At 43.1% G+C, this 57,671-nt stretch carries 51 protein-coding genes, 1 tRNA gene and 1 pseudogene (1 of these 53 running past the window's edge); 13 read left to right on the plus strand and 40 right to left on the minus strand.

Annotated elements, in window-relative coordinates:
• Positions 1–184 (plus strand): hypothetical protein (locus H8S64_RS22420; RefSeq protein ID WP_222621224.1); only part of this gene is annotated, 184 nt, incomplete at its 5' end.
• 210 nt (positions 185–394) lie between these two features.
• Here H8S64_RS22420 and H8S64_RS20840 read toward each other — a convergent pair.
• The 5 genes from H8S64_RS20840 to H8S64_RS20860 all read right to left on the minus strand — a co-directional run bounded on the left by H8S64_RS20840 (position 395) and on the right by H8S64_RS20860 (position 2,982).
• Positions 395–1,021, minus strand: a complete 627-nt coding sequence (locus tag H8S64_RS20840) for a DUF6266 family protein (protein ID WP_186978580.1) — start codon at positions 1,019–1,021, stop codon at positions 395–397.
• An 86-nt stretch (positions 1,022–1,107) separates the two neighbouring features.
• On the minus strand, positions 1,108–1,704 hold the full coding sequence (locus H8S64_RS20845) for an N-acetylmuramoyl-L-alanine amidase (protein ID WP_186978581.1): 597 nt from the start codon (positions 1,702–1,704) through the stop codon (positions 1,108–1,110).
• Between the two features lie 17 nt (positions 1,705–1,721).
• Entirely contained in the window at positions 1,722–2,093 is a 372-nt protein-coding gene (locus H8S64_RS20850; protein WP_186978582.1) for a 3TM-type holin, read from the minus strand.
• Entirely contained in the window at positions 2,090–2,716 is a 627-nt protein-coding gene (locus H8S64_RS20855) for a DUF6266 family protein (protein WP_186978583.1), read from the minus strand. The genes H8S64_RS20850 and H8S64_RS20855 overlap by 4 nt, the downstream gene beginning before the upstream one ends.
• Positions 2,716–2,982: a hypothetical protein gene (locus H8S64_RS20860; RefSeq protein WP_186978584.1), complete on the minus strand. Its 267-nt coding sequence runs from the start codon at positions 2,980–2,982 to the stop codon at positions 2,716–2,718. The genes H8S64_RS20855 and H8S64_RS20860 overlap by 1 nt, the downstream gene beginning before the upstream one ends.
• 230 nt (positions 2,983–3,212) lie before the next feature.
• On the opposite strand from H8S64_RS20860, the gene H8S64_RS20865 reads away from it, so the two are divergent.
• Both H8S64_RS20865 and H8S64_RS20870 read left to right on the plus strand, forming a co-directional pair.
• A complete protein-coding gene (locus tag H8S64_RS20865; RefSeq protein WP_099290415.1) occupies positions 3,213–4,103 on the plus strand; it encodes a hypothetical protein in 891 nt (296 codons plus the stop codon).
• A 22-nt stretch (positions 4,104–4,125) separates the two neighbouring features.
• Positions 4,126–4,485 carry a hypothetical protein gene (locus H8S64_RS20870; protein ID WP_099290416.1) on the plus strand — a complete coding sequence of 120 codons (360 nt, stop codon included), beginning with the start codon at positions 4,126–4,128 and terminating at the stop codon, positions 4,483–4,485.
• Between the two features lie 51 nt (positions 4,486–4,536).
• Here H8S64_RS20870 and H8S64_RS20875 read toward each other — a convergent pair whose 3' ends face one another.
• The 19 genes from H8S64_RS20875 to sufB form a co-directional block, all read right to left on the minus strand.
• Positions 4,537–4,980 (minus strand): LytR/AlgR family response regulator transcription factor, encoded by a 444-nt coding sequence (locus tag H8S64_RS20875; RefSeq protein ID WP_186978585.1) that lies wholly within the window; start codon positions 4,978–4,980, stop codon positions 4,537–4,539.
• A 133-nt stretch (positions 4,981–5,113) separates the two neighbouring features.
• A complete protein-coding gene (locus H8S64_RS20880; RefSeq protein WP_186978586.1) occupies positions 5,114–6,445 on the minus strand; it encodes a MutS-related protein in 1,332 nt (443 codons plus the stop codon).
• On the minus strand, positions 6,442–7,779 hold the full coding sequence (locus H8S64_RS20885; RefSeq protein WP_186978587.1) for a MutS-related protein: 1,338 nt from the start codon (positions 7,777–7,779) through the stop codon (positions 6,442–6,444). The genes H8S64_RS20880 and H8S64_RS20885 overlap by 4 nt, the downstream gene beginning before the upstream one ends.
• A gap of 72 nt (positions 7,780–7,851) precedes the next feature.
• Entirely contained in the window at positions 7,852–10,140 is a 2,289-nt protein-coding gene (locus tag H8S64_RS20890) for a Gldg family protein (RefSeq protein ID WP_186978588.1), read from the minus strand.
• A gap of 25 nt (positions 10,141–10,165) precedes the next feature.
• Positions 10,166–11,086 carry an ABC transporter ATP-binding protein gene (locus H8S64_RS20895; protein ID WP_186978589.1) on the minus strand — a complete coding sequence of 307 codons (921 nt, stop codon included), beginning with the start codon at positions 11,084–11,086 and terminating at the stop codon, positions 10,166–10,168.
• Positions 11,087–11,300: 214 nt separating this feature from the next.
• Entirely contained in the window at positions 11,301–12,128 is an 828-nt protein-coding gene (locus H8S64_RS20900; RefSeq protein ID WP_186978590.1) for a zinc-binding metallopeptidase, read from the minus strand.
• 22 nt (positions 12,129–12,150) lie between these two features.
• On the minus strand, positions 12,151–13,572 hold the full coding sequence (locus H8S64_RS20905; protein ID WP_186978591.1) for a RagB/SusD family nutrient uptake outer membrane protein: 1,422 nt from the start codon (positions 13,570–13,572) through the stop codon (positions 12,151–12,153).
• 24 nt (positions 13,573–13,596) lie between these two features.
• On the minus strand, positions 13,597–17,139 hold the full coding sequence (locus H8S64_RS20910) for a SusC/RagA family TonB-linked outer membrane protein (protein ID WP_255469657.1): 3,543 nt from the start codon (positions 17,137–17,139) through the stop codon (positions 13,597–13,599).
• A 143-nt stretch (positions 17,140–17,282) separates the two neighbouring features.
• Entirely contained in the window at positions 17,283–18,431 is a 1,149-nt protein-coding gene (locus H8S64_RS20915) for a FecR family protein (RefSeq protein ID WP_186978592.1), read from the minus strand.
• Positions 18,432–18,614: 183 nt separating this feature from the next.
• On the minus strand, positions 18,615–19,691 hold the full coding sequence (locus H8S64_RS20920; RefSeq protein WP_186978593.1) for an alpha/beta hydrolase: 1,077 nt from the start codon (positions 19,689–19,691) through the stop codon (positions 18,615–18,617).
• A 120-nt stretch (positions 19,692–19,811) separates the two neighbouring features.
• Positions 19,812–20,624 (minus strand): AraC family transcriptional regulator, encoded by an 813-nt coding sequence (locus tag H8S64_RS20925; protein WP_370645684.1) that lies wholly within the window; start codon positions 20,622–20,624, stop codon positions 19,812–19,814.
• A 38-nt stretch (positions 20,625–20,662) separates the two neighbouring features.
• On the minus strand, positions 20,663–21,226 hold the full coding sequence (locus H8S64_RS20930; RefSeq protein WP_186978595.1) for an RNA polymerase sigma-70 factor: 564 nt from the start codon (positions 21,224–21,226) through the stop codon (positions 20,663–20,665).
• A 59-nt stretch (positions 21,227–21,285) separates the two neighbouring features.
• Positions 21,286–22,203 carry a tRNA epoxyqueuosine(34) reductase QueG gene (gene queG / locus H8S64_RS20935; protein WP_186978596.1) on the minus strand — a complete coding sequence of 306 codons (918 nt, stop codon included), beginning with the start codon at positions 22,201–22,203 and terminating at the stop codon, positions 21,286–21,288.
• Between the two features lie 85 nt (positions 22,204–22,288).
• Positions 22,289–22,603 carry a metal-sulfur cluster assembly factor gene (locus H8S64_RS20940; protein WP_099290428.1) on the minus strand — a complete coding sequence of 105 codons (315 nt, stop codon included), beginning with the start codon at positions 22,601–22,603 and terminating at the stop codon, positions 22,289–22,291.
• Between the two features lie 6 nt (positions 22,604–22,609).
• Positions 22,610–23,026, minus strand: coding sequence for a SufE family protein (locus tag H8S64_RS20945; RefSeq protein WP_186978597.1), 417 nt, complete (start codon positions 23,024–23,026; stop codon positions 22,610–22,612).
• Positions 23,027–23,031: 5 nt separating this feature from the next.
• Positions 23,032–24,252, minus strand: coding sequence for a cysteine desulfurase (locus H8S64_RS20950; RefSeq protein ID WP_186978598.1), 1,221 nt, complete (start codon positions 24,250–24,252; stop codon positions 23,032–23,034).
• A gap of 3 nt (positions 24,253–24,255) precedes the next feature.
• On the minus strand, positions 24,256–25,617 hold the full coding sequence (gene sufD / locus H8S64_RS20955) for a Fe-S cluster assembly protein SufD (protein WP_186978599.1): 1,362 nt from the start codon (positions 25,615–25,617) through the stop codon (positions 24,256–24,258).
• Between the two features lie 6 nt (positions 25,618–25,623).
• Positions 25,624–26,391: a Fe-S cluster assembly ATPase SufC gene (gene sufC / locus H8S64_RS20960; RefSeq protein WP_099290795.1), complete on the minus strand. Its 768-nt coding sequence runs from the start codon at positions 26,389–26,391 to the stop codon at positions 25,624–25,626.
• A gap of 124 nt (positions 26,392–26,515) precedes the next feature.
• Positions 26,516–27,961, minus strand: a complete 1,446-nt coding sequence (gene sufB / locus H8S64_RS20965) for a Fe-S cluster assembly protein SufB (RefSeq protein ID WP_186978600.1) — start codon at positions 27,959–27,961, stop codon at positions 26,516–26,518.
• Between the two features lie 508 nt (positions 27,962–28,469).
• On the opposite strand from sufB, the gene thiL reads away from it, so the two are divergent.
• Positions 28,470–29,522, plus strand: a complete 1,053-nt coding sequence (gene thiL, locus H8S64_RS20970; protein WP_186978601.1) for a thiamine-phosphate kinase — start codon at positions 28,470–28,472, stop codon at positions 29,520–29,522.
• A 10-nt stretch (positions 29,523–29,532) separates the two neighbouring features.
• The gene (locus H8S64_RS20975) at positions 29,533–30,135 is read left to right on the plus strand and encodes a hypothetical protein (protein WP_186978602.1); all 603 of its coding nucleotides are present in this window, start codon (positions 29,533–29,535) and stop codon (positions 30,133–30,135) included.
• Positions 30,136–30,194: 59 nt separating this feature from the next.
• Here the strand turns inward: H8S64_RS20975 and rbp are convergent, their stop codons facing one another.
• Positions 30,195–30,563 carry an RNA-binding regulator gene (rbp, locus tag H8S64_RS20980; protein WP_222621225.1) on the minus strand — a complete coding sequence of 123 codons (369 nt, stop codon included), beginning with the start codon at positions 30,561–30,563 and terminating at the stop codon, positions 30,195–30,197.
• A 230-nt stretch (positions 30,564–30,793) separates the two neighbouring features.
• On the opposite strand from rbp, the gene H8S64_RS20985 reads away from it, so the two are divergent.
• Positions 30,794–30,866: transfer RNA gene (locus tag H8S64_RS20985), tRNA-Phe, on the plus strand.
• Positions 30,867–31,010: 144 nt separating this feature from the next.
• On the opposite strand, the gene H8S64_RS20990 is transcribed toward H8S64_RS20985, so the two are convergent.
• The 4 genes from H8S64_RS20990 to H8S64_RS21005 all read right to left on the minus strand — a co-directional run bounded on the left by H8S64_RS20990 (position 31,011) and on the right by H8S64_RS21005 (position 33,349).
• Positions 31,011–31,709 (minus strand): nucleotidyl transferase AbiEii/AbiGii toxin family protein, encoded by a 699-nt coding sequence (locus H8S64_RS20990; RefSeq protein WP_255301846.1) that lies wholly within the window; start codon positions 31,707–31,709, stop codon positions 31,011–31,013.
• Entirely contained in the window at positions 31,702–32,280 is a 579-nt protein-coding gene (locus H8S64_RS20995) for a type IV toxin-antitoxin system AbiEi family antitoxin domain-containing protein (protein ID WP_186978603.1), read from the minus strand. The genes H8S64_RS20990 and H8S64_RS20995 overlap by 8 nt, the downstream gene beginning before the upstream one ends.
• Before the next feature lie 253 nt (positions 32,281–32,533).
• Positions 32,534–32,854 carry a hypothetical protein gene (locus H8S64_RS21000; RefSeq protein ID WP_186978604.1) on the minus strand — a complete coding sequence of 107 codons (321 nt, stop codon included), beginning with the start codon at positions 32,852–32,854 and terminating at the stop codon, positions 32,534–32,536.
• 96 nt (positions 32,855–32,950) lie between these two features.
• Positions 32,951–33,349: a hypothetical protein gene (locus H8S64_RS21005; protein WP_186978605.1), complete on the minus strand. Its 399-nt coding sequence runs from the start codon at positions 33,347–33,349 to the stop codon at positions 32,951–32,953.
• 94 nt (positions 33,350–33,443) lie between these two features.
• Here H8S64_RS21005 and H8S64_RS21010 point away from each other — a divergent pair, with 94 nt between their 5' ends.
• On the plus strand, positions 33,444–34,469 hold the full coding sequence (locus H8S64_RS21010; protein WP_186978606.1) for a helix-turn-helix transcriptional regulator: 1,026 nt from the start codon (positions 33,444–33,446) through the stop codon (positions 34,467–34,469).
• A 99-nt stretch (positions 34,470–34,568) separates the two neighbouring features.
• Here the strand turns inward: H8S64_RS21010 and H8S64_RS21015 are convergent, their stop codons facing one another.
• From H8S64_RS21015 to H8S64_RS21035, 5 genes are all read right to left on the minus strand, one after another.
• Positions 34,569–36,182, minus strand: a complete 1,614-nt coding sequence (locus tag H8S64_RS21015) for a PKD-like family lipoprotein (protein WP_186978607.1) — start codon at positions 36,180–36,182, stop codon at positions 34,569–34,571.
• Positions 36,183–36,199: 17 nt separating this feature from the next.
• A complete protein-coding gene (locus H8S64_RS21020) occupies positions 36,200–37,033 on the minus strand; it encodes a DUF4843 domain-containing protein (RefSeq protein ID WP_186978608.1) in 834 nt (277 codons plus the stop codon).
• A gap of 12 nt (positions 37,034–37,045) precedes the next feature.
• Entirely contained in the window at positions 37,046–38,521 is a 1,476-nt protein-coding gene (locus H8S64_RS21025) for a RagB/SusD family nutrient uptake outer membrane protein (RefSeq protein WP_186978609.1), read from the minus strand.
• A gap of 12 nt (positions 38,522–38,533) precedes the next feature.
• The gene (locus H8S64_RS21030; protein WP_186978610.1) at positions 38,534–41,644 is read right to left on the minus strand and encodes a SusC/RagA family TonB-linked outer membrane protein; all 3,111 of its coding nucleotides are present in this window, start codon (positions 41,642–41,644) and stop codon (positions 38,534–38,536) included.
• 88 nt (positions 41,645–41,732) lie between these two features.
• Positions 41,733–42,206 carry a hypothetical protein gene (locus tag H8S64_RS21035; protein ID WP_186978611.1) on the minus strand — a complete coding sequence of 158 codons (474 nt, stop codon included), beginning with the start codon at positions 42,204–42,206 and terminating at the stop codon, positions 41,733–41,735.
• A 170-nt stretch (positions 42,207–42,376) separates the two neighbouring features.
• On the opposite strand from H8S64_RS21035, the gene H8S64_RS21040 reads away from it, so the two are divergent.
• A complete protein-coding gene (locus H8S64_RS21040; protein WP_027202337.1) occupies positions 42,377–42,604 on the plus strand; it encodes a ricin-type beta-trefoil lectin domain protein in 228 nt (75 codons plus the stop codon).
• 314 nt (positions 42,605–42,918) lie between these two features.
• Positions 42,919–43,260, plus strand: coding sequence for a helix-turn-helix transcriptional regulator (locus H8S64_RS21045; RefSeq protein WP_186978612.1), 342 nt, complete (start codon positions 42,919–42,921; stop codon positions 43,258–43,260).
• A 477-nt stretch (positions 43,261–43,737) separates the two neighbouring features.
• Here H8S64_RS21045 and H8S64_RS21050 read toward each other — a convergent pair whose 3' ends face one another.
• From H8S64_RS21050 to H8S64_RS21060, 3 genes are all read right to left on the minus strand, one after another.
• Positions 43,738–45,504 (minus strand): ATP-binding protein, encoded by a 1,767-nt coding sequence (locus tag H8S64_RS21050; RefSeq protein WP_186978613.1) that lies wholly within the window; start codon positions 45,502–45,504, stop codon positions 43,738–43,740.
• Positions 45,497–46,735, minus strand: a complete 1,239-nt coding sequence (locus H8S64_RS21055) for an SIR2 family protein (RefSeq protein WP_186978614.1) — start codon at positions 46,733–46,735, stop codon at positions 45,497–45,499. Before H8S64_RS21055 ends, H8S64_RS21050 begins: the two co-directional genes overlap by 8 nt.
• A 99-nt stretch (positions 46,736–46,834) precedes the next feature.
• Entirely contained in the window at positions 46,835–51,475 is a 4,641-nt protein-coding gene (locus tag H8S64_RS21060) for a RecQ family ATP-dependent DNA helicase (RefSeq protein ID WP_255469660.1), read from the minus strand.
• Between the two features lie 1,005 nt (positions 51,476–52,480).
• Between H8S64_RS21060 and H8S64_RS22825 the strand changes: the two genes are divergently transcribed.
• The 3 genes and pseudogenes from H8S64_RS22825 to H8S64_RS21070 all read left to right on the plus strand — a co-directional run.
• Positions 52,481–52,822 (plus strand): ATP-binding protein, encoded by a 342-nt coding sequence (locus H8S64_RS22825; protein WP_366483053.1) that lies wholly within the window; start codon positions 52,481–52,483, stop codon positions 52,820–52,822.
• Positions 52,746–53,015, plus strand: a complete 270-nt coding sequence (locus H8S64_RS22830) for a winged helix-turn-helix transcriptional regulator (RefSeq protein ID WP_366483055.1) — start codon at positions 52,746–52,748, stop codon at positions 53,013–53,015. Before H8S64_RS22825 ends, H8S64_RS22830 begins: the two co-directional genes overlap by 77 nt.
• A 144-nt stretch (positions 53,016–53,159) precedes the next feature.
• Positions 53,160–53,861 (plus strand): annotated as a pseudogene (locus tag H8S64_RS21070) (alcohol dehydrogenase catalytic domain-containing protein); the annotation flags it as partial.
• Positions 53,862–54,215: 354 nt separating this feature from the next.
• Here the strand turns inward: H8S64_RS21070 and H8S64_RS21075 are convergent.
• Entirely contained in the window at positions 54,216–55,241 is a 1,026-nt protein-coding gene (locus tag H8S64_RS21075; RefSeq protein WP_186978616.1) for a PDDEXK nuclease domain-containing protein, read from the minus strand.
• Positions 55,242–55,523: 282 nt separating this feature from the next.
• Positions 55,524–55,820: a competence protein CoiA family protein gene (locus H8S64_RS21080; protein WP_186978617.1), complete on the minus strand. Its 297-nt coding sequence runs from the start codon at positions 55,818–55,820 to the stop codon at positions 55,524–55,526.
• Between the two features lie 531 nt (positions 55,821–56,351).
• Between H8S64_RS21080 and H8S64_RS21085 the strand changes: the two genes are divergently transcribed.
• Positions 56,352–57,395, plus strand: coding sequence for an alcohol dehydrogenase (locus tag H8S64_RS21085; protein WP_186978618.1), 1,044 nt, complete (start codon positions 56,352–56,354; stop codon positions 57,393–57,395).
• A gap of 227 nt (positions 57,396–57,622) precedes the next feature.
• Here the strand turns inward: H8S64_RS21085 and H8S64_RS21090 are convergent, their stop codons facing one another.
• Positions 57,623–57,671 carry the end of a bacteriophage abortive infection AbiH family protein gene (locus H8S64_RS21090; RefSeq protein ID WP_255469661.1) on the minus strand. The gene runs 1,103 nt beyond the window's last position, so 49 of the gene's 1,152 nt are visible here — the last part of the coding sequence; its start codon lies beyond the right edge, outside the window — the gene reads right to left on this strand; the stop codon is at positions 57,623–57,625.

The following is a 57,671-nucleotide window of genomic DNA, read 5'->3' on the forward strand; positions in this document are numbered from 1 at the left end:
TAAAACGTTTTTCCCTTCCCTTCCAAATCTTTTTCAAAGTTTTTTCAAACTTTTTTCGCGGGGTGTCGTTACAACTAACTTTTACCCCCCTCGCTTCATCTCTACAACATCTAAAGAACTTCGCCAACCTCTCTCTTCACTCGCCCCCCCTTCCGGTTTAGCGGGTGCAAAGATAACAGCATAAAATCCCCTTTTCCAAATTTTTTACCCTCTTTTTTTAAACTTTTTTACAAGACACTAGAAAACAGAACCTTTCAGAAAACTACATGACACATGAGCTAAATAAAAAAACGAAGTAACACACGAGAGGGAGTATTTCGACACTCCCTCTCGTCCATAAAGTCTGAAAGTCCCTAAAGTCATAAAGTCAACGGACTTTATAAACTAATCAACTTCACGCTATCAACTTGCTATCCGACACTTCCTTTCCCCTCTTCAACATGGCAAAACAATACACTTTCACTTTCGTATTATCCCATTCTTCGGGAAGGGCATAACTTGTGCTACCGCTCTCGCCACGAGTTCTCAACTCCACCAATCTCGATCTGCCTCGCTCCGTTTCGTACAACACGGCATACACTTGGTCATCGACAAACGCGTAACCATCCTCTTCCGCTTGCTCCACTTGCGAGAACTGATATTTATTGTTTTCCTCGTCATACGTTACCGTCACCTTCGGCGGGTTCAATATTCCGGATGCTACCAACAACTGATCGAAATTAACGGTTGCCACGTTCTGTTCATTCACCTCTACCGCTTTCATATTCCGTGCCACGAAAGCATTCGAGGTTGAACCGTTACCAATTCCCACGAATCCTTTTCGGATAACAGGTAAAAGATTCCGAGACAACTGCACCAACGCTTTCATCCTTGCCCGTTGAGCTAACATCTCCGGTGTCGGATTATCTTTTCTTGAAAAAATTTTCGCTTTCGCAATATTCTTTCTTCTCGTGTAACACAATGTGATGTTACCCACTGATTTTTTCGCTTTACCTAACAAATAAGAATTAAATTCTGCCATAATAATACAATTGAAAATTAATAATTGAAAATTGAAAATGAACATTGCATCCCCGGTATGGATCCGAATACCTCGGATGCATTTTTTTAGTACAATGTAATTTCAGGTAGCGCCGGTCCCGGATCTATCTTACGGGGAGTAATATCCGAATGACGCAGAATATGCCTAATAGGGTATTCCGACACCAACACCCGACACACATCACGCAACACTCGTATTTGCCTATCCGTGTACTTGTGCCAATAAGAGATATTCCCACCCGAATCGTCCGCGTAAACATCTGATGCCGCTACCTCCGCGCCACACTCTGCCACAAACCGTTTCCCGTCCCAACGCAACTTCCCGAGATTATCAAGCTCGATTCCAATCGAGAAATGATTGAACTCCGCACGTCCCCTGTAAAAACTCCTACCGGCATGCCACGCCTCGACATTAAACGACACCAGTTGAAACACCTTCCCGTCCCGCCCAATCACGACATGAGCGGATGCACCCACGTCCGGGCGAGTAAGGTAGAACGATGACGATTCGGCACTCCTACCAGCCGTGTAATGTAACACGATAGTATCCGGATTTTTTAGCGGTCTGGTATTCTTCGAACAAACCAAATGCACCACCTCACCATCCACCAAACGATGGTTCACAATTGAAAATTGAGAATTAAAAATTGAAAATGAACTCATAACTCATAAATCTAAAATTAAAAACGTCGTTTCCGCGCGAAGACTTGTAAGATTTTCTCCCCACTTCTCCCCATCACGTACCCGCCTATCCCCACCTCCAGCAAATCCCAGAACCGGGAGGTATCGGCAAGAATCGGCAAACTCGTGAATGTCCCCACGAGCACAATCAAGGCGAAAGTCAACATCACCAACGGTCGCCACGAACGTTGCAGCCAATTACCCCGGACCTCTTCCGCCAGCACCTCCGAACGGGCTTCCATCACCCGTTGCTCCCACTCGACAAAAACTTTCAATAAATCCGTCTCCAGTTGTTTCTTCTCCCTCGCCGGAAGCGTCAGCCGGTCAACCAATTCGCTGACCGCACCGACAATACCTTTCACCGGACTCATACCTTCAAGTGTTGCGAATCCGAAACATACTCATCCCCGGGGGACACGAAAAAGCAATACAAATGAACCTCCACGTCTTTGATTCGCGGTAACCGGAAGGTTACCGTTCCATCACGCCTCACGGCTTTCAAATCATCCACCACCTCCGGCGAGAACAACCGATCCCCGTAAAGCAAGGCCACCATCAAGCGATCATTCTCCCCTAGATAAAGGTCCTCGTCATCATCTCCCCACCGTAGCGTCACTTGCCCGGAATCATCAAGAGAGACCTCAATATCGCGAGCGTCACAACGATTTCCCACTGCCAAACGTAACCCGTCAAAATCAACTATCCTGCCCTCGTGGTCGAACATATTCAAATTCTCCCTCATGAACAAAGTATAGCCCGTGAGTTTTGCCCTCTTCCCCGACAATCTCCAAATCTCCCCCAGCGGGGTATCCTTCAATCGCTGGTAAAAACGAAGTGCCACCCGAAACCTGGCACGCACCATTTGTTGCTTCGGCGTATTCGGGTTTGTCACCTTTGTCGCCACTGCCCGAGCGTAACATTTCCCGTTACGCCCGACAAAAATCGTGTTACCGATTCGTCCCCTGATCTTAAAAATACTGCTTACTTCTGCCATCACCCCACGTTTTTAAATGAACAATCCACATTTCTCGTCCTATTTCCCCCGCGTACAAGAGGAAATGGAGATATAATAAAGATTCGCCAAGGACACTCAATCACGACAAGAATCGTATCACGATAGTCATGTCCGGTGTTAGTCAAATGGTTCTCGGGAGTATCTCTGGAGTTGTAGCCCGTTCTCTTCCTCTTCCCTCCCCGTTTTCTTCCCCTTCTCAACGGGAAACACGCCTGCTCCCCGGGGATGTCTGTCAATAATCTCATAACTTTGTTTTTTTTAATTACATCCCAAAAGTAACACGCTGTATAGCCGAACGCAAGTTTATTATTCGAGCTCGGGAGAACAAGACGCCCACCGGAAGTATTCTTCGTCTGAGAATACACAAGAATTTAAACTTCTAATTAATAAGATTTAATTTCACGCAATCTATCGAAGAAATTACATACACTTACAAAACTTATACACTATATTTGTACTGTATAACAATACTATTATGCATATAAATAGAAATATAAACATACAAGACGAAAAACTATCTAATGGTTTACAAGAAGTTTTAGTAATAATGGATCAAATCCAGAATAGTACAGACACCAAACATATTATAGATTTTAGCCACACTACATTTGTATCACCGACATTTGTACTTCCTTTAATGCTTTTTGTCAAAAGTTCTGACAAAGAAATCCACTTCATGAATATCACACCTTATATGAATCTTCTACATTTTGGCGATGGATTTTCCCCTGATCAAATAAGAAAAACCGAATTTACCGCACGAATGGAAGAGTACACAAGAAAAACATATATCCCTATCATCAATTTTCCCGCAACAGATAGTCACGAAGATGATAAAAACAATATTCTTTCAACAATAGAATTTATTATAACGAAACAACTCAATTTAACACCCAATATTATTACCGGATTAAAATATATGATTGGAGAAATTGTTGACAATATCACAGAACATTCTCATTCTGAACGCGGATATATATTTGCACAAGCGTACCCGACCAAAAAATATTTAGATATTTGTATCGCAGATAGTGGTATCACTTTATTAGGTAGCTATCAAAAAAATAATGAAGAAGAAATCGCTTCCGACCTCGAAGCGATTCAAGCTGCCAACAGGGGAATCTCCACGAAAAACCTTCCTAATGCAGAGAATAGAGGGTATGGTATCATAACCTCTCGCAGAATGCTAACGGATGGATTAAACGGACAATACATCATGATCTCTGGTAGTGCCATGTATGCACGTGACAGAAATTTAGATCAGTTTATTGTACTACCCGATAAAATTTATTGGAAGGGTACTATTATTGCTTTACGAATCCCATATATAAATCGTAAATTTCAATACATTAACTATATTGAATAAATAAATTTTGTAACTTTGCAATATGGATAAGATAACAATAGATATTTCAGCGATAATTAGCCAAGACCTTAAATCTAGAGTTGTGGTTCGAGATTTTGAATTATATATTAAAAATCTCCACGTTCCCGTAGTTATTGTTGATTTTCGTAATGTAAAATTTGCAACACGTAGTTTCATCGATGAATTTTACAATACATTTTTAAAATCAGAAAACGCTGAAACAAAAGTAGAACTCGAAAATATTCCCTCTGATTTACAAGCAATTTTCGAGGCTGTCAAGCTAACACAAAATCGTCCGAAAAGTAAAGACAACACAGGTGCTGTTGTTTACTTGGACAATATATCAGATATTAAAAAATTTTTTAGCACGTTAGCTTTATAAGATTTCACGAACCTGCCCGGGAGGTTGCCTCTCGGGACGGGTTATACATGTTTATTTATTATTTTTCACGAGTTTAGATTTGTGCAAGCCTTTTACCTTTCCTAAAAAGCGGAAACGGGAGTGTAAATCCTCCCTGTAGGCAGGACTCACGGGAAAATCCTGTTTGCCGATATAGATCGTGTTCCCGACCAACCGATCCACGAGGTCAAGGCAAACGGCGTAACTCCGGTGAACCCGAACGAAATCTTCCGGGGGAAGCATCGCCAACACGTCCTTCAACGGGTGAACCACGAGCATTTTAGTACCATTCTTGAAATGAAGGTAACAATAATCACGATCCGCTTGCAACCAAGCGATATTGGAGCACAAGACAATCCGGTACGCATCATTGTACCACACGAAAAATCGATCGTTTCTATAACGATCACTTACCACGACGGCAGTACCTGCCGGGAGGCTATTTTCCATCTCCAAATTATTTTGTTTCTGTTCCATAATTTTCCAGTATTATGTCCCGAGAAACAATCCTCCCGACAGGTTACCATTTTCATTAAAAAGACGGCACTACAAGTAGCACCGCCCTATCTCAAACTATATCGAGATAATTTATAGAAAAGCACGCACCAAATCAATCCACTTGCCCCCGAATAATCTCAACAATTCGTTCGTTATTGATGATAATCATACCGTGTTTATCCCCGGTAATTCCCGATTCCAAACGATAAGTGTACGTTGGCACGTTCCCCCGCATCACGGTAGGCAGGTAGGCAAACGTCACGTTGTCACACCTTTTTTCCAGTTCTTCTCCAACTTCTATAATATGCGTCGACACCAGAAAAGAGCAAAGGCGACGCTTCGCCAAAGCGGCAGTGACTGCCAACGTGGCGTCATAAGCATCCTTCACGTTCGTTCCCTTGAACAATTCATCAAAAATCACCACTAACCTTTTGGACTTGCTTACCTCTTCGGCCACCTTCTTCACCCGGAGCACTTCCGCGTAAAAATGACTGTATCCCAAGTTTATGTTATCTGGAACATTGATCGATGTATAGATGCCGTCCTGCACGGAGAATTCCATGCTTCTGGCCGCCACGGGGAACCCCATGTGAGCCAAATAGACCGCAATACCGAAAGATTTCATCAACGTCGATTTACCCGCCATGTTAGCCCCCGTGAGAAAAAAGATGTTACGTGTCCTCGTGATTTCCATGTCGTTGGAAATGGCTCCCGGAAGAGCCGGGTGATGTAAACCTTTAACGCTTATCGAGAGCGCATCACCTTCACGAGCCACGGGAAAGCAAAATTCACGTTCCCGCGCTATCCGTCCCACCACGATGCAAACATCCAACTCGTGGAGCAGGAGCAACAATTCCCGGAAGGCTAACAGACGGGTGTGACAGAAGTAACGATCCCGCAACAATATTTCACCTATCCCTACCTCTCCCGTCGGGCACGAGAGCACTCGAACCGCCCCAGGAGACTCCAGCAATTCCAATCCCTGCTTCACCCGCCCCTCGAGAGGGTGCCCCGCCATACCTGCCGCCACTTCCCCAAGAAAGACACGGGTGGCGGCAAAAAAGGCAACAGTCACCGTCACCTGCTCACGCCAAGCCTCGTAACGTCGGTCATGGGCAATGATCTCTGCACCCTTTAATCGCAACAAGCGGAAATAATTCACCGTCCAATATTTACCGCTAGCACTCCCGAGATACTGCTCCACCAAGTCACAAGCTTTCGCCTCACCGGGAAACACGAAGGCATGTTCTTTAAAATACCGGAAAGTCGCCACCCGCCGGTTGATCTCCCCCGTGTCCGTTAACGGATGAAGAAACATCTCTTCCAGCAAGCGCTCGCCCCCTCGGGTGGCTATCCCCCCGAACAAGCTATAAATCGAATTGTTCTTGTACTTCCCGAGAATATTCAAGTCGTCAAGTGTTTGCTTGTCTGTTTCAAAACTCATGAATTACCTCCTTTCCCTTCTATGATTTCTATGATTCTCTCGTTATTAATGATGATCATCCCGTGGCGATCGTTCGTGATTCCTGATGCCAGGCGATAGGTGTAAACCGGTTTATTGCCTTCCATGATGGTCGGCAGGTAAATAAACTTGATGTTCGAGCAACGTTCTTTCAAGACCTCGCCCACTTCGATAATATGCGTCGAGATCATGAACGCACAATTCCTGATTTCCGAGAAGGCTTCCGACACCGCCAGCGTAGCGTCGTAAGCGTCTTTCACGTTTGTCCCGCGGAACAACTCGTCGAATATAATCACCAGGTTCGGGGTTTGCCGCACCTCTTGTGCTACCCGTTTCAAGCGCAACACCTCGGCATAGAAATGGCTGTATCCCATGTTCAGGTTATCCGGCAGATTTATGGTCGTGAACATTCCCCCGCGAACGGAAAACTCCATCTCTCTAGCCGGCACGGGAAATCCCACGTGAGCCAAGAATAGAGAGATCGCGAATGACTTCATGAAAGTCGATTTGCCCGCCATGTTCGCTCCCGTCAGGAAGAGTAGGTTACTATCCTTGTCCACCTCGATGTCATTACCCACGGGGTGCTCCAAAAAGGGATGGAAGAGTCCCTTCAATTTCAACACGTTTTTTCCCGGAGAAAGTGCTTTCGCCCGCACAAAACCCCGCTCCCGCGAAATCGCCGCTACCGTCATGTACACGTCAAGCTGGTAGATATGGTAAAGTAATTTACGCAATTTATCCCGCTCCTCGAACCGGAAAACACGGTCGTACTCGACCGCCCGCTCCCGGGACACTTTTTTCTTGCCTTTTTCCTGCCGGAACCACTGCCAACGGTCATTTCTCAGCAAGACACACAATTCCTTAGCGAAACCTGCCATGTTTTTATTCTCGCTGGCTGGAGAAGTTTCGAGGAATCCCTCTAGTGTGTTTAACATTTCCAAGCACCCCACGATCCCGTTATGAATCCACATATATTCCGTGTCCGTTCCCATCATGTCCTTCACCCTGCGCCCCAGCGTGTTGTCCTCCCGTTTCAACTGGCTACGAGAGTCCGTGTTGTCGAGGTAAAACTCGATCGCATCGAAAATGGATCCCGGGAAGGGAAATTCATCCCCGTTCTTCATGTAGTGACCGATAATCTCTCCTCGGGAATTTATTTCTTCGAGGGTTGAAAGGGGATACTGGAACATCTCTTCCAACAAGCGTCCCCCGCCACGAGTGCGTGTTCGATTAAATATCTCGTAAATGGATTGACTTCTTCCCGTACCGAAAATTGCCAGGTCATTTAAAGTCTGTTTATCTATTTTAAAACTCATCTCGCTAATTTTAAATGTTTTGTTCTTGGCAATTCCTAGTTTAGGAATCGCCAAGAACAAAACATAAATTAATTATCTTCCCCGGCGACGAATCCAAAGGAGAAGAGACATCACAACTAACAACCCGGGCAATACCCATACCAGAATGATTTTCCACACGGACAGGCTTTCTTTACCCAAATTTATGAAATCATCCGTCAAGGCAGGACGACGTACATCTATCGGTACCTCTTTATCCGATAACCAGTAGAAACCACCCATGATAATCGAGAAATTCCGGTTACTGACATTCACCCGGTTCGTACTCAACTCTACATTACTAATACAATCGGCATCCCCGAATATCATGATTTTCTGTTCCTTATCTCCAACCTCACGAGTCAAGGCCAAAGCAGTCACGTAACATTTCTGCACTTCACCTATTTCGCTATTCACACGAACGGTATCATCCACAAAATCTGTTGTTTCCAACTCGTTCCACGTCAAGGAATCCGTCATGAATAACGGGATTACCTTGTATCCTTTATCCTCTTGATATTCCAAACCCGCCACTCCGGGAGTCGTGATTATCATTCTCCCTCTTTGAGGCTTGAAATGATATATCATTTCTTGGGCATCTTTTGTCGCGTAAGACAATACCAGATTAGGCAAATAGTTTTCGGCAACTTGCACCAATTCCCCGGGAACCATTTGAACTCCGAATTTTGCCAAGAGCGGCCCCATGTATTCCTCCCGTTTCGGTTCGCTCAAGATGAATAAATTCCCGCCGCGGGCAATATATTTTTCCAAATTTTCCTTTTGCGTGTCATCCATTTCATGCCTTACCTCCGCAACAACCAAAATATCGATGTCCGCCGAAATCTCTCTGTCCAAGTTCACTTCCGCAATGTCAAACCCTTGGTTTATCAAAGCATAACGAGCTGATTTAAACCATGCAAAATTATATCCCCGATCGCCGACTTGATTAATATCCCGTTCCCCGTGTCCCGTCAAGAAACCGACCTTAGGCAATTTCATGACAAGACGTTTCAATGCTGCCGTGATTTCTGTCTCACCGGGCTCGCGATACATATCATTGAATACCCGCAAGAATGTTTTTTCTCCGTTTTCCCGTTCCAACAAGCGAACAAATTTATTCCCTTCCGGCCTCAAATCAATTTGTGCCCGAATCTTTTCCGGGGTAATATACAAGTTTGAATCCAAGTCAAGCATCTCAGAAATTTTTATCAAACGTTCTCTCGTGTTCAAACTGGGGTACATTTGATCTAACCTCGGGCTATAAACCGTGTCATAATAATAAATATATTTCATCTTGATTTCCGGCTTGAAACGCAGGTACTGGCGAAACACCTGTTCATTGTACTTCACGCTTTCAGGTCTTCCCAGCCATGAATTTTCCATATCGAGCGCATTCGCATAAGTCGTAATAGTTAAACCTCCTTCCAGTTTCGAGATGATTTCCTGACTATTCGGAGTCAACGTGTTCATTTTCGTGGCAGTAGCATCATAGTACCTCATCAAAATCGGACGAGAGGACAAGAAACCCAAGAATGAGACCAAAAATAAAACTCCCACGTACTTACTCCATGTCGTCATCCACGAGCTTTTTTGCCGGTTCGCTTGTAAGCGAATTACCGTCCAACTCAAAAACAACGCCGACACGATAATGAAATAAAGAACATCCTCGCTACAAATCAACCCACCGATAAAGGTATCCGCCCTGCCGGAGATAGACAACCAATACGTGATGTCTCGAACAAACTCGATACCCTGCCACCAGTTTCTCACGTAATTCAACACCCCCAACATTAATAATGTCAGCACAGCAACTACTACTTGATAAGAGGTTAAACTCGACATGAAAAGCCCGACCGCCGTGTAAGCACAAAGTAAAAGATAGAGTCCCAATATTCCCGTCAACACAGCGGGGAAGTCAAAATCCTTTATAGTGCAAGCCCCGAACACAGCAATCACCAGCAAAACAGACATTAACGCCAAACCGTATATCATCATCGACAGGTATTTACCTAGGATAATCTGCCAATTGCTCACGGGTGAGGAATACAATAACTTGATAGAACCACTCCCGATTTCCCGGCTCAACAATCCCATGGTCAACAAGGGAATATAAAAATATAAATACCCCTGCATGGTTGACAAAACTCCGTAATTACCAGCTAAAAGCGTGTAGGTTAATCCTGATTCCCTTAATCCGAATTGCTGGTTTATAACATAATTCATGGCAGGTCCCATAAAGGCCATCGCAGCTTGAAAAGCAAAAACCACGAGAATCAACCATGCCACCGGCGAATAGAACAACATTTGCAATTCCGCCTGCGCTATTTTATATATCTTTTTCATCTGTATTTCTATTTTCTAAATTACACTACTTCTTTGACAATTCCGCAAAAATGGCATCCAACGAACTTTTCTCTAAAGAGAGACCGTTCAACCGCCAGCCACGAGCGGCACTTATTTCCGCCACCTTTTCCAAGGCATCCTGCGCATCCGGGAAATGAAGACGGTAATTCGTTCCACCTAACTCTTCCACCTTGAGCACATCCGGAACGGTTTGCAATTCCTCCACGGTCGGGTGGGCAATTAATGATACCACTACCGTACTCGGAACTATATAATTATCGAATTCACTTACCGTACCGGCAAATACCAATTTTCCTTGTTCTATCATACGGATATAATCACAAGTCGCCTGCACTTCCGACAAGATGTGGGTGGACAAAACCACCGTACGTTCTTGCGCAATTTCCTTTATCAAATGGCGAACTTCAATAATCTGGTTGGGGTCCAATCCGTTAGTCGGTTCGTCCAATACCACAAACGCCGGCTCATGAATAATCGCTTGGGCGATACCCACCCGTTGCTGGTATCCCCCAGATAAATTCCGTATCAGCCGTTTCCGGAAATGAGTAATCCCGCAACGCTCCATCGCCTTGCCCACGGCTTCTTTAACCTTGTTATCCGGAATGTCACGCAATGAACTGCAAAACTTTAGATACTCCTCCACGGTCAGATCCCCGTGCAAAGGCGGGTGCTGGGGTAAGAACCCGATATGGCGCTTCGCCTCAATCGGGTGTTCCCGCATATTGATTCCCTTGATATAAATACTTCCCTCTGTTTGTTTAAGCACGCCACACATGATATTCATCGTCGTGGATTTACCCGCACCATTAGAGCCTAACAACCCGTATATCCCATTTTTCGTGATCTCGAAATTGATATCCCGGATCGCCCACTGAACACTATAACGGTGGGACAGATGTTCGACTTTTACAATTGCCTCTTCCATAAAATTCTTTTTTATTTTTAAACATACAATATTCACCCCGGGCAAAAAATGACCTATACATATTGTATAGAACACGCACGAAATCACTTGTTTGCCAAGAAATTATTTTAATTTAATTCACACGATTTTCCCCACAATCCGAAGAGTGTGTGTCCGGGGGTACTCACCCGGACACCCGTGGTTAAGACACACTACTTATATTACAATCCGTTTTTCATTCGTAAACCGCATCGCCTACTTTCTTTAGATCGATGTCATAATTTTTCAGATAATAATCACGCAATATATCATATTTCTTTTTCACAAGCGGCCATTTAAATTCTTCCGCCCATCTCTCCGATGTCCACGTGACCATACCCTTTATGAACGCTTCAATATCTTCATTTTTAAACGTCAGCCCGTCGATATAACTGATAAAACCTTCTGCCTTGTAATAATTTTCCGCCGATTCGTCCCTGTTGGTTGTTTTGATGTCGTAATTGCTCACCTCATAAAACGCTTCCGGAACCTCGATCACTTTACCGTAAATCCATCTCCTCCACCAAAGGGTGGACTGTAACTCGTTTTTTAAGGCCAATTTCTCCCCCGGTGTCATATTTCGGATTTCATCAGAACAACGCCCAAACGCCATCGAAAAGTTCCCAAAAACCACAAACACGCTTTGATCATCATAATTCATTAACTCTTTTGCCAGGAATATCTGATAAGGCAAGGTCTTCTGATGAAGTTTTTCAGAATAAAATCCGAACCAAATATCCTCCAACAAATCCATCATGTCCTGCACGTATAGGGGATCCGGCAATTCATAAGTATAACTTTCTAACGGGTTATCATAAATAAAATCCCTATTTTTATAGTCGTACACGATAAACATCCCGTACTGATTGTACAATTCCACGATACGATCATCTGCCGTGGATTTTCCCTGGGGTAACTCATAAGCCATGGTCAAAGGGGCGACTTTCCCGATCTCTTTGTCCTCGGAACACGCCATGCAGCATAACAAGCAAAGCGCAGTTAAATATATCGTTATCTTTTTCATTATCGTCAATTAATTACAGGTTTCACTTGATTATTCCCACCCGTCGCAGCTCATTGGCAGAAGCATTCTGTTCCAACTGTATGTTATTCGTAAACATCGATGTCGGAATTGGCAAGGTATAAAGCGGATCCTTTTCCCGCAGGGTGTAAGTTTCCCATGGTGCGTTCTTTCTTATTTTATAATCATGGGTAATGGAAGGCATTCCGTAACGGCGCAAGTCAAACCAACGGTGTCCTTCGAAACACAACTCCGCATAACGTTCCTCTCGAATCGCATTCAACAAATCCTCCTCATCGACAATCGACACATCAGTATACCCTATGATGCGGTGGTGACGCAAACGATTCAAGTCATCCAACGCAAGAGTGTTCTTATTTGCCTGTTCCGACAATACGTATGCTTCCGCACGATTCAAATAAGCCTCGGAAATACGTATCGTGTTATACAATTCAGTCAAGTCATAACGATCAATCTTCGTGATTTGTATTTGGTTTAATATTTCATCTTTTTTAATCCAAAATGTTTTCCGGCAATCCTTCTTCCCCTCTAAAACCTCCATAAGTTTCTCTGACGGAACAAACAAAATCGGTCTCATTTTGGCCTTCCCGTACACCCATTCCACCTCGGAATGAGTGTATGATGCCATCACAAATTCGTCTCCGGCATTCATTTTCGTGTAATCGGTTAATCCTTCAGATGTTTCGATTGCCCTGTTTGCCGCAGCTATTGCCTCATCCCATCTTTCCATATAAAGATACACCCGGGACAATAAAATATCCACCACCGTACCGTTTATCCGGTAATCACCCCTTTGCTTCGGGTATTGACGAAACAACTCGGATGATTGTTCCAAATCTTTCACAATCTGATCATATACCTTTTCTACTGTATTACGGGCAATTCCGTTTTCCAACAATGCGGCTGTCAATTTCAAGGGAACTCCAAGAGCCTGTCTGTTACAATTATACGGTTCCCCGAAAACATTCACCAGAAAATGATAATAAAAACCCCGCAATCCAAGCGCTTCTGCCTTTACCCGATCTTTCGTCGCTTGATCTCCTTCCGCGTCATCAATCCCGTCCAACACGGCATTGACACCCATGATCAGTTCATACATTTCCTTGTAACAATTGGTCTCGCTCGAACTAGTCCCTTCCCACATATCCGGTTGCCAAGTGTAATAATCCCTATAACTTATTCCCGTGGCATCATCCGTATTTCCGTCACCCCAATATTGATTATCATCCAAACGGGTTTCATCACTCAAAAGATAGAGTAGTCCCCAACAATCAGAATACCCCATATATCCCAATAGCAATTCACTATAATCCGAAGCAGTTTTCACCAAAACCTCGTCCTGCGACTTTTCCTCCAAGAAATCCGAACACGCTCCTATCAAACATACACAAAGCCATCCTAATATCATATTTCTAAAGTACTTCATATCTCATCATTTATTCGTTAATCATTAAAACCTAACCTGCAATGACAAAGAGGTAACACGCCGTGCAGGCCAATTCCCCGTTTCTGGATCCAGACCATCCCATTTTTTATCCGACACCCACATGAACGGATTCGTCATACTCGCTTTCATCGACAAGTAGCTCAACCCCATTTTATTCAACCATTCCCCCGTGAAATCATAAGACAAGGAAAGAGAACGACAACGGATAAAATCCGTGTTAGCCACCCGAATATCAGAATTGTTATACATCACGTAACAATTCTGCAGGCTACTCGTGGAGGTCTGTGTAACGGGTAATCTTACGTATTCTGTACCTTCCCCCCCCGGAAGTGCCGGAATTTGCGTATCATCACCCGGATTTCTCCAACGGTTCATCAATTTTCTTGACACATTTTTCTCCGGTCCCGGAAGTCCCGAACCCGTGGATAATGATGAGGCATAAAAATCCGGCAACCTGTCATGCCCGCCAAATTGAACGGCAAACAAGGCATACAAAGAAAATTGTTTGTATTTGAGCATCGTATTCAAACCACCGGAGAAATCCGGGGTAAATTTTCCACTCTCCACGAGGAAATCTTTCGGACTTCCACCATTTTCCAAATCCGTGTTTTCAAAAGTCGGTGTACCGTATTCTTTATCCAATCCGGCAAATTTGTAAGAATAAAATGTTGAGAATGGACGCCCGTTTACCACGGCGGAACCATTCAAATAATCATCTAACGTGTTGACTCTCTCGTTATCCTTCACGCCATTCTTGGTCACGGAAGTATTCAGCGAAAGTTGCCATGTAAACTTTTCAGTACGAACAGGAACCACGTTAATCACGAAATCATAACCGTAATTCTTCATCGTCGAACCGAAAACAATCCCGTTCGCCATCCCATTCTCGTAAGCGATTTCTCGGGAAGCAAGGACATCACTAATCTTTTTGAAATAATTGAACGTGAAATTCACCCGTCCTTCAAGCAAGGAAGCGTCCACTCCCACATTCCACGTTTTCGTCTTTTCCCAGCCCAATGAAGGATAAGGCAATGATTTCACCTTTAACCCAAAAGCCTGATACTGGTTGTAATATTGATCTGTAGCTATCAGCTCGGGACAAACCGATGTCACCGCATTTCCTTGATAACCGTAAGAACCATAAATATCCAAATTATTCAACCACCACGAATTTCTCAAGAACGCCTCACGAGTCACACGCCATTTCACGCCGGCAGACCACGTCGGTTGAAAACGCTTATTTTTATCTTGCCCAAAACGGTTGGAAGCATCTGCTCGTACGCTAAAATTCGCCACGTAACGATCGTCATAGGTATACACCCCCGTGGCAAACTCGCTCAATTCATTCTCGATCCGATTAACAATAGTATGTGTGCCATTGACGATATCCGTGTTATCATATTCTGTAAATATAACCTTATAGGAAATCGGAGGCGTTGCAAAAGTTTCACCCCGTTCCGGCAAATACCCGTAACGCAAGTTTGTTTCTCCTTTCGTTTTCACGGAATTTGTTTCGATTCCCACTTGCAAAGTCACCCGATGTTTTTCCCGAAACAAACGGTCATACACCAAACTATTCCGCACGGTAACGGTTCTTGTGTTTGTCATATCGGTTGATAACACCCCTCCTACAGGTAGAGGCGTGGAGCGATACCCACTGTCGGTAGTTTTCACTGTTCCATACTCGTATCCCCGGATACTGGTGATATAGAAAGAACGTTCGCCCGCATACTGTTCTGAGTTTGCTGATGAAGAAGCGTAAGAAAACAATCCCTGATACTCCAAACCGGGTAAGATTTCCCATTTCAAATCAAAAATCGTTCCCCACGTCCGGGTCGTGTTCTCACTCCCCGTGTTTGCCAACTCATTCAATATATTATAATTATACGTGGTCTTCCCTGATATTACATTACTCAATTGACCTTGTTTATCATGATAATACAAAGAGCCGTCTTCATGATAAGCAGGAATTGCACGAGAAGTATTATAAGCATAAGTAAAAGGATCTACCCCGTAAGCAAAACCATCCACCTCCCGGATACTCCCGTTCAACAACATATTCACCGTCACCCGCTCCCAAAGTTGCACTGTCGTGTTTGAAGACACTGTAAAATTCGTTACATCATTCCCTTTTGCCTCTCCTTTTTGCTGTGTGAATCCGAAAGATGTCCGATTTTGTACTTTCTCCGAACCGCCACTGATTCCCAATGAATGAGTATGGCTGAATGAATTACGAAACAAAATATCAAACCAATTCGTGTTTGTCCGTGCTAATTTCCGGTATTCCAGATCCATTTCCTCCAATGTGATTTCCCGTTGTAATAATTTTTGCTGCAACCCGTAATAGCCTATGGGTAACATGAATGAGGCTGAAGGATATTTACGACGTTCCTCGTATATTTCTTTTTGAAGCCGCATATGTTCTTCCGAGTTCATCAAATCATACAACCCGTAACGGGGACGTTGACCGATGGTGAAATCTCCTGAATAATTCACCGCCACTTTCCCGGCAGTAGCTTTCTTCGTGGTTACCACGATTACCCCATTCGCCGCCTTAGAACCGTAAATGGCTGTTGCTGAAGCATCCTTCAATACAGTAATTGTTTCAATATCATAAGGATTCAACCATGAAATAGCATTTCCCGCCAATTCCTTAATATCATCGGCATCCGTAGAGAATTTCAAATTTTCATCAGAATTAAAAGGTTGTGGATCCCGCTGCACGACACCATCTACCACCCAAACCGGCTCTTGGCTTCCTAATAAAGTCGAAGTCCCCCGAACTCGAATCTTGGGTGTTGCCCCCACCTGTCCTGTCGTGTTCCATACTAACATACCGGGAACGACACCTTGTAACATCTGATCGATAGAGGAGACTCCCGGCATTAAAATATCCGCCGCCCGTACCGTTGTCGCTGCCCCGGTATAGTTTTTCCGGCTCACGTCACCGTAACCCGTCACCACCACTTCATCAATCGCTTGCACGTCCTCATGCATCGTTATCCTTAAAGTGTCGACTTCCGTCTTTTCTGAAAAATGCACAATTTGGCTACGGAAACCGACAAAAGAGAATTCCAACTGTCCCTTTTCTACTGGTAATACCACGGAAAACCGCCCATTAGCATCGGTTGCCGTACCCACGGAAGTCCCTATCAATCTGACTGTCACACCCGGCATCGGTTGCTTCTTCGTGTCATACACGAATCCCTTAAGCCGGATTGATTTTTTCTCCGGTTCATCCATTTTTGACACAAGTCGCCGCAAAACCACCAATTTCTCATTGACCTCAAAACTTAAACATGTCCCCTGCAAGCATTGTTTCAATACATTGAATAAATCTTCGTTTTCCACTTTAATGGAAAGATTTGTCACATTTTTCACATCCTCACTGGAAAACAAAAAGGTATATCCCGATTGTTCCTGCAACAAATCCAGAACGTGCAGAAGAGTTCCATTCTTCACATCCAAACTCACTTTCTGTTGAGAAAATGTAGTCGCATACACTGATGTCAAACTTAACACCAAGAGGAAAAATCCTATTTTCATCACTCGTAACATTTTTTTTAGCCATTGCCTTCGGCAATAGCACGCATTCAACTTTTTTTTCATACATTTGTAATGACGTTAATAATATGGACTGTTTCCAGCAGTCCGTTTTGATTAAACCCGAGGGATGTTTCCAGCATCCCTTATTTTTTTACCACAACCTTATTCCCTTTATATTCAAAACGCACTTTACCTGTTTTTTCAAATTGTTCCAACAAACTCTCCACTCGCTCAAAGCGACTGATTACACCATAGAAACACAGTGATTCCAATTCCGAATCGGTAAATTCATACTCCATCTCGTACCAACGTGCCAACGTTCGCATGATATCCCGCAAAGGAGCATCCCGAAAGACGAATTGTCCCTTTATCCATCGGGTATAAAGGTCTGTGCTCACTTGCTCCACATCCAATTGCCCACTTGCCCGGTCAAGTATAGCCTGTTCCCCGGGAATCAATATTCGCTGCAAATCATCCTTCACTGTTAATACCTCCACCTTTCCGTGAACCAAAGTAGTTCGTGTGGTAGCCTCATCACCGTAGGCGTTCACGTTAAAAGCCGTTCCAAGCACCCGTACGTTCATGTCACCCGTTTCCACCACGAAACGTCCTTTCCCGGGTTCCACCTCAAAATAGGCTTCTCCCTCTAAACGCACCCGACGTTCAGACGCCCCGAACACCATGGGATAGGTCAAACGACTCTCGGCATTCAACCAGACCCGTGAACCATCGCTCAACGTGAGGTGGTATTCTCCGCCCCGGGGAACTTCCACCGTGTGATAAAGCGTATCTTCCACGACGGGGTTATTCTCGTAAGAAAGCGACTCTTTTTTCAGATGCACGTTCACACCTTTGTCTATAATAGTCTGCCCCGGCTCTTGGGTAGTTAAATCAATTCGCGTTCCGTCCGAAATAACCAATCGGACACTGTTATTCCCGAAAGCAATTGCCGAAATAGGTTTTCTGCTCGAAATTTCACGGGTATTCGATGCCCAGAACCAAGTCCCGGCAACCAAAAGAATCACGGCCGCCGCACTCCACGTGCACAACGAGAGTATCCGCTTTCTCCGTTTCTCCTTGCGTCCATGCGAGAAACGTTGCCACGCTCTTGACACCCGAGCTTCATCGACCACGGGCAACTCCCGTTCATAATATCGACAAGCGTGTTCCACGAAATGCCGCCGTTGCTCGTCCCCCGCTATCCAACGCTCCAAGCGCTCCCGCTCCTCATCGGTCAGGCAACCGTCCACTCGCTTCCGGATTAAAGTCCAATCTATCTGTTCCTGATTCATATCCTTTTCTTCAAATTTCCCCTAAAAGACATGAACTTCAATTTTGGGTGACACGAAAATGATTTTTTTTCGTTTTTTTTATCCTAGCAAACGGGATTTGATGCATTCTTCTATTTCTTACAGAAACAGTGGCGCCTCGTGAAAGGCGCCACTGCATTTTTCAGTTCTCCAACTGACAATTCCTTATTTGAGATTTTCACGGAAAAACTGTTCGATTTTATCGTAGGGTATCACTCCTGCACGATTGTCGTAAAGATCCACGTGAGAAGCCCCGGGGATAATCATCAGTTCCTTGTTGTCACCCTTCAGTTTCTTGAATGCATCCTCGCTGAAATAACGGGAGTGTGCTTTCTCCCCGTGGATTACCAGAACAGCACTACGGATTTCATCGCTATATGCAAGTAGAGGCATATTGATAAACGAAAGAGCCGATGTCTTGTTCCAACCGCCGTTTGAATTAAGGGAACGCTTGTGATAGCCGCGTTCCGTCTTGTAGTAATTGTGGTAATCTTTCACGAACCAAGGGGCATCGTCAGGCAGCGGATCCACCACGCCACCGCCGAGAGCGTATGAACCGTTCTTCGCGTCAATTGTACGCTGGGCGTTGAGCTGTTTGCGGAGTTCGTAACGTTGCTCGGCATCCATCGAGTCAAAATAACCATTGGCATTCACCCGGCTCATATCGTACATTGTAGAAGTAACGGTCGCTTTGATCCGGGTGTCGATGGCAGCCGCGTTAATTGCCATTCCGCCCCATCCGCAGATACCGATAATTCCGATACGTTCGGGATCCACGTCATCACGCGTAGAGAGAAAATCTACCGCCGCACAGAAATCCTCCGTGTTGATATCGGGAGAGGCAACATAACGAGGTTCCCCACCGCTCTCGCCCGTGTACGAGGGGTCAAAGGCAATAGTCAGAAAACCGCGCTCTGCCATAGTCTGGGCATAAAGTCCTGACGACTGTTCCTTCACGGCACCGAAGGGACCGCTTACTGCAATAGCGGGTAATTTCCCAACGGCATTTTTGGGTATATACATATCGGCGGCAAGCGTGATGCCGTAACGATTGCGGAAAGTCACTTTACTGTGATTCACCTTGTCACTTTTAGGAAACACTTTGTCCCACTCTTGAGTTAAATTCAAGTTTTCGTTCTCCATGGTATTAGTATTTAAATTATTGTTTGTTGCAAATAAGCTTCCCACGGTGCAAAAGCACACGATTAAAGCCGCAGATAGTTGTCTAATTGATTTTTTCATATCATTTATGGTTTTAATTGTTTTATCTTATAACGCAAAGGTAAAGCAAAAGCCCCACGGCATAATTGCTGTGAGGCTCAAAGATTATTTCTCAAAAGCTCAATTTATCTTCCCGTGAAATCAAGCGAAAACGGCAGTCGGCGGTACCCCGTACTGCTTCTTGAACGCCGTAGAAAAATGCGACGGGTTCTTGAACCCGACCTCAGCGTAAACATCCGCAACCTTTCTCCCACCCTCTTTCATCTTGGCGTAAGCTATCTCAAGACGTTTGCGAATCAACCATTTTTCCGGTGTGAGGTCGCTTATCTTCTTGAAATCACGCTTGAACGTGGCAAGGCTTCTTCCCGTGTAGTGCGCCAATTCGTCCAACGTGAACTCGTACATATAATTCTTGCTCATGAAGTCCAGAATATCAATCTTCCACGGCTCGTTGAAATCGAAAAGCATCGGTGCGAACCGTTCGTCAATATGTAATAGAGCGAGCAACCCTTCCTGCAACTTCAGATTCATAAAATCATCTTTCGGCTTTACCTCCGGGTCGAAATAGGGCGTCATCGAGGCGAAAAGACTCGCAATTTCCGCGGTTTTAGGCAGCTTGATTACGCCGGCATCCAACTTGGACGTAGAGGCAGGAAGTTTGTAATGGTCTAACTTACCGTACATCTCCCGCAGGAAATTCCTTTTAAAATTCAAAAAGATACCGCAATAACGTTCGCCGTCACACGTCTTTTTATACATTGTAATATGGTGGTCACGGGGAATGAACACGCATTCGCCTTTTCCGACACGAATCTGTTCTTTACCATTATCAAGAATCATCTCGCCCGAATAGACATAATTCATCGCGTACTCGTGCGAACGATGGATACAACCGCTCTCGTCATCATAAAAGAAACTGAAAAACACGTCGTTATAAGCGAATATAACCTTCATTGGTCCTACTTGGTTAGCATTTTCTTGTTCCATAGTTCTTAAATAAAAATATCCAGAAAAAGACAGGAAAGATTTTCCCTCAGAATTTTATACGCCCGTTTCAAATGAGTGCGCACGGTGTTCTCGGACAACGCTAATTGCTCAGCGATTTCCAAGTATTTTTTACCTTCCATCACGTGCAACTCCACAATCTTACGCTGTTGCTCGGAAAGTTTTGACAAAGCCTGTTGTACCAGAGCAACTAATTCTTTGTCATCTTCCACATCATCATCAGCGAAAGAAAGTACCAAAGCCTCCGCTTGTCGCTTTTTGTACTCGTCCAAAAGGCGGAGCCGTCTGAAATAACGTAAACAGGCATGTTTCACGGAAGAATAAAGATAGGCTTTCAAATTCAAGTTCTCCGGCAATCGCTTCCGGTTCTCCCACATCCCGGCAAAGACGGATTGAACAATATTCTCCGCCTCTTCTTCACTCATCACGTAACCGTACGCGAATAAAAACAAAGGACGGTAATAATAACGGAAAGCCTCTTCGAATTCTTTTTCCGATGACATCCGATTATTTACCCCTTCACTATTTTTATTCAATCTATCCATATTCATAACACACGTAATCCAATATTGTACAAATGTAGTAAAAAAAGGAAATAATGCAACCATAGTTACAGCAACAGCGGTTGCGATAGATTCCGCTTTATCTGTTCCAGACCGGGACGGGAGAGCGGGGAATCTTTGAAACGGCTTTTGAAAGTTTCCTCGTCCAATTCAAGCCAATCTTCACGGCTCATGTGCATCAGCCACTCGTCAGGCAAAAATTCTTTCACGCGGTGCATCACCGCCTTCCCGTTCCACGGGCATACTTCCTGACAAGCATCACACCCGAAAAAGCGCTGTCCCATCTTTTCTTTGATTTCCAGCGGAATTTCATCTTTACGCTCGATCGTGTTATAAGAAATACAAAGGTTGGCATTCACTTCGCGTGAAGACAAAGCTCCCGTGGGACAAGCCTCCACGCAACGGTTGCACGTCCCGCAAAAATCCCGCTCTTCCGGAAGAGAATAGCCGGAAGGTTCGAAATCGGATATAATCACCCCTATAAAGCAATACGATCCCAACCGGGGATTCACTAGCAAGGTATTGCGTCCTATCCAACCTAACCCCGCCCGCCGTGCCCACTCGTGCTCGAACACCGGGGCGGAATCGACAAACACCCTCCCCCGAATATCACGTCCGGTCTTCTCCTTTAAAACAGAAAGCAACCGGAACAACCGTTCTTTCAGCACGATATGATAATCTTTCCCGTAAGCGTAACGGGCGATGACAGGTACATCCTTCTCCTGACGACGGGAGGTATAATAATTAGTCAATGTTACAATCACGGAACGGGCTCCTTCAACAAGTAAAGCGGGATTCTCCCGCTTCTCTATATTCTTCGCCATGTATCCCATTCCCGCGTGAAACCCTTTCTCTATCCAACGAAGCAAAACCTCTTTCTCCCGAGTCAGCGTATCGACCGGAGCCACCCCGCAGGCATCAAATCCCAAGAGCCGGGCTTCCTCTAAACAGTTTATAAGGTTCATAAGGTTTATAAAGTTATAAGGTTCAAAAGGTCCTATAAGGTCTACTAACTTTATGAACTTTATAAACCTTACAAACCTTATGAACTCAAATCCCGAATCCCAATTCCAACTTCGCCACCTCGCTCATCCGATCGGGAGTCCAAGCCGGTTCAAAAGTCAGATTAACGGTTACCTCATCAATCCCGTCAAGCGTCAATACCACGTCGTGTACTTCCTGCACGATCTGATCGGCAATGGGACATCCCGGAGCTGTAAGCGTCATTGTGACAATTACTTCGTTCTGCTTCGGGAACTCGATACCGTAGACAAGCCCCAACTCCCATATATTCACCGGCACCTCCGGATCGTACACCGTCGACAACTTCTCTATCACCAAATCTTCCATTAAACTTTTTCCCATATCACATCATTTTGCCTCGTAAGCCAAGGCGTAATACTTGATTTGCTTTATCATAGACAACAACCCGTTCGACCGCGTGGGCGACAAATGCTGAGTTAATCCAATCTTGTCAATAAAATCCAGATTAGCGTTCACGATATCGTGAGGCGTCTGCCCGGAAAACACCCGAATCAACAACCCGGCAATCCCTTTCGTGATAATCGCATCACTGTCAGCCTCAAAGTATAATTTACCGTCTTTCAGTCCGGCATGGAACCACACCCGCGACTGACACCCTTTTATCAAGTTGTCGTCCGTCTTATGCGCCTCGTCCATTGTCTCCAAACCATTCCCGATCTCGATCAGGTAAGCGTATTTATCCATCCAATCGTCATACATGGAAAACTCTTCCACGATTTGATTCTGAATCTCTTCTATCGTCATTGTCTTTACATTTTGAAAATCTGTTCTATTTTCTTCAACCCGGCACAGAACACATCTATTTCCTCCCGGGTATTGTACATGGCTATCGACGCGCGAGCCATCGCGGTTACCCCGTAATGTTGCATCACCGGCTCGGCACAAAGCTGTCCCGTCCGCACGGCAATACCCATTTTATCCAACAGCGTCCCGAGGTCAAACGGGTGAATCCCCTCTATCCCGAAAGAAATCACGGAAGACTTTTCCGCCGCTTCCCCGTAAAGGATGATACCGGGAATCCGGCGAATCTGCTCCATCGCGTACCCCAACAACTCGTGCTCGTAACGGGCTATCCCGTCCAAGCCAATCCGGTTCACGTATTCCAACGCCTCGCCCAAGCCAATCACCCCGATAAAATCGGGTGTCCCCGCCTCGAACTTGAAGGGCAACTCGTTGTAAGTCGTTTTCTCGAAACGCACTTCCTTGATCATCTCGCCCCCCCCCTGCCACGGCGGCATCTGTTCCAACAGGCTTTTCTTCCCGTACAACACGCCAATCCCCGTGGGACCGTAAATCTTATGACCGGAGAACGCGAAGAAATCACAATCCAATCCCTGCACGTCCACCGGAATATGTTGAATAGCCTGCGCCCCGTCCACCAGAACGTATGCCCTGCGGGCGTGGGCGGCATCTATAATTTGCTTCACGGGATTCACCGTTCCCAGTACATTCGACACGTAAGCCACGCCAACCAGTTTCACCCGCTCGTTCAACAACTTCCCGAACACCTCCATGTCCAACTCACCCTTGTCATTGAAAGGCACCACCTTCAACACCGCTTTCTTGCGGTCGCACAACATCTGCCACGGAACGATATTCGCGTGATGCTCCATCTCCGTCACGATAATCTCGTCCCCCTCGTTGATAAATGCCTCACCGAAAGAGTGCGCCACGAGATTGATACTCTCCGTGGTTCCCCGGGTAAAGATAATCTCCTCGGTGAACGCGGCGTTGATAAACTTCCGCACGATTTCCCGTGCCTCCTCGTTCGCATCCGTACATTTATTACTCAGGTAATGTACCCCGCGATGCACGTTAGAGTTATAACGCAGGTAATATTCCGTCATCTTATCGATCACGGTCAGCGGACGTTGCGTGGTTGCCCCGTTATCCAGATACACCAGCGGTTTATCATAGATTTTTTCCTCCAGTATCGGAAAATCCTTCCTGACTTGACTTACATCGAACATAATTTATTGCTTACAGTGCATCACACAATTGTGGCACTTCGTTAATTCTCCTCTTAAACGTTTATCCACCAGATTGTCAATCTCCTCCCGCAGAGGTTCCAGTTTCACCCGCCCGACAATCTCGTGCGCGAAGCCGAACATCATCATCAAGCGGGCTTCCGCCTCACCGATACCCCGGCTACGCAAGTAAAACATAGCCTCTTCGTCGATCTGTCCCACGGTAGCCCCGTGACTGCATTTCACGTCATCGGCATCAATCACCAGTTGCGGCTTCGTGTTCACCTGTGCCGTGTCAGTCAGCAACAAGTTATTATTCGCCTGAAAAGCCTCTGTCTTCTGGGCATCCGGTCGCACGGTAATCCGTCCGGCAAAATTCGCCAGAGCCGCGTCGTCCAACACGCCCTTGAAATGCTGGTTACTCGTGCAACGCAGGGCGATGTGGTCGATAAAGGTGAAATTATCCACCTGTTGTTTCTTGTCAGACAAGTACATCCCGTACAGGTTACACTCGCACCCCTCCTCGCTCAAGGCGGCGTACAAATTGTTACGAATGAACCCGCCGTAAAGCGAGATCACGTTGGCATCATAACGCGAGTTCCGCTTTTGGCAAACAAACACGCTGTTAATCTGCGACGCCTCTATATGTTGATTCTGCACGTGATAGTATTCAAACGCGGCATTCTCCCCGACGACCACCTCCGTGGTATTATTCGACAGGAAAACATCATCCGACAAGGTATGGTCACATACCAGAATCGTCGCTTTCGCGTTACGTCCCAGCACCACCATATTTCTCTGGAAAGACATCAAATCCGCATTCGCCCGCATCAGATTCACCACTTGCAACGGACGCTCCATCACCACGTTATCGGGCACGTACACGAACACGCCGTCCTGCGCGAAAGCCGTGTTCAGCGCCACCAACCCGTCCGAGTCAGCCGGACGCGTGTATTGGTCATAGTGTTGCTCGAAAATCTCCTTGTACTTCACGCTCGCCTCGGCAAGACTGCAAATGATTACCCCTTCCGGAATCCCGGGAACACGGTTTTCCTGCACGAACCACCCGTTGATGGTCAGCATCAGATTGGTTTCCAGATTCGGCACATGGCACTTGAACAACTCGTTCAAGTCAACACCCTGCTTGATATGTTTCAATACCACCTTGTAATCCCGGTCGAAAACAGGCAACGTATCCGCGTACAGGTAATCTTCCGTCTTGTACGGGACACCGCCCAGCGCCACGAAACGCCCGAACGCTTCCTCCCGGTGACGGTTCATCACCTCGCCGCATCCCTCCCGGAGTAACTGTTGTCCCTCCCGGAAAAGGGTAGCAAAATCATTATTTATTTTCTCTAATCTCTCCATTGTCTATTACTTACCGGAATGTACTTCCTCTTTTATCCAATCATAACCGTGTTTCTCCAACTCCGCTACCAACTCCTTGCCGGCGGTTTTCACGATTCGACCGTCATACAACACGTGCACCACGTCGGGCACGATATAATCCAACAACCTCTGGTAGTGCGTGATCACGATCGTGGAATTGTCCGGACGCCGCAACTTGTTCACCCCGTTTGCCACGATGCGCAAGGCGTCGATATCCAAACCGGAATCCGTCTCGTCAAGAATAGACAATTTCGGCTCCAGCACCGCCATCTGGAAAATCTCGTTCTTCTTCTTCTCCCCGCCGGAAAAGCCCTCGTTCAACGAGCGGTTCAACAAACGGCTGTCGATGCTCACGAGTTCCATCTTCTCCCGGATCATCTTCAGAAACTCACCGGCAGGATAAGGCGGCAGCCCCTTGTATTTACGCTGTTCATTCACGGCAGTCTTCAAGAAATTGACCGTGCTTACACCGGGAATCTCCACCGGATACTGGAAACTCAGGAATATCCCTTCCCGCGCCCTGTCTTCCGCCGGCAACTCCAACAAGTTCTTACCGTTAAACCAAACCTCCCCTTCCGTCACCTCGAAACACTCCCGTCCCGTCAACACGGCGGAAAGTGTACTTTTCCCTGCCCCGTTCGGTCCCATAATCGCGTGTATCTCGCCCGCGTTCACCTCCAAGTCAATCCCCTTCAAAATCTCCTTCCCGTCTATCGAGGCGTGCAAATTCTTTATCTTTAGTAAACCCTTCATATTCATTTTAGATTTTAGATTTTAGATTTCAGATTCCAACCGCACCAACCGCCCTCGTCCAAAACCATAAATCATAATTTGTCATTCATAAATCGTAAATCTCAAATCATAAATCGCTTCCATATCATCCCACGCTTCCTTCCAAGCTAATCTGCAATAATTTCTGCGCTTCAACGGCAAACTCCATCGGCATTTTGTTGATAACATCTCCGGCGTACCCCTTGATGATCAAACCGACAGCGTCCTCCGTGGATATTCCCCGCTGGTTGCAGTAAAATATCTGGTCTTCACCAATCTTGGAAGTCGTCGCCTCGTGTTCCACCTGTGCCGTAGGATTAGCCACCTCAAGATAAGGGAACGTGTGCGCACCGCATTTATCTCCCAGTAATAACGAATCACACTGCGAGAAATTGCGTGCCCCGTGACAACTTTTCACCACTTTCACCTTTCCCCGGTAGGAGTTGGAACTATACCCCGCCGAAATACCTTTCGACACGATACGGCTACGGGTATTATTCCCGATATGTATCATCTTGGTTCCCGTGTCCGCTTGCTGGTAATTATTCGTCACCGCCACGGAATAGAACTCGCTCACGGAACCGTCGCCCTTCAATATCGTGCTCGGGTACTTCCACGTGATAGCCGATCCGGTTTCCACTTGCGCCCAGATTAACTTGGCGTTCTCTCCCTTGCAAATTCCCCGCTTCGTCACGAAATTATAGATACCGCCCTTCCCGTTCTTGTCACCCGGGTACCAGTTCTGCACGGTACTGTATTTCACCTCGGCATTCTTCTCGATCACGATCTCCACGATAGCGGCGTGCAGTTGATTCTCGTCCCGCTGCGGGGCGGTACACCCTTCAAGGTAACTCACGTAACTCTCCTCCTCCGCCACGATCAGCGTACGCTCGAACTGTCCCGTCTTCGCCGCGTTGATACGAAAATAAGTCGACAACTCCATCGGGCATCGCACCCCTTTCGGGATATACACGAACGACCCGTCACTGAATACCGCCGAATTTAACGCCGCGAAATAATTATCGGAATAAGGCACCACGGAGCCCAAGTAACGTTTTATCAAGTCCGGGTGATTCTTCACCGCCTCAGAGAAAGAACAGAAAATAACTCCCCGTTCAGCCAACGCCTCCTTGAACGTCGTTTTCACTGACACGCTATCCATGACCGCGTCAACGGCTACCCCGGAAAGCGTCTTCTGCTCGTCCAAGGGAATCCCCAATTTATCGAAAGTAGCTTTCAACTCGGGATCAACCTCATCCCAAGACTTTTTCACTTCCTGCTTCGGGGCAGCGTAATACACTATATCCTGATAATCAATCGGCGGTATCTCCAATTGCGCCCACGCGGGCATCTTCATGGTCAACCAATGCCGATACGCTTTCAACCGAAATTCCAGCAACCACTCGGGTTCCTCTTTCTTTTGTGAAATCAACCGGACAACAGCCTCGTTCAATCCCTTGCCGATCATCTCGGTTTCCACGTCAGAAACAAAGCCGTATTTATACTCACCCTCGGTTACTTCATTCAATATATCGTCTTGTTCTTTAGCCATAACTCATTAATTGAAAATTGAAAATTGAAAATTGAAAATGACAAGGATATACCCCCTGACAAAACCTAATTATTCAATTTGTGCAAAAGTACAAAAAAATATCACCTACCCAATTATCTATGGGGTAGATAATATCTATTACGTGATAAACCAATATTATGATTCAACCGCCGAGGCATAAACCCGCGAACAAGAAAAACTTGCAACCTGCCAACCCGTAACCTGCAACGTGGCAAAGCCACAGGAAAAATGCGCCAAAACGCTTTTCATCCGGTCCATAAAGTCGAGCCTTCGGCTCTTAAAATTCATAAAGTCTATAAAGTCACGGGCGCCCTTCGGACTGTGTTCATCGGCAGCAAAGCTGCCGTAGGTTAAGCACCCGCAAGATCTACGGATTTTACGAACCTTATGGACTTTATGAACCTTTGACTTGAGCGAAGCGACTTCCCATTTGCGTCATTCGGCAATTTAGTGTATTTTTGTACACGAAACAAGAAAGACACGAAGTATGAGTGAAAACAAACCATTGACAAAACTATCCACGTTAGGGGAATTCGGGTTAATCCGTCACTTGACACAAGATATAAAATTAAAAAATTCTTCTTCCATGAAAGGAGTCGGCGACGATGCCGCGGTACTGGACTACAAGGATAAAAAAGTGCTCGTCAGCACGGACATGTTGATAGAAGGCGTACATTTCGACCTCGCGTATGCCCCATTGAAACATCTGGGATACAAGGCCGTGGCGACCAACGTCAGCGACATTTGCGCCATGAACGGCACGGCGAAACAGATTACCGTTTCGTTAGCCATATCCAACCGCTTTTCGCTGGAAGCCGTGGAAGAATTATACGAGGGGATTTACCTCGCCTGCGACCAATACGGGGTAGACCTCGTGGGCGGCGACACGACATCTTCCAAAACCGGCATGTGTATCAGCATCACCGTGCTCGGGGAAGCTGACGACGAAGAGATCACGTACCGCAACACGGCAAAAGAAAACAACTTAATCTGCGTAAGCGGGGATTTAGGAGCCGCCTACATGGGTTTGCAATTACTGGAGCGGGAAAAAGTGGTATTTCAAGAAAACCAGAGTTCCCAACCGGACTTCTCCGGCTACGAGTACATACTGGAACGCCAGCTAAAACCGGAAGCCCGGCAGGATATCGTCCGCCTGTTGAAAGAAAAAGGTATCAAGCCCACGGCCATGATGGACGTTTCCGACGGCCTCTCTTCCGAGGTTTTACACATCTGCCATGATTCCGGTCTGGGTTGCAAAATATACGAGGATAAACTCCCGATTGATTACCAGACTTACAAAATGGCGGAAGAACTGAACATGAATGCCACCGTGTGTGCCCTCTCCGGCGGTGAGGACTACGAATTGCTGTTTACCGCCCCGCTGGAAGATTTCGAGAAATTATCCGCCATGGAAGGAATCAGCATCATCGGGCATACCTGCGCCAAAAGCGAAGGATATAACTTGATCACGAAAGACGGCAATTCTTTCGAACTGAAAGCACAAGGCTGGGTAAATTTTAACCCCGACAACCAACAATAAACGACCGACCATGAGCAAACTGGACAATATATTGGACGAATCTTTACTGCACAGTGCCAGCGGCGACCGAAAAGCCCTCCGCCTGTTGTTGAGAAAAGTCATCCCCGACAGATTCCGCTATTATCACGAGAGCCGGACAATAACCCGCCAAGAGGAATTTTCCGATATGCTATACAAAATCCTCTTGCTCGAACTGGACGAGGAAGAAGAAGAAAGCATCGAACTGGCTGAACTAGCATACTTGGGCATCAGCGAAAGAATCACGTGTTCCCCGGAAAACATCTACGATTGCGTGAAGAAACGAATCATATTGATGCATTATTTCGCGGACTATTTCACGGATAGCATGATTGAGGTATTTCTGAAAAAATACAGGGCGGACAATCTATTGGAAGCCCGGAAACTCGCGTTGGAATCCCTCGAACGGATGCAGTTATTCGATATTTTCTTCATGGAACAAAACTTCGGCAACCGCATCGACCGGGACGAGCAACTCTCCGACGTCAGCAATGACATTGAACTCGCTCCCAACCTCTCGGACGAGGAACTGGAAGAAGCCGGACTGATGCACCGGGTGCTGTACGCCTATTTGAAAATGAAGTACAGGGAATAAATACCTACAAAAAAATCGAGAGTCTATTAACTCTCGATTTTTTTCTTTAGCGATTGGGATTAGAATCTTCTTTCTCTCGGTGCTCTATAACCTCTATTATCGCCTCCTTCTTCTCTCGGTCTTGCTTTTTTCACAACAATTTTCCGTCCTTGAAAATCTGACTCGTTTAAAGCATTGATCGCGTTGAAACCTTCCGTCTCGTCTTCCATTTCAACAAAACCAAAACATTTAGAATTACCAGTTTCTTTGTCCATAATTACTTTGGCTGAAGAAACAGAACCGTGCTCCGCGAAAAGAGCTTGCAAGTCTTCACTCGTGGTGGCAGAACTTAGCTTTGCAACAAAAATATTCACAATAAAAATAATTAAAATTAATAATACATGTAGAAGGGTACGTAGATAGATATCTTTGGTTTCAACGATAAACAACTATTTAACTTCTACCGCAGCAAATATAACTAATTTATTAATAATCAAAAATTAATATCACTTTTTTTCGCTAATTCCTTAAAATTTATCTCACCCCCGAAAAACACTCGCCGGAAGCCACCTATTCTCCATCTCCCCTATTTTTTTTCATCCCGATTCTATTTTTTCTTTATAATCGCTTGCAATTTCAAAAAATTCCCCTACTTTTGCACCCGTTAAAACATAACGATGGTGCCATAGCTCAGTTGGTAGAGCAAAGGACTGAAAATCCTTGTGTCCCCGGTTCGATTCCTGGTGGCACCACTGAATCAGAGAGAGTTACAAAAGTAACTCTCTTTTTCTTTGCCCAAAAATCTTGATATTTTAAGCCCAAAGTTAAACCAAGAGTTAAACCGGGATTAGCATGAGCACAGGTATTAACATCTTGTGTTGCAAATCTAAAACACCCTACGCGAGAATCGGAAATTCTTTATAGAACCGAAGCAGGGATATGGTTTCTGTCCGTAGTTTTGTACGAACGAATTTCTTCATATCCTCATCCATTAACTCACCTAAACCGTTCAGAATACCTCGGTCACTCACACTTTCGAGATGGTCGATACATTTTTGCATGTAATCAGCTAGTGACATTTCCATGCGTTTTTCAACAATCTCTTTGTTTATCGGCGTTTGTTTCTGCATGAAGAACCAACTATCAAAGATATCACGATTCGTTAATTCTCCACGGTCAAGTAAAGCACAGAGTTTATGAGCGAACATATCCGGAGCGACCATAACCTGCATGTTGATACCCAGCAAGTTTTTTCTTTCGTAATGGTTATTCCACTGCCGATTGGATATTTCTATTTTCAATTTCCGTTCACCGACACCATAATCCAGTACGATAATTGGACCATAGAACTTTATTGCTTCATCGAATATCTTACCATATTTCAACAAGATTTTTCGCACCTTTTCATACACCGTTTTTTCTTTTGCCAAATCGAGTAGATTGAAGTCCAAATCGACCGAAAAACGGGGCAAATCATAAAAAAACATCAACGCTGTTCCACCTTTGAAACCGAGGCTATTTGCCAACTCGATATCGGAATAGATGTCTTTGAGTATCTGCGTCAAAAAAAATTTATGTTTGTTGATGTTAATCATTCGCAAGCAGTTTTTTGACTCTTGCCGTAAGCGTTTTGGAATTATATATCGGCAAAAGTTTAGTTATTAAATTCTTATCAATGGAATTTAGGTTGTCAAAATAGTATGTTGCATTTAAATACAAGATGTCCAAAAAGGCACGTTCGGGCGTGGCGATATTTACATTACCGATTTGACTGATACCTTGCGTGACGATAAGGATTTCACCCTTAATTTTTCGATAGGCACAAGTACGACCTTCTATATCGATACTACGACTCAAATAACTGACAGCAGTTATCCGTTCATCATACTGGAAAACAACACCGGCTTTTTGCAACACGTATTCCAATGAAATATAAGACGGAGTATAAAGCAAACAGACCAGTTCTTCGGGGTTGTAGTTGGGTTTAACATACACACCTTTTCGTGGACGAAGCAACTTTCCCTTGCGGACATAGTAATTCAACCGTTCGTTCAACTTCTTAAAGTCACTCTCTCCGATAAGCATAGCAATATCGTTCAGAGAGAACACAGTCCGAGCGTCGCTAAAAATCGACAAAATCAAATCGCTATTTCGAGAACTATTCATTGGATTATTTTCAATGTTTAGTTCACAAAACTAAGAAATAATTCCGATTCGACCAAATATCCTGCATTGTTTCTGCTATGCGCTAGGTTACCCGATTTTGACCGAAATAATCTTACCCGTTGATTTTTTTGCCGCACCCACCTCAACAACAAGACTTTATTAAAAAAGGACAATCGAAAAATCCATGAATGAAGTTTGTTTCAATTACTGATTTTCCGATTGCCCCTTGTTTAAACCATGTTTAAACCGGAAACTAACCTGAGAAATCCCAAGAAGTAATCTCTCTCACTAAAAGAGGGTGATCCGACGAATTTTTCACGTTCACGATAATTTTCATCTGCTCGAAAAAACGCCTTATCTTCTCGTCAATTCCGGAAACATAAATCATCTTTATCCCGCATTCCGCGAGCCATTGGACGAAATAATTCACGTTCCAGTTTTTCACCTCTCTGTTTTTTATAGAAACAACCTTATCATCCTCTGTCGTAATCGTTGACACCTTTATCGCTTTTCCTTCTATATTTCCACTAAGGTGGCAAAGTTGGTTATCTTCTAAAAACAATGCTGCTTTCATTCTTTCCTTTTAATAAATTGTATATGTTATGTTATAAAAATTACACCACTCTATACGGATAAAGGAGCAAAAAGGTTTAGTCGTTACACGTTAATCTCATTTGGCATTTGCCGTAAAAAACATACAATTACAAGCGGAAATTATAGTTATTAATAATCCCGACACGAGTACGAACCAAGCAAACGGATTGTCAACTATAAAAATAACAGACACGATTCCATTGATAAGCACAAAAATACTTATCAATAAAATCGGGTAAGCAAGAAACGCATGCGTTACATTCTTGGGGAGTAATAGCAACAATAACCACCCACTCAAAACAAGGGAAGCCCCACACATCAAACTCATGTATATCACGCTATTAAAATCACTTCTCGACAAGCACTCCAATCCGTCTTGTACAAGTGGCGTGAATGTCGCGATCTCGTGTATAACTCCCAAACAGACTATCATGATGGATAAAATCCTACTCGCGGGTACCAATTCTATTTTCATATTTCAAGTTTTAAAAATGATAGAACAAATGTATATCGTATATCACTTGCATTATTGACAATAATGCAATAATTTTGTCCAAAAGCGACAAAGTATGTATATATCGGCAGGTTTATTGAATATACTCATCAAGCAATTTCAAACGCCCCCAGCGGAACTTTCCAAGTTATTCACACAAAGAAAGTTTAACCAAGATACATTGCTAAACCCGACAACAAAAATTGACGCGAACATACTGGGATTATACTTGGAACACGTGGTAAAACAAAGCGGCAATAACAGAATAGGCTTAGAAACAGGATTTTTATTACCCTTTGTCTTAATCGGCAGTATGTACAATATTTATAACCGCAGTAAAAATGTCCGGGAGATTTTCGAGAATCCCGCACCTCTCGACCTCACGGCTAATGATATTCTAACCTACACGAACAGGGAGGACAACGATTATTTCTTTTTTGAAATATCAATGAATCGTGAATTCGCTCAACTATACCCGATAGCTTCCAGGCAATGGATGGAAATGCAATACGGCATTTCGCTTCAATACGCGTATAGTTTCACGGGAAGATATTTATATCCCTCGCGGGCTCACTCGATATACCCCAAGGAAGGCACGATTGACAAACTCGAAGAGTTTCTATATTGCCCGATAGAGTTTAATCAAGACAAGCTATCTCTCGCTTTCAAGCGTTCGGTACTGGATTTACCCATCATTACAGGAAACAAATCATTATATCCCGTCTTCGAGGACTACATGCACGAGATAAAACAAATGGATACGGAGCAAAGCAATAGTTTGGCAAGAACAGTTCGCCGCTATCTCATGCATAACCTTTCAAATACCGATTTATCTTTCAAACGCGTGGCAGAAAAATTCAACATGAGTGAAAGAAACATGCAACGCAAATTAAAATCGGAAGGCACATCATACCAACAGATATTAAATAACCTACGAATGGATTTAGCCCAAGAATATATCAGGGAAAAAGTACCTTTCACAGAGATTGCTTTTTTGCTAGGATTCGAGAGTCAAAGTGCATTCAACAAATTCTTTCATAAACAATTTCATACCACCCCCGGTCTTTACTCCGCCTCTTCCGTGTCCAGACAGAACGGATGACCTTCGCCTTCGGGGTCAAACATCGTTCTGGAAGTTCAGAAAAACAGAGAGGGGAACGCACACGTTCCCCTCTCCCGAGCATAATAATCACCACGTCACCTATCGACGCTCACGATACACGACATCTTTTATTCGCGCGAAACCGTCATATTCCACCCGTTTCGTCACGGTATTATTCACCCCGTCAACCGGATAGAATCCTAACTTGCCTCCGTTATTATCCGGGGCATCCGTGTTATAGGAAGCAACCATCAGTTCATATTGCCGAGCCATAAACTCTTCGGACTGATTGTTCAACTGACCTAAAGAACATTGGCGATACAGGTTGAATTTCAACATCGTCACCACTTCACGCTCCCCCAAAGCAATCGTACTCATCGGGTAAGTCGTGTTTGTTCCCAAGTTATGCAAATACACCTTATTCCCCACGGCATAAAACATATACGGGAATTGGGAATGAAAAGCGAAAGCCGTTGCCTTATCAAAATCGGGAGCATCCATATTCTCGTACTTGACTTCCTGCACGAAACCGTTACCGGACATATTAATCCCGTAAACGCGACGCCGTCCCCCGCCATCTTGCAAGACCGCGTACACCAACCCGTTAGAATAACGGGTACTCTCCATATGCACCAACTCCATGCCCGTCTTGAAACTGAACAAGCCGTTTTCCGGATCAGGCAACGGGGTTAAAGTCTGCATCGCGTCATCATCACTGTAATTGTACTTCCACCCCACGAACCTCCGGTTATCCGTATCATACAACAAAGCTGTCGACGCGTTCCCCGGACGAGCCATACTCACGCCGACATACGGGGCAACCTTGTATTCCGGTGCTTTTCCCCGTTCAGAAGTATTCACGGGATACTCGAAAGCAGCCCCGGCAGAACCCAGCACTTGCGCGTAAGCATTCCCCGCATCCGTCACGCAAAAGCAAGCCAAGGCTCCCGCCGTACTGCTGTTATTCACCGACGTGTAGCACACGACACGCTCATCCGCGGGAGGAATGATAAAATCAATATTATTGATATCCCACGAAACATCCGTCTTGAAGGTTTCCCGATCCAACTTATACGTGCCCTCACCCGTCATCACGTATATCACGTCATTAGGACTCGCGAAAAGATTCGGGTAAAAACCGATACCTTTGGCATACTTCAAATCCGGCAATCCCAACGGCGCCAACAAGTCATAAGCCGGGATAATCCGCTCCGCGGAAATAACCGAAATCATATCCATCCGCACACGTTCTTCTTCCCCCTCGTCACAAAGCACCATCCACCCCTCGTAGGTCGGGGACGACACCTTTATGTCGAAAGTAGCGGAAGCCTGTATTCCCGAACGCTTGTCCGTCACGGTAAACCACCCGATATACGTGTCCGCCACGAAAGCCGCCAACGTATCCAATTCCAGTGTTTTCGAGGGATTCAAATCCACCCATCTCTGCCCGGACACCATGACGCCCCCGGACTTTTTCTCGATCCTGTAACCGAATTCGAAATTAGTGTTATCCGCCCCGATCTCCCCTTCCAGCGAAGAAACGATCTTCGGTTTCACGACAATATGATCGGAATTTCCCAACACCTCAACCACCTCCGGGATATTCTCGATAGTTATTTCCGCCACCTCGTGGTACTCGTAATTTCCCTTATCATCAAAACAAGCACAAAGGGAAAAAGCAAACAAAAACAATATAATACGATTCATTTTCATAACATCATTTTTAAATATTATTCATACCGGGAATAATCCACCGCGTAGGAAGGAGCAAGCTGCATATACTTCCCGTCCGAATCCGATACCGGAGTTCCGGCATCCGCTTGTTCCTGCAAATACTTCTGCACGGTCATGGCAAAAAAACTAAAACGACCGTACGACACCTTAGCCCCGGCATACCCCGCGTTACTCCAATCTGCGGGAGTCAAACCGCAAGCCGCGTTAACAACCAGATACTTCTTGGGAGTCCAGTCCCCGAAAAAGCTCCCCCCGAACATCGACCAATAACTCGGCTCCGTGTACATCTCGCTCAACGAGAAAGCGAACACATCCCCGTGAATCATCTCACCCGTCGCCGTATAAGCACTCGTGTTCTTGTACTCCGGGAAATAACACTTGAAATACTCGTTATCCTCCAAGCGAAGAGCCAAACGCACCGTTCTCTCCATCAAATCATCCGTGCGGTAAAAACGCACCCGCACGGATGCCGTACTGGCTCCTGCCGGAACCACCACCGTATCCAGATCCAACTCGTAATGCTTCCCCTCCACGGCTGTCGTTCCCGCCTCGTCTACCACCACTTTGAAAGGACGGTCATAATCCGCCACCTTTCCCATCGTCCGCACGGTAGCCGCAAGCATCACGCTCTTTGCCGAGGCTTGCGCCGACACGAACGAATAAGAAAGCGAATCCGCGTAAAACTCCGTGGTACTGCCGTAAATATAACTCGTCACCCGTTGGAAATAAATTCCGGCATCATCCGTGGTAAAAAACGGGATATCCTGCTTCTCGCAAGCGCTCAAAATAAAACACAATCCCGCACCCCATAATATATTTTTCCATTTCATAATCTTATCCTTTTAACGATTAGCAATTTCACCGGAAGGCATTGGCAGCACGTAACGTTCCTCCCTTGCCCCGTAAGTACTGGTATCATACCCGTTCTCGTCACTGTTTATATTAATATACAAACGCTTGTACATGAAAAAGATTTGTCCTTCCCCGATAAACTCCCGCAAATACTCTCCCCGCAACCGTTTCATGAAATCATCTTCCGAAACCGCCGTCAAATTCGGCAATCCCCTCCGCGCACGGGCTTGATTCAGCCACTCGTACCGATCCGCCAACACGGGCTCACATTCCGCCGCGATATAATACACCTCACTCAAGCGAATCAATGACATGAAAACAGCATAGAAATACTCCGTTTCCGTCGTCCCGCTAGGCTGGTCGATTCCCTTGTACTTGATAAGCACGTGTCCGCTCTCTCCCACCCCGGAAGCAATCTGCCACCACGTCTGGAAACGGTAATCCTGTGTTTCTCCCGCGAAAAGACTCGTGTTCACGAAATCTTTCCGGGGATGCAGGTAATTATTCCCTGCTTGTTCCGCGCTGAAATAACCGGTATAAATATCCTTCCTGTCTTTCTTGTAAATACCCGCCAGCACCTCCGTCGAGAACACCCGGTCGGGATTCGTCTGGTTTGCCAAAAGCTTGTTCGGGTCTACCGCGGGAAAATGTTCATCCACCCTCTTGTCCGTCAGTAACTTTCGGGCAACAGCCAAAGCATTCGCCTGTTCTCCCGCGTACAAGTACACCCTTGCCTTCAACGCCTGAACGGCATAATAATTCATCCGCAACTGGCGATAACGCGAATACACGTCTTGATCTTCCTCGAGGGAAGCCATAGGCCCCTCCGCGATAACCGGATCACTATCCGCCAACAAACCCTCCGCCTCGTCCAAATCCCGCAAAATCTTCTCGTGAATTACCGAATCGGCAGGCAACAACGGCAAGGCTAGCACTTTCGACGACTCGTTATAAGGGATTGATTCCGCTTGCGGTTGGAGCTTATAGACCGGACCGAACAAACGCAACATATCAAAATGCAAAAAGGCTCGCACGGCAAGCATCTCCCCTTTCAGCACCCGCGATTCCACCGTCGACAACACCCCCTCGCTCTTGTCGATATTCTCCAGTACCACGTTACAATTCAATATCGTGTTATAAGCCGCCGTCCACGTGTTCGACAACTCCGTTTCCACCGAATTATCCGTGTAAGCAAACGTGCTCAACGCCGTCAGATACGTGTTCACCGACAGCGGCTGATAACGTTTCGATATCACATCCACCAACTCGTAAGAAAGATTCTTCCCGTAAAGAGCCGCGGACGCCATCTTATTGTAAATCCCGTTCACCGCTGTATAATACCCGCCTCTCGTGGCGAACAACTGTTTCTCCGATTGCTTGTCCTTGGGTTGCACGTCCAGAAAATCGGCACACCCGACACTGCACGCCAACATCAACCCGCTCCAAATTATATTTCGTAATCTCATACTCATCTGTTATTAAAAATTAAACGAAAGTCCTGCCTCCATACTTCTCGCGAAGGGATACGCTATACCCCTCTCCGACCGAATCGTCGATGCCCGGAACACGTCACGCGCGGATGCCTGTATCTTCAAGCTACTCAACCCGAGCTTCTTGATCCACCCGTCATAGAACTCGTATCCCACGTAAACCGACTCCAGAGTCAACACGTTCTCCTTCTGCACGAAACGGGAAGACATCGGGGTACTCTCCGCGCTGGCGATATCCTTGAAACGCACCATATCCCCCACTTCCTGCCAACGCTCGTACAGCGCACGCTTGTCTTGATTCCGGTTCAAGGCACTCCTCGAGATATTCTCCACCTTGCTGTACAACGCCTCGTTGAACACGTCCGCCCCCATCTGGTAACGGAAATTCAGACTCACCGACAAACCTTTCCAGTTCAACGAGGTACCAAGCACCCCCTCCACGTCGGGACGGGTATTCCCGCAAATCACCTCGTCATCATAGGAAAAATCATAAGTATAACTGCCATCCTTGGCATAAAACAACTCTTTCCCGTTCGAGGGATCAATCCCCGCGGACTTCACCGCCCAAATATCATCCGGGTCTGCCCCGTCATAATACCTCACCGTGTTCGCCCCCTTTCCACTGGCGTTCAACGTGGAAAGCTTATTCCCGATCTTGTCAATCTTGCTCTTCTGCGTCCTCACGTTAGCCCGAATCATCCACGAGAAGCGCTCCGCGAAATTCTGGAAAATATAGTACGACACCGAAGCCGTCAAACCTTGCGACACCTGCTCCCCGGCATTCGTCATGTACGTCGGCGTACCGGAAGAAAGCGGGGTACTCACCTTAATCAATAGCGGGTCTGTCACCTTGTAATAATAATCCGCCGTCAGGGAAAATCGCTTGTTGAACAACGTCACGTCCAACCCGATATTCTTGTCCACGGTAATCTGCCACTCCAAATCCGGGTTCCCGACCTGCGACAACACGGCTCCCAGCCCGAAATAGTTCATCGCCCCGTATTGAAACGAGTACGTCAGCAACGACTGTGCCGAATCAAAACTCTGGTTCCCCGGGTTTCCGATCGACGCCCTCAACTTCAACAAGTCTATCCATCCCACGTGATTCATGATAAACTTCTCCTTGTGCAAATTCCATCCCAGTCCCACCGACCACGTCGTGTTATACTTCCGGGAGGTACCGAAAACCGACGACCCGCTCGCGCGCAAACTGAAATCCATCAAATAGCGGTCGTCAAAAGAATACCCCGTGTTGAAATACCCGTTCACCGAGCGGGACACTGACTCGTAATAAGTGGGCGTTCCGTTTTCGGGGTAACCGTTCGAGAACGAGGGATAAGAAAAATCACCCTCTGGGAACCCTTGCGCCGAATACCCTTGCGTGAGCGACTTATTGCTAAAAACATTTCCACCCGCCACCAGATTCACCCGGTGTTTTCCCAACAACTTCGCGTAAGTAACACTCAATTCCCCCTCCACCTGATTCGTCCGGGTATTTGCCGAGCGGTATTCCCCCTTCTTGATGGCCTCCACGTCCTCGTACCGGGTATCATTTCGGGAATAAAACTTCTCCGTGTCGTCATTCCCGTAAGTAATCCCCAACCGGGCACGCACCCGCCACTCCGCCGTGGGAAAATACTCCGCCATGAAATAATTACTCAACGAGAGGTTCTTCCCCTCGTCCCGGCTATTCTGACTGGCGTTCCACAACGGGTTTGATGCCTTAAAGAAATCATTTTTCTCCAACCATTTATCCACCGTCCCTGAATCATTATACTTCTTGTAATAAGGATTCGCCGCCGCGTATTCACTGAATGCCACGATTGGGTTCTTATAGTCGGTCGATGTCAACGAGAATTTATTCGAGAACTGGAATTTCGACACCCGGTAAATCAAATCGATATTACCGCTGATCACACTCCGGTCGGACTTTTCCATCACACCGGAAATCCCGTTATATCCCGCTCCCAGCCCGAACAGGAAATTTCCTTCACCCCCTTGCACATAAAGGGAATGTTTTTGGTTTACCCCCACCCGCAAAGGCTCAGCCAACCAATAGGTATCCACGCCACTCTCGATAGCCCTCAATTTCTCGTTATACAACTCGTTCATCTCCACCTCGCTTACCGCCGACCAAGATGCGGGTTCATACCTTCCCGCCAATCGTTCGAACTCCAACTTCTCCCTAGCGTTCATCAAATTATAACTCGACAAATCCGGCATCGACAGATTCATGTTCCCGTTATAACTTACCTGCAATTTCCCCGCTTCCGGCTTCACGGTTTCCACCACGATCACCCCGTTTGCCGCCTTCGACCCGTAAATGGCTGTCGAAGCCGCATCTTTCAGAATCGTGATCGACGCCACCCGGTTAATATCCAAGTCATTAATTGCCGCCAACGTCGACTCGAAACCGTCCAGTATAAAAAGCGGCTGATTCGGGTCGGCATCCAATTCATCCCTCAACCCCAACATACTCGACTTCCCCCGAATCTCCATGTTCGGCAACCTGTTCGGGTCTGAGCCGAACTGGTTATCCTCGATAATCGCGAAAGCCGGGTCTAACGTCTTCAGGCTTTGCAGCACATTCTGCGTTCCCATCGTCTTCAATTCTGCTGCCGAGTACGTGGACGCCGATCCCGTGAAACTCTCCTTCTTGCGGGTAAAGATTCCCGTCACCACCACGTCCGCCAGTTCCACCTCGTCCGCCTGCATCACGATCGAAAGTTCCTTCCTCACCTCCCCACTCTTTAACCGTGGCAACTTCACGCTCACCGTCTTCATCCCGATAAAAGAAACCACCAGAGTAGCCGTGTCCGCGGGCAGTAACAACTTGAACTTTCCATCCACATCCGTGGCAGTCCCCACCAGCGTCCCCGCCAAACGTACCGTGACTCCCGGCAAAGGCACACCTTTATCATCCGTCACCTTCCCCTTCACCTCCTTACTCTCCACGCCGGTTGAATCCCTCCCCCCGGCATTAGCCAACAGCGGGAATCCCAACAGCAAAACCATAAATAACCGGATAATCACGATTACCGCCATCTTCCGAGGTAGTAACTTTCGCTTAAAAACTTTCCTGTCATAAGTTTTTTTCATAACTTTGATTGTTAATTAATTAATAAAATTGATTTACACAAGGGGGGTGATATTCAACGTTTCTCAGGCATAGAATACACCCTCTATTTTATTTTTCCGTTTCTTCTTTCAATATATCCATCTTTTGTTCTCTTGGAATATCTTTCATTCTATTCTGTAAATATCCTGGATAATAGAGTTCCATCGTATGCTCCAAACTCCTCAAATGCTGTAAACTATAAGCATAATAATGAGCGATTACACTTTTCATCCTTACCAAATGATACATAAATTGACCGTAATCCTCCAGACGTTCACTCATCTTACGCTTTTTTCTCTTTTCCCCGTCTTTTTCTGTAAAATAAAACCCGAATACATGGTATATTTCCACGTAATGCATTTCCAAATTACAATGATTCAATACACCCAACAACTTCACGATCTTTTGCAACGTGTTGTACAAGATTTGTAATTTCTCTCTTTCCAAAACATCCCCCAAAGCAGAAGGACAAAGTAACATTGCTTCATTTAAAAAAAATCTTTTTAGTTCTTCATCATTGATAATTTCACTTTCTTTTTTCATTTCAATTGTTATTAGTTAAATTATTATCCCATACTCTATGTTCTATTACTCTCGTTTCTGAATAAGATAAATTCCATTCTTTTTGTTTTATACAATCTCATTTGTAAGCCTATTAGCTTCCATGCGTTCCGTACAAAAGTTCTTACTTTACAAACCTAAGTAAATGAAAAATGAAAACGAAAGTACAACTTTATACGTCGGAAAAAGCAAAACAGTATAGACTTGACGCCGATATGAGTTTAAGATATCTTGGAGATTGTTTAAACGTTTCTCACACGTTTATTCATGATGTTGAAGATCCTGAAAAAGATCAAGCTTACAACCTTAATCATATAAATGAACTCGCCAAGATATTTAAATGTACCCTGTGGGATTTTATCCCAGAAAAACCACTTTAAACAGATGAATAAAATCGAAATAACTGTGTTTCTCGCATCGTTTTAATTTTGAAGTTAGTAATTAATATTCTTGTGAATGTAACTTTATTTACTCATTTTAAAACCACTGCTGTTTTAACTAACTTTTAAGTTACACCTTCTTTCTTCGTAATCCTATTTTATACCTATCTGTATAATAGTGATTTTGTAATTATTCTCCAGTACGCTTATTACTACAAATATTCACTATCCTCAAATGCAAATATAATACAGGGTAATAACCCCTGCAAATTTTTAAAAGAAAATCTTTTCTTTATCATTAATTTTTTTTCAAAATGGAAGCAACAAAGACACAAATTGAAACAACAAAAACTGAAATAGAACTATACGTAATCAATAAAGTCAAAGAATTAAGAAAGGCTGCTAAATTGAGTCAAGAAAAACTCTCATTAGAATTAAAACTTGATAGCTCTTTTGTCGGACACGCAGAAAGATTATCTAGAGAAGAAAAATATAATTTGAATCATATTAACGAAATTGCAAAATACTTTGATGTTCCAATCGCAAGTTTCTTTCCCCCTAAATATTTAGAAACTGATTGCATTGAAGATTATTGGATAAAACATCCCGTACAAAGACAAAAATATGACAGATTACATAAACAACAAAAAGGATAATATACTTACATAGTAGAATATATATAATCTCTCCCCAAGAACATTCTCTAATAAAATTCATTCATTGACCAAAAAATAAGAATTTCCAAGTCTATGATACAGGATAACTTCATTGCCGCATTCGAAATGGATAACTCCTACATTACAAAATTTAAATTAAGCAATACCAATCTAACCTACCCTTACCTAATTCCTTTTACACGAAGGCCCACTGTAATCCTACCTAGCCTCCGTTCTTGCTCCGTTTCTCCTGTAAAGATTCTATAATCTTTCATATAGCAACATCAGAGCGAAACTATTCATACAACGCCCACATAGTATATCTTTCCTTGTACTTCCTCGGCTCTTCTTTGGGATTTCAGTAGTAAAAGGTCATGCTCTTTAAGGTGTCTTATTCTAAAAAATGCACTTGTTACAATAGATAACAACAATATTACATTTCTCTATTTAATGAATATCAAATCAAGTATATCAATTTTAGGGTAATACAAATTGAGGTGTTGCAGAATTAGGTTCCACTATAGGTTTATTTACTTTAAGAACGACAGGCATCGGGAAATCAACCCCCATTAAAATAGCTTCTCCTGCACCTAAAACTGGTAAAAATGACAATGAGTTCTTGTTAGCCGAAGAACATGCATTTTCAACGGCATCTTTATCAAATGGATTGATTAAGCGATGAACAATAAAAGTTCCCATCTGACTTAATGTACCTTGTGGAATATCTCTCGGCATTTGAGTAGCCAAACATAAAAACAAACCATGTTTTCTACATTCTTTAGCAATTTGATCAAAAGAATCAAGACGTGTCATTTCAAAATATTCATCTTTTACACTTCGGTTGAGATATTGATGAGCTTCATCTATGAAAAGAACAACAGGCTTACTCTTAAAATCTCCTTGTCGAGATTTTTCTAATAAATTTTTCCCAATAGCATTGGCTAAGATCTCTCTTGCTTGAAAATCATACCCTACTTGCTCAAATCCTATTCGCAAAAGATTTTTATCCCCATTTAGAAATTCTTGCATTTCTGTTATTAATTCACCTTCATCTGTTTTATCCTTTTGGAATCCAAAAATAACATCAAACAATGGGTTATTAATCAGACTTTTCGTCCTCAAAATTAAGCTTATGCAATTATTGAGATGGGTATCATTACGTCCTCCCCATTTCATATGATCATTCTTGTCTATATCCCAGATGCACTCTTTGATTATTTGACTAGCCAATAGTCTTATATCAAAATCAGAATTAAAACTCTCTATATCTACCATATTTTGCTCATAAATGCGATTGAACGGGCGCATCAACTGATTTTCTTTTGTAACCGTCCCGCCATCAACTTTAATAAGCTCTTCAATTCCATCCCTAATTTTGACTTTAAAACCATCATCAACTTTTGTTATATTAGTACTCGTTAAATAAGTATTTTCTAATACTCTCAATACTTTAAGAGATTTTATAGCCTCAGCCAACTTAGGTGCTTGAACTTGTCCAGATGGACGAAGCAAGACAAAAAGGTCTCCTATTGTGAGATTAGTATAATGAAAAAAAGCACTATTTGCTAAAATAGCAGGAGTTGCTGAATAAGATTGCTTGTCATGAGTAGCATATTCACCAGTTGCATCAATCAGAATAGCTTTTCCCTTATTTACAATTATCCCTTCAATCAATTTACTAACAGTATAGCTTTTACCTCCACCTGTTGTACCAACAACAGCACAATGTCTTCCGAATATAGCTTGCTGGGATATCTCTACCTCGGTTGACTTATCATATGTAAGACATCCTAAACTAAATACAGGTGGATTTGTGTTTTCTTTTTTCACCCCGAAACCTTTGAAATACCCTTTAATAAAGTTGGAAGAACAAACGAACACCTTCGCCCCAACCGATGGTAATGAATTCAAGCCTTTTTCTACTTCTGTAGGATTAAATAAATCGAATGAAAGTAATATTTCGATTTTGCCTGTTGGATGAAATTCTTTATTCTGAAAAGACTTTTCGCTAAGTTCTAAGCGCTCATTTTCAGGCAGTGATATCTCAAGCATCTTCCCTAAGAATCCATGTTGTTCACCTTCTATGACTACATAATTTCCAACTAATCCTCCATTATATTGCTCACCTCTGAATACAAATGATTTTAATAATACGGAAGATGGAAAATGTACTTTTACATATTGGGGGGTTACTTGATTGATGTAACCAATAAAATAATTGTGCTCAAAAGGATTTCTATTCATGGCTTTCAGACAAGTTAATTTTAATAGCACGATATTCATCTTGATTATATGTTTGTAAATCAGGATAATTTTCTGCAAATTCTTTAAATTCTTCGCTTACAAGGCAGATATTGGAATGCTTAAAAGATAAATCATAGAGCCATTTTAAAGAACCCTTTGCTTTGATACTTCTATTTACTACCATTATCTGAAAACTGGGATTCTGCTCCAATGCTTCTTGAATAACAGTTACAATATGCTTGTCATTAAAACTGAATCCTATACAAACCAACATCACGTTTTCTTTACGGAGACTTTGTTGAAAGCGAGCCATCATTTCGAAAAAAGGCTGTTCGTAAGAACTTTCATATTTACTATCTTTAGGATAAATCATCAAAGCCTTATTCACTTTCTCTGACTGCTTAATTCCTCTATCCGTTTTTTCCCAATCAACAGACCCATGTGGTTTATACAAATGAAGGACCCTTGTAACAAAATTATCTTCTTCCTTTACTCTACTACTATTGCGTAATACAATATCATAATCGAAATTTCTTCCACTAAAATAGCGCGGGAATGAAAAGGAGAACCCATCTATGAGTGTAAAATTTTTCTTTAATGCAGCTTGTTCAAATAACGTGTCATAATTTAAAGTAAATATTTTTACACGAGGCAAGGTTACTTTTCTTTTTGTTATTTTTTCAAGAAATGGTAAATGAGGTGCATCATCAGGCAGAACCAATTCACAACTCTCTTTTATGAGTTGCTGTATTTCATCTATCATTGTTTTAATGTCAATATCCTTATCAGTAACATATTCTTTTGCAGCATTAGCCATTGACAATAGACTTTCTAAGTTTTTTACATACTCACCTTTTGAATCTTTTGCAGTATAATGGACTAATGCACAAAATTTCTTAAGTTTCTCTTTGGTATATTTCATTTCTACATCATCCCATAAATGACTAAGAAGCCGTCCTTCTTTCTTTTTTCCATTCTCATCATTGACTCCTATGCCTACAGAAGAGCCCGCCCCTGTAAGAATTATTAAATTTTCGAATTGTTTATTCAAAAACTTCTGATACTTATTTCTTTGAGCCTGTTTTGCAAATGCTTCTTTATCTGTTAAAGCATCTTTAAATCGGTCTTCATCAACGATCTTTCCATCAATATAGACGTTGTTAATCTTATCATCTTTATCTTTTTGCACCTGCACGCTCTCTGAGCCATTTATAAATAAATATTTTTCCATATTTGAAAGAAATTAAATCATTTATTATTTTCAAATAATACGACTGATTAATTTTCTAAAGAGTATCCACAATTTCATGTTACTAGAGTCTCATTATAATTATCCCCCACCTATGAATTTTTTTTTCAAGATGAGTTCCGGAAGTATGATTTTTACTTCCTTATTCCCATCACATTTCCAATACACAATAAAGTTAACCTTAATCGTTTTAAGCATATATCCTTTTTGTTGCAACACTTCTAACTTCTCTCCAAAATTCGTTGAAAATTTCAATACGGGTTCCTTTTGAACTGTAAAACAAGTATCACCCTCAAATACCAATTCATCGCCACTCGTCAAACCATCAATATATCGTTGTCTATTACGAAAAAAATTCAACCAAACATCTTTATGCCCCAAATGCAAGCATAATTCATCGGGCACACCATAATCATTACAATTCTCCATTTTCTGCACAGTTTTCATATCTACATGCTTCCAATATGGCTTGTTCGCATGAATGTAAAGATTCTGTTTTGCCCTAGTCATAGCCACGTAAAGCAATCTTTTCTCTTCATCAGAGGCAAGAGTGAAATCTTCCAAATGCAAGAAAATATTGTCAAACTCCCTTCCTTTCGCTTTATGCATGGTCGACACAAAAATAGTCTCTCCATCTTGCTCCAAAAAGTCTTCAAACTTGGACTCTCTTATAAACAAATCTAAATCTGATTTATATCTGCCGGATTTATTCGTTTCCTCAAAATCTTTGATAAGTCTATTAACAATCTCAATTTTGGTACTCTTCCCATACTTCTTTTGCAATTCCTGTTTGGCATACTTCCATCTATCATCACTTATTTTAGGAGTATAAAATTCCGTATGAAGTAGCCCAACAAAATACCTTATCTCTTGTAAATCATACAAATTAAATTGATCATTGGACTGTATAAGCTTAGCACGTAAACCTTTTCTCAACAACAACCCCGCAATTTGCGCCGCATCCTCATTCTTTTTCGTGAGCACGCAAGTTGTACCCGCAAGCCCAGTGCCATATACCTCTTCAACCAAGGGAATAATAAGGTTGTCGGTATTATTATAGTAGGTGATTCGTATTTCCCCGTTATCCCGTTGAACTGCAACAATGGATTCCTTTTTCAATCTATTCCGAATACGCCCCACAAATTCATTTGAAAACAATACCAAATTGTTTTTACTCCGGTAATTTTCTATCAATTCATATTTAACAGCATCTTTCCCTGTAATCAATTCTTTCAGATATTTTGAATCTGCATCCCGGAATCCATAAATATTCTGATCATCATCGCCCACGGCTATAACACGCATCTCTTCGTTAAAGTCCATTAAGGCTTCTACCAAAGAATATTCATCACTGTTCATATCTTGAGCCTCGTCAATCACCAAAACCGTCTTGGTGATTTTACACAACTCGATATCCCTGCTTCTTATTTTCTCAGTTGCAACACGAACTATATTTTTTGACTTTTCCAAATCACCAACAAATCCCAATAGGTCGAAGCAAAAAGAATGGAATGTTTTTATCTCAACGAAACTTGCTGCATTCCCAATTAATTTGATTAATCGTTTCTTGAACTCGGTTGCGGCAGCCCGAGAGAATGTAAGCATTAACAATTGCTCGTGTTTTACATCCTCCATAAGTAGCAATGAAGCTAATTTATGTACCAACACTCTCGTTTTCCCACTACCCGGTCCTGCTGCCACAACAATATATTTAGACTTATTGTCCTTGATAATTTTCAATTGTTCCGTGGATAATTCTCCAAAAAGCTGTTGAAATTTAGCCGGAGTGATATTCCTTGTCAATTCTTTTTGCCTGCTGTTACTAAAATACTTGTTCAAAAAAGAAACATGATTTAAACGGAAATAATCATCCACGAACTGCAAAGCTTCCTTGTAACCGCTAATCATCTTTTTCGCATACTCCCCGACTATATGGATTTGTTCTGTCTTATTTTTATAGAATTGATCGAGTTTCCCGTAATCACTCGTCGTGTACTGTTTAGAATTATTTCCCTCTAATCTCTCAATAGTCAGCTTGTTATAAACAACCAAGAATCCTCCTTCAATTTTAATAGCCTCAACACGAGAAAGATAAAATAACGCATTCTCCACGTCAGCAAGTCCCGCATTCACTTTAAAAAGAGATTGCTGTTTCTCGTACGCCTCTTTCAGTTCAAGAACAGAAAACTCTATTAAAACCTCATCATTAGAAGACTCTAATATGATTTTTTTATTCTTCTCGTAAATATACTCCAAAATGAATTTTGCTAATTGTTGCCTCTTCTCCAACCATTCCTCTATTCTCTTCTTAGGTTGTTTTAAAGCCAGAACAATATGATTTTTAGAATAACCACTATTATCATATCGTTTTCGGTTTAACCACTTCTGTATATCCCAGAAATTAATAATCGTTTTTATCTTATCGAGAGTAACATTCTTATCCTGTCCCGCAGCTATTCCTTCATTAAGTTCTTTCAAATTGTACGTGTTTCCCTCTTCATCCAGAACCGATAACAAGTAATTTTCTATTTTACAATACGTTTCAAGTATGGAAAGCGAACGATTATATTTTTCACCCTTTTTAATAAAAGCGGTAAGATCCTTAGCATCTGCCAGTATTCGTTCTTCACGCATCAAGTTTATAATGTGAATCACGTCTTCTCGCACAATGCCTAAATGATCGGAAATATAATCAACCCGGGATTCCGCGATTTCATCGTTAACATGCCTGCGACTTCTCGTCGAAAACAATTTCTTTATGATCCGTGTCGCATGTTCTTTTTGTTTATCATCAAAACGAGAGGAATTTCTAATTTTAGTGATAGCCTCTTCAGCATTTCTTGTTAAAATACTATTCGCAAAAACCCTAGGCATATTCTGCCCTCGTTTCAAGTAACCCGCTTCCTCGAGTGCCGCAATCGCAGACTTCACTCGTGTTTCTATTTCATTCAAATTATCATCCCAACCCGCTTTTCGGGCAATTTCCAGTGCCGAATTAGATATCTTTGATCTGAATCTGGTAAGACTTTTAATAGCTTTCCATATTTGTTGAATCTCTTTCTGGTTCAATCGTGTTTGGTTAAGCAAAGTAAAATGCTTGTCTAAATCTTGTTCGTTAAACAAGACATAACAATCAGCTGTTATATTTTCATCCCGTCCCGCTCTTCCCGCTTCCTGCACGTAATTCTCAAGAGAATCGGAAATCTCATAATGAATAACCATCCCCACGTCCTTTTTATCAACCCCCATACCAAAAGCTGACGTAGCAACGATGATTCTAACTTCCCCCGCCATAAAAGCATCTTGATTCTCTTTTTTCTGCTTCACGTCCATTTTCCCGTGGTACGCTCTCGCATCAAACCCATCCTCACGAAGTTGTTGCGCAAGCATGGTTGCCCTATGAGTTCGTGATGTGTACACGATAACCGGACAATCCTTAGATTCTAGCAAATTACGCAACATATTGTACTTTTCTTCATCATTCCCATTATTATAGACTTCATAATGAAGGTTAGTCCTTGAAGTATTGGCAGCAAAAAGTTCAAGTTCTACCGAAAGCCTATCCTTGAAATATGCCTTTATATCTCCTATTACTTTTTGTTTTGCCGTGGCTGTAAAACACGAGATCGGTATGGATTCATCGAGTTGTTTTTCCCATTGTATCAACTTTATAAAGTCCGCAATATACATATAATCCGGTCGAAAATCCTGTCCCCACACTGAAAAACGATGTGCCTCGTCAATCACAAAACGTGCGATTTTCCGTCCAAGTAATAAACGCTCTATTGTTTTAGAGCGTAGTGACTCCGGGGAGATATACAATATGCAAGCCGAACCGTTTTCTATCCTTTCAATAGATTTAGCCCTTTCTATCGGATCCAATAAACCATTAATTGTCACGGCATCCGTGATACCACTTTTTTCAAGATTATCCACCTGATCTTTCATCAACGATTGTAAAGGAGAGATCACGATCGTAAGTGCTTTCGTATTCTCTCCTGCCATAAGTGCAGGCACTTGGAACGTCAGTGACTTACCGCCACCTGTTGGGAATATCGCCAATATTGATTTATTAGCAACAGCCGCTTTTACAGCATTTTCTTGCAAAGCCTCTTCTGCATATTTCCTGTAAGAGTCAAAGTTGAAATAACGCTTTAATGCCCCGTGAATATCTAATGAACGCCTACAATAAGGACATCCCGATAAACATGGATTGCCCCGCAACAGGTGCATGATATTCTCCACCACAGGATAATTCTTAAGTACCCAACGCGGTGTTATTGAATAACGACTTCGAGCGTGAATCAAAGCAAGACAGTATGCAAGTTCAACCGGATGATGGTGTACAAAATATTCGAAATCAGCCTCATCACAAACTTCACCATGGAATTTCCGCCGAATTAAAGTTACCACATTCAAGAAACTTACAGAATAATCCATGTACCGAAAGAAAGCGGCAAATTCTTCTATATTATTTAAAAGCAGATAATAAATTTGCTTCAATTCTTCGTCCAATTGCTTAAATGCATTTTCTTCGTCGTAAAACAAATTCTTTGCTTTTATGGAATCATTAAGAGGATTATTATAATTTTCCGGATCTAGTTTATCATCTTTTACAAGATTGTGGTATGGTTGAGCGGGAAATAACAAAGGCGAAAAATAAAGTGTATCTATTTTATCAAGCTTGCCTACATCCGGTATTTCTTTTTCTATATATTTCAAATCATGTTTGAATATATTATGCCCACATATATACCCCGTTCCATCTAAAAAATTGACAAAATTACCAATGAAAGTAGAGTGAAATGTCTCTCCATTACTTTTTACACTCCCGATGTCAACTATTTTATGACCATTAGGATCTACCTCAAGATCAAAAAAGGTTATGGATTTCATTAGCTATATTTACTTACATTTTCTATTCAAAAAATCTCTTTACCAATCCACAATGATAATTCACAAATATATTAATCTATTACATCATTTCCAACAAAATAAAGCATTAACATAACACTTTTTCTTTATCCAATAAATTTTGATGATAACGTATTTTTTCGGAAGGATACTCATAACCATAATTAATTAGAACAAATTTCTTCTGATTGCAATACTTACACTCTTTGTCATACGCCCAATATATCATACAATATATAAAATCGTCATTCTTATTTATTTTATGATAGGTTGACCAATATATTATTTCAAGATTATTGGCATAAAACGAGTATTCACATATTTTCCCATTATCCTCAGCATCCATTTTATCTTTGTGTAAACAGGAAAAACAGACAATCGTACAGTTGTTTTCCGCTACATTTCATTTCTATAATGCACTATATTTGCAGCATAATAGAAACAAAATAAAGACATAACCTTCCTAAGATTTAATATACCACAAGATTTTTTGAATGAAGTTTTCTCCTTATCGTAAATTTATCGTATTTTTGAATAACAAATTCATCCTTGAATGAGAAATCTTATGCACTCAATTGGCATCACTAAAGAAAAAATACAGGCAAGGCAATACCTAGCGGTAGACGATATTAATAATTTATTAAAATTAGAATATGCTCACCAAACAAGAAATACTTCAACTCCTAAACGACACAGAATGTCATAGAGTAGAGCGAACAATATCCAAGAACGATATGGATAAGTTCTGTCAGGCGATATGTGCTTTTTCCAATGACCTTTCAGGTGACGGAAAGAATGGTTATTTGATGATTGGTGCATACGACAATTCAATTTTATGAATATGACGATCGTATTGAAATACAAAATCCGGGAGGACTATATGGTAAAGTTAGCCCAATAAACTTTCCCAATGTAAGTGATTATAGAAACCCGTTCATTGCAGAAGCGATGAAGGTATTGGGGTACGTCAATCGCTTTAGTAGAGGAGTCTATAGGGTTCAAAAAGAATTACAGGAAAATGGTAATGGAGAAGCAATGTTTGATTTCTCTCTCCATACTGCTTTTAGGGTAGTTGAAAATGTATCGAAAAAATACTTTGAGGAAGGCTTTGGAACAGACACTCAAAAAACATCCAGAAAACATCCAGAAAAATAAAACAACCCAACAACAAATAATTGATGCAATCAAAGCAAATCCAACTATTACAAGAAAGGAATTGATTTACCTGTTAAACAGTACCGAGGGAAGTATAAAACACCACTTATCACAACTAACCCAAAAGGGCATAATTAAAAGAGAAGGCTCCGACCGAACGGGTAGATGGGTCGTGACTGAATATCAGCAATAATAGCTATTAACTCAAAAACTAACACCTTTTTCTTCTAATTCAGTACTCTAAAATCTCTCCTTCGAGATTAAAAACCTATATTTGAAACCCGATAAGAAAAATGCTTCTTATCAGTTTTAATATCAAAGTATATATTACGATTAAATGTTAGCATACACATACATAAGCAAAGGGAACTTCAGACTCCAAGAGAAGCCGATACCTCAAATAAAAGATTCACGAGATGCTATCGTGCGTGTCACGCTTGGAAGTATTTGCACGAGTGATTTACACATCAAACACGGTAGTGTACCTCGTGCAGTACCGGGCATTACCGTTGGGCATGAAATGGTGGGTATTGTAGAACAAACGGGAGCCGACGTTACTACCGTGAAACCCGGGGACAGAGTGGTCGTGAACGTGGAAACCTTCTGTGGAGAGTGTTTTTTCTGCAAAAAGGGATTCGTGAACAACTGTACCGACCCCAACGGCGGTTGGGCTTTGGGCTGTCGCATTGACGGCGGACAGGCTGAATACGTCCGTGTTCCCTATGCTGACAGCGGACTCAACCGTATTCCCGATGCGGTAAGCGATGAACAGGCTCTTTTCGTGGGCGACGTGCTTGCCACCGGATTTTGGGCTGCACGCATTTCGGAAATCACGGAAGACGATACCGTACTTGTCATTGGAGCCGGACCCACCGGAATATGTACCCTGCTTTGCGTGATGCTGAAGAAGCCAAAAAGAATTATTGTTTGCGAAAAGTCCCCGGAAAAGATTCAGTTTATCCGGGAACACTATCCCGATGTACTGGTGACCGAACCGGAAAGATGCAAAGAATTCGTGCTTCAGCACAGTGACCACGGGATTCCAACTCTGTATCCAATTCATGAAGCATAACATTGCTCAGCAAGGGGCTCAATGGGCCCCTTGGACAGTTCCCCGTACACAGCTTTTGTTGTGCCCCCTACCATTACCCCACCACGGAGGTATTTAAAGTTCAGACCTTCCCCGAGTATCGATTTTTTCGAGTACTATGTCCTCTGCTGACTTCTCACAGCGAGTTTTCACTCCGTGCTTCCGAAAAAAAACATCCGCACGTCTGTGAAACCTCCCCAGTTAAGAATACTTATAGGATTTATCCTGCATAAATTCCACTTACTTTGTCAATCAGAATACTAATTTTTCAAATTTGTGAGAAAGCTTCTCACAAATTACAATTCATATTTCATCCGTTTCTAGCTGGCGACTAATGATTTTTCTTAATTCCTCTTTATCTGGAAGATATAATTGATACTTGGAAACAAACAATTGACTACTCATTCCATAAGTAGCATATTCAACCAAAAGTTCATCTTTATCTTTTGATAAAATAATTCCAACAGGAGGATTGTCCCCTTCGTAATTCTCTTCTTTAGCAAAATATCCCATATACATATTCATTTGTCCAATATCATCGTGCTTTACCTCGTTAATTTTCAAGTCAATCAAAACAAATCGGCGAAGAATACGGTGATAAAACACCAAATCGACACGATATGGAATATTGTTTATAGTTACTCGATACTGTCGTCCTACGAAAGTAAACCCCTTACCAAGTTCCAATAGAAATTTCTGCAAATTGTCCATCAAACGTGTTTCCAGTTCTGTTTCAGAATAATTATACGGTTCAGGAATTTTTAGAAATTCCAATACATAAAAATCTTTCACTATATCTTCTGGACATTCCACAATCTGTCCTTGTTGAGAAAGTTTTAGTATCTCTTTACGGTCTTTTGATAAAGCAAGCCGCATAAATAGTCCGGAATCTTTTTGCCGTTTCAATTCTGGCACACTCCAATTTTCCAATATATTTTGCTGGTAATAAAATGAACGTTCCATCTCATTATCAAGCTTTACCAATTCACAATAATGAGACCATGACAATTTGTGAGAAAGCTTCTCACAAATTGGAAAGCGAAGATAGAATAACCTCATATAATTAAGGTTAGAACGACTAAAACCACGGCCATGCCGTAAAGTCAAATCCCGTGAAAGATTTTCTAACAATTTCGAGCCGTATTTAGCCCTTGTACTTCCTTCCTGCTCATACTCAACAATATATTTACCAATATTCCAATTCGTATCAACTAAAAATTCATTGACAGAACGAATAGCCTGTGCTTGCCCCTCTACATATCTATGAGAAATACGGTCGAGTAAATCTTTATATTCCGGATTTAAATTTTCTGTTTTCGCTATATCCATAAGTAATTATCAATAATTTCTTTATTTTCGATACTGTAAATTTAGCACATATTTGAAAATCAGAAAAATATATCAATGCATTATTTTGATTATTTACTCACAAAATTCTCCATTCTCAGAATAGCATCAATGTTTTCCTTCTTCTTTTGCCACTCCTAAATCAACCTCTACAATGCACCTAATATTATTTGGATCGTTTTGTGCTTCAAGTTTTTCTTCGTTAATATAAAAGTCTCCAAAAATTGCATCACAAGAACAACAACCGTGGGATAAATAGTTATATTAAACAGTCTTACTATACCTCCTTTTTAATTCTCCAACTCTTAAATGTTTACCATTTTCCGTCTGCAAGAAATATTCTAGTGATTCCGGTTTCCAATCACAAGTATTATCAGATTTCGAGTGAACAAAATACTTAAGTCCCTTACTACTTTTTCGTAGACTCCCCACTTGATTGCAACATGGCAAAGTCAAAAGTAATTCTTGTTTCTTAACTTTCACGTTAAATTCTTCCCATTGTTCATCTGTTAAACCAATAGAAATAATTTCTTCATTATCTATGTAAGCTCGTAAAGGCATATTCATTCAATTTAGAGTTCAACTCCTTAATGATAATTTACAAATATATTAATCTATTGTATCATTTCCAATAAACAATGCATTAATAAAAGTGTAAATAAAGAAACAGTTCAATAGTACACTTTTCATCTCTATATTTTATTTCCAAAATGCACTATATTTGCTGCATAATAGAAACAAAATAAAAAAAATAGCCATCTCAAAATTTAAAAATCAACTACTCGATTTAGCAAATAGCTCTAGACCACAAGAACAGATTCCCCTTCATCCAAGCAAGCCATTTGCAAATTAAAACACCACTTATCTCAACTAACCAAAAAGGGCATAATTAAAAGAGAAGGCTCCGACCGAACGGGTAGATGGGTCGTGACTGAATATCAGCAATAAAAGCTATTAACTCAAAAACTAACACCTTTTCCTTCTAATTCAGTACTCCAAAATCTCTCCTTCGAGATTAAAAACCTATATTTGAAACCCGATAAGAAAAATGCTTCTTATCAGTTTTAATATCAAAGTATATATTACGATTAAATGTTAGCATACACATACATAAGCAAAGGGAACTTCAGACTCCAAGAGAAGCCGATACCTCAAATAAAAGATTCACGAGATGCTATCGTACGTGTCACGCTTGGAAGTATTTGCACGAGTGATTTACACATCAAACACGGTAGTGTACCTCGTGCCGTACCGGGCATTACCGTTGGGCATGAAATGGTGGGTGTTGTAGAACAAACGGGAGCCGACGTTACTACCGTGAAACCCGGGGACAGAGTGGTCGTGAACGTGGAAACCTTCTGTGGAGAGTGTTTTTTCTGCAAAAAGGGATTCGTGAACAACTGTACCGACCCCAATGGCGGCTGGGCTTTGGGATGCCGCATTGACGGCGAACAGGCTGAATACGTCCGTGTTCCCTATGCCGACAGCGGACTCAACCGTATTCCCGATGCGGTAAGCGATGAACAGGCTCTTTTCGTGGGCGACGTGCTTGCCACAGGATTTTGGGCAGCACGCATTTCGGAAATCACGGAAGACGATACCGTACTTGTCATTGGAGCCGGACCCACCGGAATATGTACCCTGCTTTGCGTGATGCTGAAGAAGCCAAAAAGAATTATTGTTTGCGAAAAGTCCCCGGAAAGGATTCAATTTATCCGGGAACACTATCCCGATGTACTGGCGACCGAACCGGAAAGATGCAAAGAATTCGTGCTTCAGCACAGTGACCACGGAGGGGCTGATGTCGTGTTGGAAGTAGCCGGAAGCGATGACACCTTCCGTATGGCATGGGAATGCGCCCGCCCCAACGCCATCGTAACCGTGGTTACTCTTTACGACAAACCGCAACTTCTACCTTTACCCGACATGTACGGTAAAAACCTTACTTTCAAGACCGGGGGCGTGGATGGTTGCGATTGCGCCGAGATTCTTCACTTGATAGAAGAAGGCAAGATTGATACCACCCTACTCGTCACACATCGGTTCCCCTTAAACAAAATAGAAGAAGCATATCGTGTTTTCGAGAATAAACTGGATGGTGTGATAAAAGTAGCGATAACAGGGAAAGAAAGTTGAAATTAAAAAGAGGATAAATTTTCACCTATCCTCATAACCATTCACAAGCAGTTTTCGAATGCCTGACGCACCTACCAACAACTCTGGTTTTCACAAAGAAGTCCCACAAAAGTAGAACTTCAAATACGCCTATACAGTAGAATCTCATCCCAAAGATGCAATTAACAAGTCACGTACCACCCCATCGTATTGGGGTTCATAGGATACGCGAATAGGCGCAAGACCAGTTAACGTTTTAAAACCGACATACTGAACAACTGGTCATTTTCCGCTTCG

Source organism: Butyricimonas hominis, from assembly GCF_014287455.1.
In the GTDB taxonomy this organism is placed as follows: domain Bacteria; phylum Bacteroidota; class Bacteroidia; order Bacteroidales; family Marinifilaceae; genus Butyricimonas; species Butyricimonas muris.

Bases quoted from the DNA above. Each gene is read 5' to 3' on its own strand.
- H8S64_RS20840 (WP_186978580.1), bottom strand. From the start codon at position 1,021: ATGGCAGAATTTAATTCTTATTTGTTAGGTAAAGCGAAAAAATCAGTG.
- H8S64_RS20845 (WP_186978581.1), bottom strand. From the start codon at position 1,704: ATGAGTTCATTTTCAATTTTTAATTCTCAATTTTCAATTGTGAACCAT.
- H8S64_RS20850 (WP_186978582.1), bottom strand. From the start codon at position 2,093: ATGAGTCCGGTGAAAGGTATTGTCGGTGCGGTCAGCGAATTGGTTGAC.
- H8S64_RS20855 (WP_186978583.1), bottom strand. From the start codon at position 2,716: ATGGCAGAAGTAAGCAGTATTTTTAAGATCAGGGGACGAATCGGTAAC.
- H8S64_RS20860 (WP_186978584.1), bottom strand. From the start codon at position 2,982: ATGAGATTATTGACAGACATCCCCGGGGAGCAGGCGTGTTTCCCGTTG.
- H8S64_RS20865 (WP_099290415.1), top strand. From the start codon at position 3,213: ATGCATATAAATAGAAATATAAACATACAAGACGAAAAACTATCTAAT.
- H8S64_RS20870 (WP_099290416.1), top strand. From the start codon at position 4,126: ATGGATAAGATAACAATAGATATTTCAGCGATAATTAGCCAAGACCTT.
- H8S64_RS20875 (WP_186978585.1), bottom strand. From the start codon at position 4,980: ATGGAACAGAAACAAAATAATTTGGAGATGGAAAATAGCCTCCCGGCA.
- H8S64_RS20880 (WP_186978586.1), bottom strand. From the start codon at position 6,445: ATGAGTTTTGAAACAGACAAGCAAACACTTGACGACTTGAATATTCTC.
- H8S64_RS20885 (WP_186978587.1), bottom strand. From the start codon at position 7,779: ATGAGTTTTAAAATAGATAAACAGACTTTAAATGACCTGGCAATTTTC.
- H8S64_RS20890 (WP_186978588.1), bottom strand. From the start codon at position 10,140: ATGAAAAAGATATATAAAATAGCGCAGGCGGAATTGCAAATGTTGTTC.
- H8S64_RS20895 (WP_186978589.1), bottom strand. From the start codon at position 11,086: ATGGAAGAGGCAATTGTAAAAGTCGAACATCTGTCCCACCGTTATAGT.
- H8S64_RS20900 (WP_186978590.1), bottom strand. From the start codon at position 12,128: ATGAAAAAGATAACGATATATTTAACTGCGCTTTGCTTGTTATGCTGC.
- H8S64_RS20905 (WP_186978591.1), bottom strand. From the start codon at position 13,572: ATGAAGTACTTTAGAAATATGATATTAGGATGGCTTTGTGTATGTTTG.
- H8S64_RS20910 (WP_255469657.1), bottom strand. From the start codon at position 17,139: ATGAAAATAGGATTTTTCCTCTTGGTGTTAAGTTTGACATCAGTGTAT.
- H8S64_RS20915 (WP_186978592.1), bottom strand. From the start codon at position 18,431: ATGAATCAGGAACAGATAGATTGGACTTTAATCCGGAAGCGAGTGGAC.
- H8S64_RS20920 (WP_186978593.1), bottom strand. From the start codon at position 19,691: ATGAAAAAATCAATTAGACAACTATCTGCGGCTTTAATCGTGTGCTTT.
- H8S64_RS20925 (WP_370645684.1), bottom strand. From the start codon at position 20,624: ATGAAGGTTATATTCGCTTATAACGACGTGTTTTTCAGTTTCTTTTAT.
- H8S64_RS20930 (WP_186978595.1), bottom strand. From the start codon at position 21,226: ATGAATATGGATAGATTGAATAAAAATAGTGAAGGGGTAAATAATCGG.
- queG (WP_186978596.1), bottom strand. From the start codon at position 22,203: ATGAACCTTATAAACTGTTTAGAGGAAGCCCGGCTCTTGGGATTTGAT.
- H8S64_RS20940 (WP_099290428.1), bottom strand. From the start codon at position 22,603: ATGGGAAAAAGTTTAATGGAAGATTTGGTGATAGAGAAGTTGTCGACG.
- H8S64_RS20945 (WP_186978597.1), bottom strand. From the start codon at position 23,026: ATGACGATAGAAGAGATTCAGAATCAAATCGTGGAAGAGTTTTCCATG.
- H8S64_RS20950 (WP_186978598.1), bottom strand. From the start codon at position 24,252: ATGTTCGATGTAAGTCAAGTCAGGAAGGATTTTCCGATACTGGAGGAA.
- sufD (WP_186978599.1), bottom strand. From the start codon at position 25,617: ATGGAGAGATTAGAGAAAATAAATAATGATTTTGCTACCCTTTTCCGG.
- sufC (WP_099290795.1), bottom strand. From the start codon at position 26,391: ATGAAGGGTTTACTAAAGATAAAGAATTTGCACGCCTCGATAGACGGG.
- sufB (WP_186978600.1), bottom strand. From the start codon at position 27,961: ATGGCTAAAGAACAAGACGATATATTGAATGAAGTAACCGAGGGTGAG.
- thiL (WP_186978601.1), top strand. From the start codon at position 28,470: ATGAGTGAAAACAAACCATTGACAAAACTATCCACGTTAGGGGAATTC.
- H8S64_RS20975 (WP_186978602.1), top strand. From the start codon at position 29,533: ATGAGCAAACTGGACAATATATTGGACGAATCTTTACTGCACAGTGCC.
- H8S64_RS20990 (WP_255301846.1), bottom strand. From the start codon at position 31,709: ATGATTAACATCAACAAACATAAATTTTTTTTGACGCAGATACTCAAA.
- H8S64_RS20995 (WP_186978603.1), bottom strand. From the start codon at position 32,280: ATGAATAGTTCTCGAAATAGCGATTTGATTTTGTCGATTTTTAGCGAC.
- H8S64_RS21000 (WP_186978604.1), bottom strand. From the start codon at position 32,854: ATGAAAGCAGCATTGTTTTTAGAAGATAACCAACTTTGCCACCTTAGT.
- H8S64_RS21005 (WP_186978605.1), bottom strand. From the start codon at position 33,349: ATGAAAATAGAATTGGTACCCGCGAGTAGGATTTTATCCATCATGATA.
- H8S64_RS21010 (WP_186978606.1), top strand. From the start codon at position 33,444: ATGTATATATCGGCAGGTTTATTGAATATACTCATCAAGCAATTTCAA.
- H8S64_RS21015 (WP_186978607.1), bottom strand. From the start codon at position 36,182: ATGAAAATGAATCGTATTATATTGTTTTTGTTTGCTTTTTCCCTTTGT.
- H8S64_RS21020 (WP_186978608.1), bottom strand. From the start codon at position 37,033: ATGAAATGGAAAAATATATTATGGGGTGCGGGATTGTGTTTTATTTTG.
- H8S64_RS21025 (WP_186978609.1), bottom strand. From the start codon at position 38,521: ATGAGATTACGAAATATAATTTGGAGCGGGTTGATGTTGGCGTGCAGT.
- H8S64_RS21030 (WP_186978610.1), bottom strand. From the start codon at position 41,644: ATGAAAAAAACTTATGACAGGAAAGTTTTTAAGCGAAAGTTACTACCT.
- H8S64_RS21035 (WP_186978611.1), bottom strand. From the start codon at position 42,206: ATGAAAAAAGAAAGTGAAATTATCAATGATGAAGAACTAAAAAGATTT.
- H8S64_RS21040 (WP_027202337.1), top strand. From the start codon at position 42,377: ATGAAAACGAAAGTACAACTTTATACGTCGGAAAAAGCAAAACAGTAT.
- H8S64_RS21045 (WP_186978612.1), top strand. From the start codon at position 42,919: ATGGAAGCAACAAAGACACAAATTGAAACAACAAAAACTGAAATAGAA.
- H8S64_RS21050 (WP_186978613.1), bottom strand. From the start codon at position 45,504: ATGAATAGAAATCCTTTTGAGCACAATTATTTTATTGGTTACATCAAT.
- H8S64_RS21055 (WP_186978614.1), bottom strand. From the start codon at position 46,735: ATGGAAAAATATTTATTTATAAATGGCTCAGAGAGCGTGCAGGTGCAA.
- H8S64_RS22830 (WP_366483055.1), top strand. From the start codon at position 52,746: ATGTATCGAAAAAATACTTTGAGGAAGGCTTTGGAACAGACACTCAAA.
- H8S64_RS21075 (WP_186978616.1), bottom strand. From the start codon at position 55,241: ATGGATATAGCGAAAACAGAAAATTTAAATCCGGAATATAAAGATTTA.
- H8S64_RS21080 (WP_186978617.1), bottom strand. From the start codon at position 55,820: ATGCCTTTACGAGCTTACATAGATAATGAAGAAATTATTTCTATTGGT.
- H8S64_RS21085 (WP_186978618.1), top strand. From the start codon at position 56,352: ATGTTAGCATACACATACATAAGCAAAGGGAACTTCAGACTCCAAGAG.